This window comes from Enterococcus sp. DIV2402, from assembly GCF_017426705.2.
Taxonomy (GTDB): domain Bacteria; phylum Bacillota; class Bacilli; order Lactobacillales; family Enterococcaceae; genus Enterococcus_F; species Enterococcus_F lowellii.
Genome location: NZ_CP147251.1, coordinates 2,186,818 through 2,244,488, shown reverse-complemented (window position 1 = coordinate 2,244,488; position 57,671 = coordinate 2,186,818). Strand labels below are relative to the sequence as shown.

The following is a 57,671-nucleotide window of genomic DNA, read 5'->3' as shown; positions in this document are numbered from 1 at the left end:
GGCCGTTACCGAAGAGCGCTTAAAAGAAGTGGATTTTTCTGATACGTATATGACAATGAAGCAACGAGTGATTGTCCGTAAAGACGATGCTGATAAGTATAAGAATACACTCGATTTTGAAGGTGTTCCTGTAGGCGTGCAAAAGCAAACGACACAAGAAGCTTTAGCACAAAATGAATTAGTTGGCTCAGTCCCAACTTCTCTACAAAAAATTCCAGATGTTATTATGAATTTGAAAAATGAGAAAGTAGATGCCGCAATTTTAGAAGGTCCGGTAGCAGAAGCTTATGTCGATCGTAATCCTGATTTGGTATTTGCTGATGTTGAGTTTAAAGATGGTGACAAGGATACCGCAGTAGCAGTTCCTAAAAATGCACCTGTGTTACTAGAAAGTATCAATACTTCTATTAAAGAAATTAAAGATGAAGGCTTGTTAGAAGAATATAAAAAAGAAGCCAATGAACTAATGTTTCATGATGAGCAAGGTTTTTTTGCCAAATATTATAAATTTTATGTAAATGGTGCTGGGTATACAATTTTCTTAGCCTTAATTGGCGTGTTGTTCGGAACAATTTTAGGCGCATTTCTAGCTTTAATGAAATTAGCTAAGTCGAAATTCGTTCGCATTTTAGCAACGATTTACATTGAATATGTAAGAGGCACACCGTTATTGGTTCAAATTTTTATCGTTTATTTTGGTACCGGAATTCTGGGCGTTGATATGTCTCGTTTGGCAGCTGGTTGTATTGCTTTAGCTTTAAATAGTGGGGCATATGTAGCTGAAATCATTCGTGCGGGAATTACAGCCGTGAATAAAGGACAATTAGAAGCAGCACGTTCTTTAGGAATGAATCAAACGCAAGCGATGCGATTTATTATTTTCCCACAAGCAATTAAAAACATTTTACCGGCACTTGGAAATGAGTTTGTGACAGTTATTAAAGAATCTTCTGTTGTTTCGGTTATTGGTGTTTCGGAACTAATTTTCCAAGCGGGAAATGTACAAGGTGCAAGTTTCAAACCATTCTTACCTTACGTGATTGTTTCCTTAATTTATTTTGTTTTAACCTTTACACTTTCTCGTTTATTAGGTGTCGCTGAAAGGAGAATGAACACAAGTGATTAATATTCAAAACTTACACAAGACATATGGTGAAAATGAGGTATTAAAAGGCATCGATTTGACCGTTAACGCCGGCGAAGTTGTGGTGATTATTGGTCCTTCAGGAAGCGGAAAAAGTACATTTTTACGTTGTTTAAATTTATTAGAGCAACCTACTGATGGGCGTATTGAATTTGAAGGGATTAATATTCTGGATAAAGGCACTAATATTGATCAATTACGTCAAAAAATGGGGATGGTTTTTCAAAGTTTTAATTTATTTCCCCATAAAACGGTAGTCGAAAACTTAACAATTAGCCCAATTAAAGTAAAAAAAGAAAATCCACAAAAAGCAAAAGAAAATGCTTTGAGATTATTAGAACAAGTTGGTTTAAAAGAAAAAAGCAGTAGCTATCCAGCAAATCTTTCAGGTGGGCAACAACAACGAGTAGCGATTGCCCGTGCATTAGCGATGGACCCTGATGTTATGCTTTTTGATGAACCAACCTCAGCACTTGATCCAGAAATGGTAGGCGAAGTATTATCAGTTATGAAAAATCTAGCCGAAAACGGAATGACCATGGTTGTTGTAACTCATGAAATGGGTTTTGCAAGAGAAGTAGCTGATCGTGTCATTTTTATGGATGAAGGTATTATTCAAGAACAAGGAACACCTGAAGAAATTTTTGGCAATCCGCAGAATCCACGGACGCAAAGTTTCTTAAATAAAGTGTTATAACCAAAGGAGATGCAAAAAATGAATGCATCAAAAATTGCAAAAAAATATCAACAACCAACAGAAAACCTCTTAATGGATATTGCAATGTTGGCCAAAAGTAAAACCGATTTAATCGATTTATCAATTGGTGATCCAGACTTAATTACAGATCAAACGATTATTGAAGCGGCTTTTAGCGATGCGAAATTAGGGCATACAAAATATACGGCTTCTGATGGGAGTCGCGAGTTTTTACAAGCAGTGGTTGATCACTATCAAAACCGATATGGACTGACCTTTGAACTGAATCAAGTGCGCGCAACAGTTGGTGCGATGCACGGAACGTATTTAGCTTTGTTAGCAATTATAGATCCAGGCGATGAAGTAATTATTCATGAACCGTATTTTTCTCCCTATAAAGAACAAGTTGAAGCAGCTGGAGGAATTCCTGTTTTTATTCCTACGTATGAAAAAGATGGGTTTCAAATTGATTTAACTATTTTAGAACAAGCCATTACGGATAAAACAAAAGCGATTTTAATTAATTCACCTAACAATCCAACAGGGGCAGTATTTTCGAAAGAAACATTTAAAGGGATTGCTGAGTTGGCAATTGCTAAGGACTTGTTTATTCTTTCGGATGAAATTTATGAAGAATTGAGTTTTTATGAAGACTTTACTCCGATGGCAACTTTTGCTTCAGAGCACACCATTACGTTTAGTGGTTTTTCTAAAGCATTTGCGATGACTGGTTGGCGAATTGGGTATATGATTGCACCAGCCTATGTGAATGATGTTGTCCGTCAAATTAATGAAAATGTTACTTTTTCTGCTCCTGCAATTTCGCAACAAGCAGGAATTTATGCACTCAAGCATTCAGAGGAGTTAGTTCCTAAAGTAGTTAACGTCTTTCAAGAGCGTTTAGAATACGTCAAAAAACGTGTGGATGCGTTACCATTTCTTTCATTAGGGGAAATTAAAGGAACGATGTATGCTTTCATTAATATTGAAAAAACTCAACTAACCTCAGTGGCATTTGTTGAGAAAGTCTTAAAAGAAACCAACGTCTTAATGATTCCAGGAAAAGCTTTTGGACATAAAACTGGTGACACTCATGTACGTTTGGCCGTGACTCAAGATTTAGAACAATTAAAAGAAGCTTTTGATCGAATTGAAAAGTTAACTTTCTAATAAAAATGCGTTTTCCACTCGGAAGACGCATTTTTTATCTTTATTAAATAGAAGAAAAAGTTTTTTCATCGATTAAATATAAAGAAATGAAATGATTTTAGAAAAGATTTCTCACTGTTAAATTGTCATAAAAGATGATATTTTGTAACAATCCAATTAAAAAAGCGTTTTATTTTTTGGATCATACCAATTTTTTAGTTTTTTTAAATTTTTTTTATTACAAAAAGTAACTAATTTCTAAAAATGATTCCTTATTAAATCAACATTTATTGTGGAAAAAATTAAATTAAATGACAAAAAAAGTGAAGATACATCAAATTGAAACATTTCGTCACTTTTTTGTTACCTAAAGAGTCGCAACTCTTGGTAAGATTTATCCAGTTGCTTCGGCAATACAAAATTTTGATTTAAGGGAGTCTATATATAATGAAACAATTCAAACAAATTTTACTAGGTAGTGCCGCATTTTTAAGTATCGCAGGTTTTTCTTTAACAGTAAACGCTGATCAAGTAGAACATACAGTACGTTCACACGATACATTGTCGAACATTTCTATCCAATACTTTGGAGATGCAAGCTATGTAAATAAAATTGCTCAAGACAATAATATTTCAAATCCAGATATTATTTTTGATGGTCAACAATTAAAAATTAACACAGATGGTTCTGCTGAAGTATCAGCGCCTGCTACAACTACTGAACCTGCAGTTGCAGAAGTGCAAGCAGATACTCAAACAGAAGCACAACCTGAACAAACAACACAAAGTCCTTCTGGTCGTACATTAACAATGGAATCTACTGCATATAGTTCAGATCCAGCTGACACTTTAGGTGGTGGAACTGTTACTGCAACTGGTCAAAACTTATTATCAAACCCAATGGCTGTTGCGGTTGACCCAAATGTTATTCCATTAGGTACAAGATTGTATGTTGAAGGTTACGGAGAAGCAATTGCTAGTGATACAGGTGGCGCAATCCAAGGAAATATCGTTGATGTACATTTCTCAACTTACGCAGAATGTATTGCTTGGGGTCGTCGTACAGTTCAAGTAACAATTTTAGATTAATCATCAAGTCATTAAATAAAAAGCAAGAAATTCTTGAGGGATTTCTTGCTTTTTTTTGTAAATATTCTGAAAATATTTACATTTATTTTGATAGTAGCTATCGTGAGGAAACGAAAGGTATGCTATAATAGAAAAAAATTCAAGGAGGAATCGTTGATGAGAGCTATTTTAACGGTTATTGGTAAAGATAAAGTAGGAATTATTGCAGGAGTTAGTCAAAAACTATCTGAATTAGAAATAAATATTGTTGATGTAACACAAACAATTATGCAAGAATATTTTACAATGATGATGATGTTAGAAATGGATAAGCAAACTGATTTTGAGCATACACGTCAAGAATTATCAAAGATTGGCGAAGCTTTAGGTGTTAAAATTAGTATTCAAAATGAAGAAATTTTTGAAGCGATGCACAAATTATAATCAGGAGGCAAATCATGGAAACAAATCAAATACTAGAAACGATTCGCATGGTCGAAGAAGAAAATTTAGATATTCGTACAATTACAATGGGGATCTCTTTATTAGATTGTATGGATGCTGATGTAGATGCAGCCTGCGAAAAAATTTATCAAAAAATTACCACACGCGCCAAAGATTTAGTAAAAGTTGGCGAAGCGATTGAAATGGAATATGGTATTCCGATCATTAACAAACGTATCTCAGTCACACCAATTGCGATTGTGGCTTCTGCTTCACGTGCAACAGCAGAAGAATGTGTGAAATTTGCTAAAACATTGGATCGTGCTGCACAAACGGTAGGAGTAAACTTTATTGGTGGATATAGTGCCTTAGTTGAAAAAGGTTATCAAGGTGCAGACCGTGCCTTAATTGAATCGATTCCTCAAGCTTTAGCTGAAACTTCTTTTGTTTGTTCATCTGTCAATATTGGTTCAACGAAAACTGGAATTAATATGGATGCGGTTAAGTTAATGGGAGAAACAATTAAAAACACTGCGGAAGCGTCTGATATGGGTTGTGCGAAATTAGTTGTTTTTGCAAATGCGGTAGAAGATAATCCGTTTATGGCCGGTGCTTTTCATGGTGTTGGTGAAGCCGATTGTGTCATTAATGTCGGCGTTAGTGGACCTGGTGTAGTGAAACGTGCTTTAGAAAAAGTTAAGGGCGAATCTTTTGATATTGTTGCTGAAACAGTGAAGAAAACAGCCTTCAAGATTACACGCATGGGTCAATTGGTTGGACGTGTAGCGTCTGAACGATTAAATGTACCTTTTGGAATTGTCGATCTTTCTCTGGCACCTACACCAGCTGTTGGCGATAGTGTGGCATTGATTTTAGAAGAAATGGGTTTGGAATCAGTCGGAACACATGGCACAACCGCCGCTTTGGCACTGTTAAATGATGCAGTGAAAAAAGGTGGCGTGATGGCATGTAATCATGTAGGTGGTTTATCAGGCGCATTCATTCCAGTTTCTGAAGATGCCGGTATGATTAAAGCGGTTGAAAATGGTTTATTAAATCTTGAAAAATTAGAAGCAATGACAGCTATTTGTTCCGTTGGGTTAGATATGATTGCTATTCCTGGTGATACACCTGCAGAAACAATTGCTGCAATGATTGCTGATGAAGCTGCGATTGGTGTCATTAATCACAAAACAACTGCAGTTCGTATTATTCCTGCGAGTGGTGCAAAAGTAGGAGATATGATCGAATTTGGCGGATTGTTAGGAACAGCTCCGGTAATGAAGACAAATCCAGCGAAATCAACTGATTTTATTCAACGTGGGGGACGTATTCCAGCACCAATCCATTCATTTAAGAATTAGAGGAGTTTTGTAGTTTATGTTTGAAGAGTATATTTGGGATTTTGACGGCACTTTGTATGATTCGTATCCAGTGATATTAGAAGGGTTTATGTCAACATTAAACGATTATGGTATCCAAGCAAATCGTCGAGAAATCTATCAAATTTTGAAAGAGAAATCATCAGCGGCTATTGCTGAAAAATACCATTTAGATTTTGATGAATTTACGAAGATTTATAAAGGCTACGAGGCAAAAGATCCACGGATTCCAGTCTCTTATCCAGGCACGAAAGAAGTCTTAGAAGCAATCGTCGCAAAAGGGAAGAAAAATTATATTTTAACCCATCGCTTAGTAGCATCCACGCAAGAATTATTAGAACGAGAAGGAATGCTTCATTTAGTTGAAGAAATTGTCGGACCTGAAAATAATTTTCCGAGAAAACCAAATCCGGCTTCTTTAAATTATCTAGTTGATAAATATCAGATGATACCAGATAAGACCGTAATGATTGGTGACCGCACAATGGATGTTGACGCAGGCAGAAATGCCGGTATTCAGTCTATTTTTTATGATTTAGAAAACCTATTAGAAGATATTGATGCCAATTACACCGTTCATTCAGTAAAAGAAATGAATCAATTTATTTAAAAAAGTGCTACTTTCAAAAAAGAAAGTAGCGCTTTTTTCGTATCTAGATAATGAAAGGTGTGATTGGATGAGTAGAGTAGAAAAATATAAAAAATATCTTCCAGTTTTTGTAGTTATTATTGTTGCAATCAGTGTTATTTATATCTTTGTTCCCAAAAAAGCCACCGTTTCTGATTGGGAGGAATTACCAATGGAACAGTCAGAAACTCCTCCCGTAGAAATAACATCTAGTTCGAGTTCAGCGAAAATGGTCATCGATATTAAAGGTGAAGTAAAAAAGCCGGGCGTTTATGAACTAGAACCGGGCGCTCGGGTAGAAGAAATTGTACTGTTAGCTGGTGGATTTACGGATAAAGCAGAAGAACGTCAATTGAATTTAGCAGAAAAATTAACGGATCAGCAAATGATTTATGTTCCTAATAAAGAAGAGGCCAAGGAATTATCTATACCATCCGTAACCAATGAAGGCAATACGAGTAAAGAATCATCCTTAGTTAATATTAATACAGCAGACCTCACAGAATTACAAACACTTACAGGCATCGGTCCTGCAAAAGCGCAAGCGATTATCGACTATCGAGATGAAAATGGGCAGTTTAAAACAATCGAAGAATTAAAAGAAGTGAACGGCTTTGGTGAAAAGACAGTTGAAAAATTAAAAGAATCAATCACAATATAAGAAAATGTTAAATTTTCATAGTTATTTTACAAATAAATTTGCACGATAACTCAAAGTTGGATAAAGTTAATTCAGTTGAGAGAAAGAAGAGAATAACTTTGAAAAATAAATTATTATCGGGAACGTTTTGGCTATCTGCCGCTAATATGATTTGTAAAATATTAGGAATTGTTTACTTGATTCCGTGGTTAATGTTCATGGGGAATTATCAGGAACAGCACCAAGCGCAAGCGCTATACAATGTAGCATACTTACCTTATGCGTTATTTTTATCTTTGGGTACTGCAGGATTTCCCAGTGGGATTGCCAAAAAAATAGCAGAACTAAGTCATCAAAAAAATCAAGAAAAGCCAAGAGAACTCTTTCGAAGTGCCTTAGCAGTTATGGAAGTTATTGGTATCGTATCAGCGATTTTAATGTTTTTGTTTGCACCTGTTTTAAGCAAGATTAGTCCAGTTGCTAATCAAGAAGCAGCAATTTATGCGATTCGTAGTTTGTGTCCGTCCTTGCTAATCATTCCAATATTAAGTGCTATTCGAGGATATTTTCAAGGATCAAACTTAATCATGCCTTTTGGAATTTCTCAAGTAGTTGAGCAGTTCGTTCGAGTGGTAGTTATCGTTGGTGGAACCTATTATATTCGCGTTATTGCAGGTGGTGATATTTTATCAGCGGTTGTGATTAGTACCTTTGCTTCTTGCGTGGGTGGGATTGTCGCTATTTTGTATTTAGTCGCTTTAGGTAAAAAAGAAGGGTTATTTCGTTTGCGAGATTTCTTTATTTTACCATTGCATTATTTACGAAAGTCAAAAGAAGTGACCATCGATATTATCAAAGAGTCACTACCGTTTGTATATGTGGGATCGGTTGTTTCGTTAATGCAATTAATTGATCAAGTGTCACTAAAACCTATTATTCAGTTTCTGAAACCGATTTTCAATCAAACACAATTAGAGACATTGTATACTTTTGCATCAGCGAATCCCAATAAACTGACTCCTTTGTTACTTTCGATTATTGGTTCAATTACTGTGACCTCATTGCCATTATTAAGTACGTTAAGGAACAAAGAAGATTTACTGACAGGAGTTTCAGATACATTACGTTTATCACTAACTGTATTATTACCTTCATCAGTCGGCATGATTTTATTATCGATTCCATTAAATACAATCTTTTTTGGTTATAATTTAGCGGGTAGTATGTATTTGGCATTAGCTATAGCAGCAACCTTTTTAACTGGTCTTTTTACGGTATTATTGTCGATTTTACAAGCACTAAATGCCCACCGCAAAGCTATTTATTTTACGACACAAGTGCTTGTCTTCAAATTGATTTTACAAGTTCCTTGCATCTATTTTTTTGAAGGAACTGGAATGTCATTAGCCTCAATTTTAAGTTTAATGTTTTCGGTTGTGGGAACATATCGCTTCATTACGCAGACTTTTGCGATTCATCCATTAAAATATGCTCGTACATACTACTTAAAAGTTTTACAAGCAACCTTCGCAATGGAGATTAGCTGTATCATGTTATTCCTTGGTTTATCTCAGGTGCTGACAATCAATAGCAAAATGCATTCAGTTATTTTAGTGAGTTGTATTTCCTTAGCGGGTGCCTTAGTATTTCTTGGAATTGTATTTGGTAAAAATATGAAGAGCATGTTGTTAAATTTCTTACAGCGCTCGTAATCAAACGAATGTCTCAAAAAAAGAGACATTCGTTTTTCTTATTGCTTTCTTTTGGGTTTTATTTTAAAATGCAACTAGATACCCGTATTAATTAGGGATAAAAATTTTTACTAAGTTTATAAACAATATTTATAAACTTAAGTTGATAGGAGTGATAAAATGAAAAAATATAAAGGCGTTATTTTTTTTGATTTAGATGGGACACTATTAAATAAACAATCAAAAATAAGCGAAAATAATTTAAAATTATTAACACAGCTAGAAGAACAAAATTATTTAACTGTGATTGCTAGTGGACGGTCGCCTATCGAAATTGAAGAGATTACCAAAGGAACAGCGATTCATTCTTATGTCAGCTTGAATGGACAATATGTGGTCATTGAAGGCGAAGTTTTTGCAAATCATCAAATTGAAAAACAATTGATGGCTGATGTATTAGCTTTCGCAGGAAATTTAGGGCATCCTGTGGCTTGTTATACACCTTTTGACTATCGTATTAATTTTATTGATGAGGCGACTGAAAAGTTATACGAATTAGATAACGCTCCGTTACCGGAAATTGATCCAAATTTCCATCAAAATGCAGATATTAACATGTTGTATTTATTTAGTGAAAAAGTGAAAAATGATCGCTTATTACAAGAACGTTTTGATGAGACGTTAACTTTTTACCGAGATAGTCCATTTTCAATGGCAATTGTAAATAAAAATCGTTCAAAGAAAGCTGGAATTGAAGAACTATTGCAGCGTTTAGAATTGTTGGATGAAACAAATACGTATGCTTTTGGTGATGGTAATAACGATATTAGTATGTTTGAAGTAGTTACACATGCAATTGCAATGGGAAATGCCAACGAGCAAGTGAAAGAAGCAGCTACCTTTATTACCTATGATCACGAATCAGATGGTATTGAATTTGCTTTAAAACAGTTAAATATTTTATAAGGAGGAAAGGCATTGAAAGCACATAAACCGACGAATGTAAAATATCATAATTTGGAAATGCTTCGTCAAATTTTTCGTAGTGGAGCTAGTTTTTCTTCAAAAGAACTTTCTGAACGAACGGGTTTGAGTGTAGTCAGTATCAATAAATTATTAATAGATTTAAAAGAATCTGGCGAAGTAATTACTCAAGAAGAAGCGGTAGTCACAGGTGGACGACGTGCAACTGTTTATCGTTATAATCCTAATGTTAAACAACTATTAATTTTGCAGTTTGCAGAAGCAGGAACCGACATGGCAGGACATCTTTTTGTGCATAATTTGTTTGGGGAGATCATTAATCAGTGGTTATTAACTGCTGACGAATTAGCCTTAGAACCACTAAAACAAAAAATCCATCAAATCTTAAACGAATATCCGGCAATTGAACTCCTAGTATTTGGTATTCCAGGTGCAGAATTAGAAGGTAAGTTACAAATTATGGATTTTGAACCATTATATAATTTGAACTTTCGACAATTAATGGAAGATGAATTTTCTTTGGCAGTCTTAATTGAAAATGATATTAATGCAGCAACATTGAGCCATTCTTTGAACCAAGCAACACAAGATATTTTTGTATCATTGTATTATCCAAAAAATTATCCACCGGGTGCAGGAATTGTCATCAATGGCAAAATTTTCCATGGCAAACATGGACTAAGTGGTGAAATAAAACATTTGCCATTAGAGCATCAAGGCGTTTTCCCGAAAGACTTTGCGAGTTTAGAAAAACAAATCGAAGAAGTCTTACAAACAATTATCAGTATGTATGATCCGACACAAATTGTAGTTTATACGAATGTTACACAATTTTCTGAAATCGTTCTTCAGGAAATTAGAACGCGTTTAAAAACGATTTTTCCTTATTTTGAACTACCAGAAATTCGTTTAGCAAAGACCTTTCAAGAAGATTATTTAAATGGTCTTGTACACTTAGGCTTAAATTATTTAATAAGCAAGGAGAAAAGATAATGGAAAAAGATTTTGATTATGAACAAATGTTAGCAGGAAAATTGTATTTTGCACCAAATATTTTCCCTGAAAATGGCTCGTTAGCAGGGAAAAAACTAGCACAACAAATTAATCAGGAACCAATTGAAAATAAAGAAGCAATCGTGGCACTTGAAAGAAAATTATTTGGTAAAACAGGGGGATTTTTCTATGTGAATCCACCTTTATATGTAGATTACGGTCGCCACGTGGAAATTGGTGAAAATTTTTATGCCAATATGGATTGTGTCTTCTTGGATGTCAATAAAATTATTTTTGGAGACAATGTTATGGTTGGACCGCGTGCAGGTTTTTACACTGCGGGGCATCCGACTGATCCAACTGTACGGATAAAAGATTTGGAATTTGGCTTACCCATCAAAGTGGAAGATAATGTATGGATTGGAGCAAACGCAACGATACTACCCGGTGTAACCATTGGTAAAAATTCAATTGTAGGTGCAGGCGCGGTAGTGACTAAAGATGTGCCAGAAAATACAATTGTTGGAGGGAATCCTGCTAAGGTTATTCGTAATATTACTGAAAAGGACAAACAGAAGTGGGAAACAGAAATGAAAGAATATTACACAAAACTGGAAGAACATAAGTGCTAGATAAGGCAAAGTAACTGTCAAGAAGTCAGTATTTTTTTATAACTAACAAGCATTACTTCTCATTTTTTTAATCCATATTCTTGTGTTATGATGAAATGGTATGGAGGTGAAGAAATGAACAATTCTCGTCTAACAACAAAAGAGAAAATCCTAGATTTATTAAAAAAACGAACTAGCATGACCGTTAATCAGTTAGCACAAGAACTGGAAATTACCGAAATGGCTGTTCGTAAACATTTAAATGCTTTGGATCGAGATGCTTTTCTCAAAATTTCAGAAGAGAAGCAACCTATGGGGCGTCCTGTTCAATTTTTCTCATTATCTAGTAAAGCGGATAGCCTATTCCCGAAAAATTACGATAATTTAACAGTCGATTTTTTAAATGATTTACATGATATGCAAGGCGATCAACTGATTAATCAATTATTTGAAAATCGTGGGAAACGTTTAGCAAATAAATACATTCCCTATATGGAACAAGCGCAAACCAATACTGAAAAAGTTCAAATATTACGAGATATTCAAGCAGAAAAAGGTTATATGGCAGATGTTATTCAAGTCACACAAAATAAATTTGAACTAATTGAACATCATTGTCCAATTTTTGAAGTTGCTAAAAATTTTAAACAAGCCTGTCATTGTGAGACAGCCATGTTCAAAGATGTCTTAGGTACATCAAGGGTTGAGCGAACGCAATGTAAAGCAGATGGTGAAAACCATTGTCATTTCATGATTGTATTTGAAGAAGAAAAGATAAAAAGCAAGTAAGAATTTGTGAATAAAGTGATTGACTTTTACTACTTACTTGCTTTAAACTTAATATACTTTCTAAACTAAAAGGTTTATAAAGTATAAATTGTTTGGAGGAATTTAAATGACTACATTTTCATTACCAGAATTAAAATACGCTTTTGATGCTTTAGAACCAGTAATTGATCAAACAACGATGGAAATTCATTATGGGAAACACCATCAAACGTATGTAAATAATCTAAATGCGGCTCTTGAAGGTCATGCGGAATTAGCTGATAAATCTTTAGAGGACTTATTAACTCATTTAGATGAACTACCTGAAGCTATTCAAACGGCAGTTCGTAACAATGGCGGAGGTCATTTTAATCATTCCTTCTTTTGGGAAACATTAACAGCACCAAAAGAAAACAATCTGCCAACTGGAAAATTAGCAGAAGCAATTGATCAAACTTTCGGCGACTTTGATAAATTCCAAGAAGAATTTGCTAAAGCTGCGACTGGTAGATTTGGTTCTGGTTGGGCTTGGTTAGTTTTAAATGAAGATAAATTGGCTATTACAAGTACACCAAATCAAGACAATCCAATTTCAGAAGGCAAAACGTCCCTTATAGGCTTGGATGTTTGGGAACATGCGTATTATTTGAATTATCAAAACAGACGACCTGAATATGTAACAAATTTCTTTAAAATTATTGACTGGGATACAGTTTCTGAAAAATACGAAGCAGCATTAAATTAAACTTTTAAACAAGATAAGATGCCAAGCGCCTCTTATCTTGTTTATTAATAAAAAGGATTCGTAAAATAGCTAGGGAAGTAGGTTATAGATAAATGACAGTTCATTCGTTTAAGGAAGTGATGGCAAATTATCCTACAGGAGTCACAGTGGTAACGACTTTTGATGGAAAGAATGAGCCGATTGGTTTAACAGTTAATTCATTTGCCTCAGTATCCGTTGATCCATTATTAGTTTTATGGTCTATTGGGAAAGAGTCTTCCAATTATAAAACATTTCAAGAAGTCGACCGCTTTACTATTAATATCTTAGCGCATCATCAAAAAGAAATCGCTTTGTTATTTGCAAATCGTGAGCAAACAGAGGTCCGTTTTCAAAAATGTGATTGGTATCAATCAGAGCATCAGGTACCTGTTTTGGAAAATGTGGCAGCAGCGTTACAATGCAAATTATATAAACGTATCGATGCTGGTGATCATCTAGTTTTGATTGGTGAAGTTATAGATATTACTCATGAAGACGTCTTGCCATTATTGTATCATCAACGAAAAATGGGAGAATTTCCCACAAGTTTTTAAATAAAAAATTATGAGAGGAAACGAACATTGACTATTTACGATATTACAATTGTTGGCGCAGGTCCGGCGGGGATGTTCGCTGCCTTTTATGCTGGAATGCGCAATGCCAAAACGAAAATTATTGACACCTTACCGCAACTCGGTGGTCAACTGTCCACCTTGTATCCTGAAAAATACATTTATGATATTCCGGGATACCCTAAAATTAAAGCGGGTGATTTGGTACAAAAATTGGAAAAACAAATTACTACGTTTAATCAACGCTATTGCTTAGAAGAACAAGTCTTAAAAATTGAGCGCCAAGAAGACGGCATCATTGAAGTAACGACGAATAAACGAACGCATTATTCACGTGCGGTTATTTTAGCTTTAGGCAACGGCTCGTTCCAACCACGAAAATTAACCGTACCGAATGCTGAAAATTTTGAAAACTACGGCATTGATTATTATGTCCCGGATTTGATGAAATACGCTGGGAAAAAAGTCGCCATTGCTGGTGGCGGTGATTCTGCGATTGATTGGGCGTTGATGTTAGCCCCAATTGCTGCCGAGGTCTCTTTGATTCATCGTCGCTCAGAGTTTCGCGCGCATGAACATAGCGTTAATCAATTAAAACAATCCTCTGTTAACATTATGACCCCGTATATCATTAAAGATGTCGCGGGAGAACGAATGTTAGAAGAGATTTACCTTCAAGAACCAAAAAGTGACGAAACCGTTCGTTTATCTGTGGATTATTTAATCGTTAATTACGGTTTCTCCTCTTCGTTAAACTTAAAAGACTGGGGCATGACGAGTTCTCGTCAAGGGATTCCGGTTCGTTCGGATATGCGTAGCTCGATGGAAGGGGTGTATTGTTGCGGGGATATCACGTTGTATGACGGCAAAGTCAATTTAATTGCGACAGGATTTGGCGAAGCACCGACTGCTGTAAATAATGCCTTACATTACATTAATCCAAAAAATCGCACACAGCCTGCGCATAGTACCAGTTTAAATTTGGAAGTTGAATAAACTATTTTCGTTCGTTTAGCTGTACATTGTTATAAAAGTTGAAAAAATCAGAGATAAGCCTATCAGTATGATGGGTTTATTTTTTTGTTGACTTGAAGTCAAGGTGAAGTTGTATAGTAGAATTATCCTAACAAATATTGGAGGAATGAATCATGGTATTAAATGAAAGTTATACACTATCAAATGAGGTAACAATTCCTAAATTAGGTCTAGGAACATGGATGATTGACGATACAAACGTTGCGACGATTGTTAAAGAAGCGTTGGCTATTGGCTATCGTCATATCGATACTGCTCAGGCTTATGGGAATGAGCGTGGTGTTGGAGAAGGTGTTCGTCAGTCAACTGTTGCACGAGAAGAAATTTTTGTTACTACAAAATTAGCCGCAGAAATTAAAGATTATGATGAAGCAGTCAAGGCAATTGATGAATCATTAGAAAAAATGGCACTTGATTATATTGATTTAATGATTATTCATAGCCCACAACCTTGGAGCGAATTTCGTAATGGCAAACACTTTTTTGAAGGGAACTTGCAGGCGTGGAAAGCTCTAGAAGAAGCTTATCAGTCAGGAAAATTACGTGCGATTGGTGTGTCTAATTTTGATCAAGTGGATATTGAGAATCTGATTGAAAATGGGACAATCAAGCCAATGGTGAATCAAATCTTAACGCATGTCGGCAAGACGCCACTACCGTTGATTAACTATTGCCAAGAAAATAATATTTTAGTGGAAGCTTATTCACCAGTTGCACATGGTGAAATTTTAAAACATCAAGAAGTAATGGAGATGGCGAAAAAATATGAGATTTCTGTACCACAATTATGTATTCGTTATTGTTTACAATTAGGACTTCTGCCATTACCTAAATCAGAAAATATCGAGCACATTCGTAGCAATGCTTCGGTCGATTTTGAAATTACCGCGGAAGATTTAGAAGCTTTGAAAAAGATTGGTTTAGAGAATTATGGCGAATACAGTGATTTTCCAGTATTTAGTGGAAAACTATAAAATTGTCATTGATTCGTTACTAAGGAGGTATTTTGAATGTATCAGGTAAATGCAAAAGCCGTATTTGGACCCGAAGATAATTTTCAAACGACTCGGATTGAACGGCGAGAATTACAAAATGATGACGTATTAATTGAAATTAAATATGCTGGAATTTGTCATTCCGATATTCATACTGTAAGAGGAGAATGGGGCGAAGTGGCGTATCCACTGGTTCCGGGACATGAAATTGCAGGGATTGTATCTGCGGTCGGTTCTAGTGTCAAGAAATATCAAGTAGGTGATCGCGTAGGAGTAGGCTGTATGGTTGATTCTTGTGGAGAATGTCAACATTGCAAAGAAGGCGAAGAGCAGTATTGCGAGGGCCCCCATGGTCACACAGGTACGTATGCAGCTATTGATAAATATGGTCACTATACGCAAGGTGGTTATGCTTCTCATATTGTGGTAACAGAAGCATTTGTTGTACGCATTCCAGAATCAATCCCTTTAGAAAAAGCAGCTCCCTTATTATGTGCAGGGATTACGACCTATTCGCCATTAAATCATTGGCACGCAGCAGGAAAAAATGTGGCAGTAGTTGGATTAGGTGGCTTGGGACATATGGCAGTAAAGATTGCGAGTGCGATGGAGGCGAATGTCACTGTTTTATCACAAACGTTAAGTAAAAAAGAAGACGGTTTAAACTTTGGTGCGCACGCTTATTATGCAACCTCTGATTCAGAAACGTTTAGTCAATTAAAAAATTCGTTCGACTTAATTATTAACACTGTGAGTGCAGTTTTGGATTATGATAGTTACTTAAATCTTCTGAAGTTAGATGGCACGCTGGTCAATGTTGGCGCACCAGCAGATACAGCTTCGTTACACATCAGTCGTTTAATTTCTGCACGTCGTTCATTTGCAGGTTCGGCAATTGGCAGTATTAAAGAAACGCAAGAAATGCTTGATTTTTGTGGAGAACATCAGATCATGCCAGAAATTGAGTTGATTTCTGCAGACAAGATTGATGAAGCCTACGAACGGGTGCTTCGTTCGGATGTTAGGTATCGTTTTGTCATTGATACCAAAACAATTTAATCTAAGATTTCCTTAAAAAGTTAGAGTAGACTCTAGCTTTTTTTGTTTATTAAACAATTGCTCTTTTTATAATGAATCATACGTGTTGACTTAACCTTAAGTTTAAGTGCTACACTAATTTTAAACCTAATAAGAGAGGACAAGATAAGATGAAAAAAATAGCGGAAAAAGTAATTATTATTATGGGCGCATCTAGTGGAATCGGTGAAGCCACTACGACTTTACTTGCAGAACATGGTGCAAAATTAATTATTGCTGCGAGAAGAGAAGAACGTTTGAAAGCATTGAAAGAAAGTATACCTGAAGCGGCAATTGATTATTTAAAAGCAGATGTAAGAAAGATAGAGGATGTTCAAAAAGTAGCAGATTTTGCGTTAGAAAAATACGGGCGAATTGATGTCTTATATAATAACGCAGGAGTTATGCCGACTGGCGCACTAAGTGAAAATCGCCGTGAGGAATGGCAACAAATGTTAGATATTAATATTATGGGTGTATTGAATGGGATTTCAGCTGTTTTGCCTACTATGATTAAGCAGAAAAGTGGACACATTATTTCAACTGATTCAGTTGCTGGACATGTTGTCTATCCAGACTCAGCTGTTTATTGTGGAACTAAATTTGCTGTACGTACCATCATGGAGGGACTACGTCAAGAACAACGATTAAACAATATTAAATCAACCATCATTTCACCCGGAGCTGTAGCAACAGAATTATATCATACAATTAGTGACAAAAAAGTTGCATTAGCTTTACACGAAGACCAAAAAGAAAATGGTTTAACATCTGAAGATATTGCCCAAGCTGTTTTATTTGCAATTGATACGCCTGATAGAATGTCTGTAAGCAATATGATTATTCGCCCAACTTCTCAAAGCGTATAAATGGACGGAGGTAAATATGGATATTCAAGAATTTCATGATTATGTAGATGCTGGGAAGCTTATTCGACCAGGAACTGAGCAACAAAAAATGCTATCATATCTTAGCAATGAAGCGAGAAAAATTACAACAAAAATGAATAGAGATTATTATTCTAGTCAAGAAATACGTCAATTTATTTCCGAATTAACTGGCAAAGTAGTGGATGAAACATTGAGTATTTTCCCACCTTTTTACACTGATTCAGGCAAAAATATCACATTGGGGAAAAATGTGTTTATAAATGCGGGCTGTAATTTTCAAGATCAAGGCGGAATTTTTATAGGAGATCATACCCTGATTGGTCATAACGTTGTGCTTGCCACTTTAAATCATGGGATTCAACCGGAAGACAGGACAACGTTGTACCCGGCACCTATTATTATCGGCAAGAACGTTTGGATTGGTTCAAATGCGACCATTCTTCCCGGAGTGACTATTGGAGATAATTCAATTATTGCTGCAGGAGCCGTGGTTTCAAAAAATGTTTCTCCTAATACAATTGTTGGTGGTGTTCCAGCTAAAGTAGTAAAAATCATTGAAATTGCTTCTGACATATAATCAAAAAGAGGCTCAATAGCATAACATATTCACCGAGTAAATTGATAGTTTCAAATTTACTCGGTGAATATTATTTTTCAATAATCGTATATTTTTCAATATCACTTCGAAGCTGTTTTAAAAAAGTGGAAGAAGCTTTAGAAAATACCTGATGCTTTTTCCATATTAAATACAAATTAGCAGTCAAATTGGGATATAACGGTCTAAAACAAACAGTAGGATTACTGTAGGTGTCAATCAGTTTATCTAAGCAAATGGCGTATCCTACGTTTGCTTCCACCATTTTTGCTGCATTATAAATTAAATTATAGGTGCAGCGAATATCTAGGTTTTTGATATCCTTTCCAAACCATCCCGATAATTCATTGTAGATAATCGATTGCTGGGATAAAATTAATGGTTGATTCGTCAAATCTTCAGGTGAGATTACTTTTTTTAAGGACAAGTCACTGTCTCTGTGCATTAAAACGCCCCAAGTGTCTTTAATAGGAAGTTGCAAATAATCATAAGCATTTTTATCAACGGGGGGATCAACAATAATTCCAAAATCTAGTAAACCATTTTCTAATTTTTCAAAAATTGCTTCGGCATTTCCACTATATAAATGAAATTGCACATCTTGATGTTGATCGGTCACATTTTTAACCGATTGTGCAATAATTCTGATAGCATCAGATTCGCCACTACCTAGATGAATTTCACCACTAATTGTTTTTGTTGAATTTTTGAAGTTTGCTTCGGTTTTTTCGGCTAAGCTAACAATTTCTCGAGCTTTCGATAACAAATACATGCCTTCATTGGTGAGGGAAATTCTTCTGTTTCCTCGAATAAATAATTTTACGCCTAATTCTTCTTCCAACTCACTTAATTGCCTTGAAAGCGTGGGCTGTGAAAGATGGAGCTGTCTGGCAGCGCCTGAAATTGTTTGTTGATCGGCTACGGCAATAAAATATCTTAACAATCTAAATTCCATGTATATCTCCTATGCTTTTTAGTTATATATATGTATTCAATATAGGTATTTGATATTTCTATTCTAACATCTTATGATTATCTTGAACAGCTGAGCAAAATATTTTTAAGCTGATAAAGGACTAGTTTAATAGGAGGACATTAATCATGGGAATTTCCGAAGTAGCAAAAATTATAGGCGTTACACCAGTTACCTTACGATACTATGAGCGTATGGGGTTAATACCACCTGTAAAACGAAAAAATGGTGGTGTTCGAAGCTACTCTTATGAAGATATCAAAAAATTAAAAATGATTACTTGTTTAAGAAGTGCAGGATTATCGATTGAGGCGCTTCTTAGATATACAGAAATTGATAATCTGTCACAAAACAATCAAGAATCTAAGAAAAAGTTATTAGTCAATGAGCGTTCCAAATTAATTGAGCAATATTATGAATTAGGTCAAACAATTGAACGTTTAAATCATAAAATCTCTGAACTTAACAAAGATTCAAGCCAATTTCACAATCAAGCTATGTGAGATAGAAGAAATTAAGAACTGTAGATTATAAACTATAGTTCTTTTATTTTATACATGATAAAAAGAGTGAATTTTACGTTGACTTAACCTGTAGATTAAGGAGTATTATCTAGAAGAATAGTCTGAAAGAAAGGAGGTCCGAAAAATAACTTGAATGTTAAAGTGAAATCAGACTAGTTATTTAGAAATAAAATAGGGATTGTTACTCTTATGAGGCATTACCCGAAAAAGCGATAACAGCTTTTTTTGGTATGTACTTATAGGAGACTTTTTTTTTGAGAGAAAGGTGATTAAAATATTTTCCAAATTAATAAGAGAAAGGATAGCTTTTAGCTTCTTAAATGATAGCGTTTTATTTTTGTCATTTGATGTAAATGTTGGACTATTAGTAACTAATAGCAAAAAACTCTCATCTATAAAAGAAACTTGAGGTTACTCTAAGAAGGAGTGGAAATGTGCTAGAAGTTATTAAAAAAATAAATAATAATTTTGCAATTTGTTTAGATAGTAATGGCACCGAATTAATTGCTTTTGGCACCGGAATTGGTTTTCCTAAAACACCGTATATTTTAAATGATTTAAGCAATGTTAAGCGGACATATTACGGTGTAAATAATCAATATATACATTTGTTAAATGAACTATCTGAAGAAATATTTGTTTTAACAGAAAAAATTGTTGAAATGGCACAAATAGAAATATCTAGTGAAATTCCCTCAGTAAGTATTTTTGCTTTGGCAGATCATATTAGTTTTGCTGTCGAGAGATATAAAAAGAAGATTCAAATAAAGATGCCAGTCTACTATGATTTTAAGCAATTTTATAAAAAAGAATTGGAAGTAAGTACAAAAGCTATAGCTTTGATTAATGCTCAACTAAATGTCTTTTTACCTAAAGAAGAAGCAATTGGCATTGCAATGCATTTTATTAACAGTATAAATAATACCGATGCTGATAAGGCATATGTCTTTGATGAGCGGTTTATTATAAAAAAATTAACAGAAATTATTGAACAAAATTTTAATTTGTCAATAAACCATGATGGAATGAACTATGCAAGATTTGTTTCTCATATTCAATATTTGCTTAAACGTAGAGAAGGAAATGCGCTCATTCAAAGTGATAATAACAGGGTTTTTACAAGCATTAAAATAGAATATCCTAAAGCCCATCAATGTGCCATTAAAATGAAATACTTTCTTGAAAGCACCATTCATTGGCGTGTTTCGGATGAAGAATTACTGTATCTAATATTGCATATTAATCGTTTATGTGCACGTGAAATTCTAAATAAATTTTATGGAGGATAATTATGAATAAAAAAAATGAATTTAATGATTTAGCTGAAAAAATAATAGATGATTTAGGTGGAAAAGAGAATATTGCTTTTTTTACACATTGTATGACTCGCTTGAGATTCAATATAAAAGATCGAGCAGCTGTTAAAGAAGATGAAATTATTCAATTAGCAGGAGTGATTGGTGCTCAATGGTCAGGTGAACAATATCAAGTTATTATTGGACAAAATGTTGGAGATGCTTACCAAGCAATTATTAATAAGACAGGTCTCTCAGGGGATAAAAAGCAATCACAAGAAACAGAACAAAATGAGGCAACTCCGACCAAGAAAAAATTTGGAATCGGTATGATATTTGATGCCTTTGCAGATTGTATTTCGCCACTTTTACCAGTGTTAATTGGTTCAGGTATGTTAAAAATTGTCACATTAGTTTTAAGTTTAACCAATGCTATTAGTACTGAAAGCGGTACGTATATTATTTTAGATTTTGCAGGAGATGCTGGTTTTTATTTCTTACCCGTTTTTGTAGGAGCAACTGCAGCTAGAAAATTTGGTGGGAATATGGGATTAGGCATGATGCTAGGTGCAATGTTAATCCATCCTAATTTTATTAATGCTTTAGTTGAAGGAGAGTTAAATTTTTTAAGTATCCCAGTTTATAATGCTTCATATACAAGTACAATTTTCCCTACAATTATTGCTGTCTTTGTAATGAGTCAGGTTGAAAAACAAGTTGTCAAATACTCTCCTGTAGCAATTCGAGCAGTTCTAGAACCACTAGTAACATTACTAATTATGATTCCATTGACGTTATGCTTGATTGCACCAGTAGGAGCGATTTTAGGAGTTTATTTCTCTGCAGCAGTAATGTGGTTATATGATACAGTTGGATTTTTAGGAGTAGCAATTTTAGCAGCTGCATGGCCATTCATGGTATTAACGGGGATGCATTCAGCAATCACACCTTATTTAGTTCAATCTTTTGCGACATTAGGGTATGAACCAATTGCTTTAACAGCAATTATTATTGCTAATTTAAATCAAGGGGCAGCTGCAGCAGCTGTAGCAGTGAAATCAAAGTCAGCAGCAATTAAATCTTCAGCAGCTACTTGTGCAATTACAGCGATTACGGCAGGTGTAACTGAACCAGCAATGTTTGGGATAAATTTAAGATTTAAAAAACCAATGATTGGTGCAACTATAGGTAGTTTTATTGGTGCAGCAATTGCAGGACTTGGGGGTGCTTATGCCTATTCCTTTGCAGCAAGTGCTGGAATTTTTGCTTTTCCTATTTATATTACAGATAATATTCAAAATTTACTTTGGATGGTTGCAGGGTGTAGTGTCGGAATGGTAGTAACTTTTGTCATTAATCTATTTGTTTATACAGAAGAAATAACTCCACCTGCACCAGTGGCTAATTCAGTAGATGAAAAAGTACTAACCACACAAAACGCATAATTAAAAACACGAATGAGTGGACGGTGTTATCCAACCAACTCATTCGTGTTTTTGTGATGTTTTTTAAGCAGTAGTCGCTATTTTATTTCTAAGGATAATAACAAAAATACTTAAAATGGCAAAAATAATCGCGCCAAACAAAGAATAGATAGTTCCAAACTGACTGATGAAGATTCCACAGATAATTGGTCCAAATGTTGTTCCAAGGTTAGCAGCGGTTAGAAATAGTCCGTTTGAAAAATCTGGCGCTTCTGGTCCAGCCTCAGCAATAACATATTGATTAATATTAGCGATAATTCCAGCGATAATGCCAAGAATTGTTATTAATAAAACAGTTACGCCAGAAAGGGTACCAGTTAAAAAAAGTAAGACATAAGTCGTTATTAAAGCAAAGGGAATAATGAAAATGGTTTTGTTAGCGTTGGTAGTGAGCACACGACCTGCGATGATATTTCCTAAAATATTAGTTAACCCATAAATTAAGAGGACAAAACTAATCATCCGTGTAGATAAATACGTGACATTTTCTAAGAAGTCAGAAAGATAACTGTAGAAGCCAAATAATGCACCATTCAAAAGAATGACTAAAATAATTGCAACTAACATTAACGGCTTTTTCAAAACACTCACTTGTTTTCCATAAGACAATACTTCTGTAACGGGCATTGAGGGTACAAATAGCAAAGTAGCAAGTAACATAATGCCATTTACAACGGCAAAAAACAACATCGACATTGCAAAAGAAAATTCAGTTGCGATAAAACTTGTGACGGGGACACCAAGAACCATGCCAGCAGAAACACCAATAAAAACTTTCGCAACGGCTCTTGCTGACTCGCTTCGTTCAACAGAGGTTCCAGCGACAGTTAGGGCCATTGAAACATAAATTGGGTGAAATGCTGCAGGAATAATTCTTGCTAGAAGCAACAATGTAAAATTCGGTGCAAACATGGAGAAAATATTGCTTGCTGTAAAAATTGTTAAAGCAAGTACCATCACAGTTTTCCTATTTACTTTGGAAAATAATAACGGCATTGTGGGTCCGGCAATTGCAACAACCAAGGCAAAACCACTGACTAATAAACCAGCCGTAGGTACGCTTACATGGAATTCTTGAGCAATTAGCGGGAGAATCCCGATAATTCCCATTTCTGTATTCATGATACCAAATACACCAATCGTCAAAATGAGAATGAGTAGATTTTTATTGTCTTTCAAATTATTTCGCTCCTTTCATCTGTAGTTTTATCTTACAGGTTAATCTACAGGTGAAGTCAAGATGATTTATTTTAGCAAATAGAGATTGACTTAATCTGTAGGTCAAGTGATACGATAAGGATGAAATGATTATTTGGGAGGTTAGAAAAATGGTTTTTAAAAAAGACTTTTTATGGGGCGGTGCGACAGCTGCCAATCAATGTGAAGGAGCTTATGATGTTGATGGTAAAGGTTTGTCGGTTGCAGATGCAATGCCAGGTGGACGTGAACGAATGTCGATTATTTCATCACCAAATTTCAATTGGGATGTTGAACTAACGAACTATCGTTATCCGAATCATGTTGGGATTGATCATTACCATCGTTTTAAAGAAGATATTACATTATTTGCTGAGATGGGTTTCAAAGCATATCGCTTTTCAATTGCTTGGAGTCGTATTTTTCCTAAAGGAGATGAGTTGGAACCAAACGAAAAAGGCTTAGCGTTTTATGATGCGCTGATTGATGAATGTTTAAGCTATGGTATTGAGCCGGTGATTACTATTTCTCACTATGAAATGCCACTACATCTAGCCAAAGAATATGGTGGCTGGAAAAATCGACAGTTAGTTGCTTTTTTTGAACGCTATGCCAAAGTGATTCTTGAGCGTTATGCACACAAAGTAAAATATTGGATGACTTTTAATGAAATTAATTCTGCGATGGAGTTTCCCGCATTATCTCAAGGGTTAATCCCTTCAACAGGTTCAGATGATTATACGAATCGTTTTCAAGCGTGGCATCATCAATTTGTTGCAAGTGCCTTAGCTGTAAAAATTGGAAAAAGCGTAAGGGAAGATATTCAAATCGGTTGTATGCAAATTTATGCGCCTTTATATGCATTCGATAGTAATCCAGAGAATCAATTTGCTTCTCAATTGAAACAACGTGCGTTTGATTATTTTACCAGTGATGTCCAAGTTCGTGGTTATTACCCTACGTATATCAAGCAATTGTTAAAAACCTACAATGCGACTATGCCTGTCATGGAAGAAGGGGATGAAGAGCTACTACGTGACAATACTGTAGACTACATCGGCTTTAGCTATTATATGAGTATGGCAATTAACGAAAAAAGTGCTGAAGAAACAGATCCGGCAGCAGGTAACTTAATGGAGGGAGTGCGTAATCCATTTCTAGAAGCGAGTGAATGGGGCTGGCAGATTGATCCTTTAGGTTTACGTATTTCATTAAATGATCTTTGGGACCGTTATCAAGTACCTTTATTTATTGTAGAAAACGGGTTAGGTGCCAAAGACACAATCGACGAAAAGGGAGCAATCAATGATGACTATCGAATTGAGTATTTAGCTAAGCATATTCAAACAATGAAAGAGGCTGTAGAAGATGGTGTCGATTTGATGGGCTACACACCATGGGGTTGCATTGATTTAGTTGCAGCTTCCACCGGTGAGATGAGTAAACGTTATGGTTTCATTTACGTCGATTTGGATGATGAAGGGAATGGAAGTTTCAATCGTCAAAAGAAAAAATCATTTAATTGGTATAAAAAAGTTATTGCATCAAATGGTGAAGATTTAGAAAATAATTAGTTAAAACAGAGAGACAGCATCGTTTGTCTCTCTGTTTTGATTTAAAAGACTTGACTTAAACTAAAGGTTAAGGTTTAACATATAAAAAAGGCATATTCGTTTTGAAAATAGGAGGAACATCAATGACAAAAAAAGTAACGCTTGCGGGGAAAAAAGTCCATCCTATCGGAATAGGTACTTGGAACATTGGCAATCACACAATTGATAGAGACAAAGAAATTACAGCAATTCAAAGGGGAATTGAGGCTGGCGCGCAAGTCATTGATACAGCTGAAATGTATGGAAGTGGTTTGTCTGAGCAGTTAGTTGGCGAAGCTATTCGTCATTTTTCACGCGAGTCACTTTATTTAATTTCAAAAATTTTGCCTGAAAATGCTTCAAAAAAACAGCTACCGCAAAGCTTAGAAAAATCTTTGCAGCGATTAGCAGTCGATTACTTAGATTTGTATTTATTGCATTGGCAAGGTGCCGTTCCTATAGAAGATACGATGGAAGCAATGGAAAAAGCTAAGAAAGCGGGCAAAATTCGAGCGTGGGGAGTCTCTAATTTTGATACGAAGGATTTGCAAAAAATGACCCAGTTACCACACGGACAAGAATGTATCGCCAATCAAGTCAAATATAATTTGTTTGACCGTGGCATTGAATATGATTTACTTCCCTATATGCAAAAACAGCAAATGACGATGATTGCCTACTCTCCGATTGTTAAGGGTGATTTTTCTGGCATCAATCGCCAACAAAAAATGGTCTTACAAGAAATTGTTGAACGTCACCAGATAAGTATCCCCCAATTATTTTTAGCTTGGAGTATCCGAGATAATCATACAATTGCTATTCCTAAAGCCAGTAAGGTGGAGCACATGTTAGAGAACCTTCAAGCAGGAGACATTTCATTGACGCAACAGGAATACGCTCAAATCGATCAAGTATTTTGTAAACCAACTAGCAAACAAAGTTTAGCTTTATGGTAATCATGGAACAAACAGTGAGAAAGGATGTTTAATATGAGAGTATTAGTTATTGGTGCCAATGGACAAATCGGGAAATTACTAGTGGATAGATTACAACAATCTGGACATACGCCGATTGCAATGATTAGAAGTAGTGAACAAATCGAACAATTTTCAACGCAAAAAATTCAAACAGTGTTGGGGGATTTAGAACAGTCGATTACCCAATTGGCTGCACAGATTGTAAAAGTGCAAGCAGAAGCCATTGTATTTTCAGCGGGCTCTGGGGGACATACTGGTGCAGATAAAACTCTTCTGATTGATTTAGATGGTGCAATTAAGATGATTGAAGCAACAGAACGTTCGGGCGTGAAACGATTTGTAATGGTTAGTGCCATTGGCGTTCACAAATGGCATGACGATGAGGTCCCACAGGAAGTCAAAAAAGGTTCATATTATAGTGCGGCGAAATATTATGCCGATTGCTGGTTAGAAGTCAGTAAACTAGATTATACAATTTTGCGACCAGGACGATTAACCAATCATACAGGCACTGGAAAAATCCAAGTTGGCAGAGACGTATCGTTTGAATCAATTGCTCGTGAAGATGTAGCAGAAGTCATTGTTTCAATTTTAGATAAACAAAATACATTCGGAAAAGCCTTTGATGTAATAAACGGAGAACAACTGATTTCAGAGGCAATTCATTCTATTTAAGAAAGGAGCAAGTTGATTGAATATTTCAGAAGCAGCCAAATATTTTGGCTTAACTGCAGTCACCTTAAGGTATTATGAACGCGTAGGAATTATTCCTCCTGTCAAACGAACTAAAGGAGGCATTAGAAACTATCAACAAACCGATCTTGATTGGATTGAATTTATCAAGTGTATGCGTGATTCGGGATTATCTGTGGATTCATTAATGAGATATACAGAATTATATCAACTCGGCAATGATACGATTTCTGAAAGAAAACAATTATTAATAGAAGAACGTAATATTCTCTTACAAAAATATAATGAAATGGGAACTACGCTAAATCGTCTAAATCAAAAAATTCAAGACTATGAAGACGGAAAGTTTGTAACGCCAGAACAAACAACAGAATAAAAGGAGTGAAAAATATGTCACAATGGACCAAAGAAGAACTAGCAGCAATTGCCAAAGATGAAAATTTATATCTATCAATTCCTAATTCAGATGGAACGATGCATAAACCAGCCTGGATTTGGGTGGTACAAGCAGGGAATGAGCTATATTGTCGAGGCTATTTTGGCAGAAATGCTCGTTGGTATCAATCAGCTAAACGAGAAGGTCATGGTCATCTTTCAGTCGGTGGCGTTGAAAAAGAAGTTCGTTTTGAATTTCCTACAGATGAAATAACCAATAACCATGTCGATGAAGGATATCGCCAAAAATACGCCGAAAGTCCGTATCTAGCACCGATGATTGGAACTGCTAGAGAAGCAACCGTGCGTTTGATTCCTAAAAATGAATAGCATCAAATACAATCGTTTTGTTCCTTCACAAAGCGATTGTTCTATTTAGTAAGTGTGATTGTTATTGGGCTATATCCTCTTCCTAAGGCTTCTTTTAAATCACTCGGGTTAGCGATGTTTCCTAGAGGTGTATACGAATAAGATGTTGAAAAGTCTTCATAAAAAAGTACCAACGTATCTGACCCAAACAACATTAAATCACCCGCCTGGATGGTCTGAATTGATTCTGGATTGGTAGGAAGCTTTTGCGGGAGATGATAATATTTTTCATTGCCATTTAATTCAGTCATAGTCATATCTAACGGCAATAATTTTTTGAAAGCAGTCGTAGTTGGACTACTTATTAACGTGCCTGCAAACGTTTGCTCATTAATAGTAATTGAAATAGCCGTATTCGTTTCAGTCATTTCTACAGAAGTATTATCTGAAGAAGCTGGACTTATATTAGTATTAGTGTGACGGGTGGTTTTTTCATGTGAAGCACAACTTGTTAAAAATCCTAAGAGTAAGAGATATAGTAGTGTATGTTTTTTCATAATAAATCGCCTCCTAAAATCAGTGTACTGCTTAAACTAAAGGTTAAGTCAATTTTTTTGTGAAAAAATCGCTATGATGCTGGTTGTGTCCGCTTTTTTGCAAAAAGATAAGAATAATCTCTTGACTTACTATAGTACCAAAAGCAAAAAGATCATTGATTTCTTTGTTTCTTATAATGTACCAGAAACTCCGAATGCGAAAATATCGCAAAATCCTTATATCGAAGCGAGTGATTGGGAATAGTCAATCGAGGCTGTCGGTCTGCGATATATCCTAAATGTTATTAATCAACGTTATAATTTATCATTGTTCATTGTTGAAAATGAGTTTGGTGCGTATGATAAAGTAGAAACAGCTAGCATTCATGATCCATATCGAGTAGATTATTTACGTACACATATCCAATCGATGCTCAAAGCTATTACCATTGATGGGGTAGATTTAATGAGTGACACTACTTGGGGAATTATTGACATTGTGAGCTTCGGTACTGGAGAAATGGAAAAACGCTTAGATAAAGTTAATGAAGGTGTTGTGAACGTTAAATCGTAGTGAGAAAGATTCTTTCTATTCGTATCAAAAAATTATCGAAACAAATAGTGAAGAATTAGAAAAAAACAAAGCAAACGATTTTTTTAGAATCGTTTGCTTTGTTACTTGACTTAAACACAAGGTTAAACGGTATCATAAATAATAATCGTTAAGGAGGCGTTGTTTAATGTCCTATAAAGTTATTTGCCATATGGCGATGTCTATGGATGGGAAAATAGCAGGAGCGTATTTAGGAACTGAAAATTTTTCACCTTATGGAAAAATCTATGATGAATTACTCATGCGTTTTAATCTAAATAATTGGATATGCGGACGAGTTACCTTTCAACAAGATATCACTAATGACCAACCGATTGAATATTCCAGCCAGCGACCAATGATTTCATCACGTGAAGATTATTTGGCCGATCCATCAGCAAAAAGTTATGCAATTGCTATTGACCCCAACGGGAAAATCGGTTGGTCTACCAATCAAATTGGTGAAGAATATCCTGAAAGAAAAGGTGATCATATTGTCGCTATTTTGAGCGAAGCTGTTTCTGATGAATATTTAGGTTATTTGAAAGAAAAACAGATTTCTTATATTTTTGCAGGAAAAGATAAACCATTATTTTTAAAAGTAGCTTTAGATAAGTTATCAGATTATTTTAAGATTGACACTTTCTTAGTAGCTGGTGGCGGGATTATTAATGGTTTTTTTGCACAAGAAGAATTGATTGATGAATGGAGTTTACTAATTATTCCAACTATTGAAGGAACGTTTGCAGCGACGTCTTTAGTGGAAACACCAATGACTAACGAGATTTTCAAACAAAACTATGAGCTTAGCAAAATAGAAAAAGTCGGAGAAAATGGTGTTTGGTTACGTTATAAAAAACAAGCATACACAAGGTAAATCGTGCAATCATGCAATACTATTGGTAGAATAAAGAGAAGAGAAGTAAGCAGGATTTTTTAGTTTTGGTCATTCGTGAATAGACATATGTTGGACAAAGTAGGTAGAAAAAACAATTTCTAGCTACTTTTTGTAACTTATCAAGAAAGGAGTTAAACAATGAAGCGACTAATAATTTTAAGTAGTGTCTGGTTAGCTTTGGTAGCAGCTTGTGCTTCAACTGAGCAACCAATCGTAGAAGATTCAACGACTGAACAAGTGGAACAAACAGAAGTCGTCACCTTAGCAACTAAGCTAGAAGTACCATGGTCCATTCAAAAACATGACAATAGCTTTTATATCAGTGAACGTTCAGGAACGATTGCCAAAATTACGGATGGAAAAGTACAACGACAAACGGTTCATTTAAGTGACGAGTTATCTGATGTTTCCGAAGCGGGTTTACTGGGATTTTTGTTAGCGACTGATTTTGAAGAGTCGCAGGAAGCCTTTGCATATTATACGTATACAACTCAAACAGGTACGTTTAATAAACTGGTAAAGTTACGTTTAAATGACAGTCAATGGGAAGAGAGTACAGTATTGTTGGATGGACTTCCAGGTGGCAATTATCATGACGGTGGACGATTAGCCATTGGACCAGATGGGAAATTATATGTGACTGTAGGTGATGCGCATCAACTAGAAAATGTTCAATCCTTAGATTCGTTAGCAGGTACAATTTTACGGTTAAATCTTGATGGAACGATTCCTGAAGACAATCCTTATGCAGAAAACTATATTTATAGTTATGGTCATCGCAACCCTCAAGGTCTTGCTTGGACATCGGATGACACAATGTATGCGAGTGAGCATGGAAATAGTGCCAATGATGAAATTAACCACATTGAAGCCGGTAAGAATTATGGTTGGCCAATTATTGAAGGCCAGGATGAACAAGCTGGGATGGAGACGCCTCTATTTACCTCAGGAGCCAATACAACCTGGGCACCCTCAGGAATGTCTGTATGGCACGATAAATTATATGTTGCTGCATTACGAGGCAATGCGATTTTTGAAGTGAATCTAGAAACCAAGGAGATGCGTTCTTTCCTTGAAGGATATGGAAGAATTCGTGATGTCTTAGTGGAAGAAGATACGCTTTATTTTGTGACAAATAACTTAGATGGTCGTGGAAATGGCGAAGAAGATGATGATAAGTTGTATCAACTAACGCTAGAATAATTGTTTCTAGCGTTAGTTTTTTTGCTAATTCAAAAACTATTATCGCAAACGCGTTTTTCTTAGAAAGAACGCTATTACCGGACATTTCCAAAGACAGCTAAATAAAAGCATGTTAAAATTTGAAAAAGGGGGAAATAAGATGATAGAAAAATTTGAATACTATTTTCCATTAAAAAAGACAACGAAAAAAATCCATGTTTATTTACCAAATGATTATCTGGACAGTGAAGAGCGCTATCCAGTCATGTATATGTATGATGGTCATAATTTATTTAATGACCAAGATGCAACGTATGGAACTTCTTGGGGTTTAGAAGACTTTCTAGAGCAATATGATAAACCAATGATGATAGTGGGAATTGAATGTAGTCATAATGGTAATGAACGTTTAGATGAATATTGTCCATATTCTATTGAAACTAGCTTTTTTGGAGCAATGAATGGCTATGGTGATGAGTTAATGGATTGGGTTGTTCATGAGTTGAAACCATTTATTGATGAAAACTATCGTACGTATCCTTTTCGAGAGGCAACCGCAATTGGTGGCAGTTCAATGGGAGGATTAATGGCTTTTTATAGTGTAGTAGCCTATAATCATTATTTTTCTAAGGCTGCTTGTTTGTCACCATCCATTTCTTTATGTATGAATCAATTAAAAGAAGAATGGACTCGTCATACAATTTCTCCAGATACACGTGTTTATTTTAGTTTTGGTGAGCGTGAAATTGCCGGCCGCGAAAGTGCATTAGACGATGTGGGGTATTTTAATGATTGTCTGGTGGCTATTGGAGGAACAAGTTATATTCACATCCAAAAAAATGGCGGACATAATGAAATGACTTGGAGACAGCAAGATCAATTATTTATGGATGTTTTATGGAAATAAGAAAAACGGACACTCAAGCTAAGTCGTTTTACTTGAGTGTCCATTCTTTAGTTGAGGTCTAACCACGTTCGCTGTTCATCAAAATGTTGAGCAGCATGTTTTGCGTTGGTAACAATAATATCTGGATACCCCAACACACTTAATAAAGCAATCGCATTTCGAGTTTTGGCAGCCCCTTTTTTTACACGATAATCAAAAGAAATGCCTTCATCTTCGTCAATTTGTTCTGAAAAATGGCTATTTTCGCAAGTTGTCTTTAGAATTTCAGTCAATTCGATGTCATGTGTAGCAACCATTGAAAGACTGTTCGTCTGACTTAACCAAGCGACAATACTTGAGGATGCAGCAATTCGTTCCACGGTATTCGTTCCTTTTAAAATTTCATCAACAAAACAGTAGCAATGTTCCTTTGTGGCAACTTTATCTAATAAGCGTTTTACAGATTTTATTTCAGCAACAAAATAGCTGTCACCTTCAGAAATATTATCTTCGACAGCCATTGAAGTTAGCACATGTCCAGGTTGTATAACAAATTTTTCCGCAATGGCTGTTTGAATAGTTTGTGCCAAAATACAACTAATCGCAATACTTTTCACATAAGTCGATTTACCCGAAGCATTTGAGCCAGTCACTAAGGTTGTTTGTTGCCAATCAACGGGATTCATTACAGCCTTCTCTAATAATGGATGATAGATATTTTCCGCAGTAACCTGTCCATTTTTAAATGTTGGCTGACAAGTGACTGGCATAAATGAGCGGAAATTTAAAACCGCTGCTGCCACTTCTAATTTTCCTAAGATTTCCCAAAGACGAATCGCATCTTTTTGATAATGACGAATTCGACGAATAACAAATGAATAGGAGATAAATGGTAGCATAAACATTGTATTTAAATAATCGAAAAGCACTTCTGTTTCTGAATTGCCTTTTGAACGAAAAGAAACACCAAAATAGAGGATGCTCTTTAGATTTTTTAAAGTCGCATGTAAGTCATCTTGTAAAGGCTGGCTGATTTTCGCAATTTTCTTACCAGTAGCGATGGTTTGGATTAAATAGCGCATGCTATTGAGCTCAATATCTAATTGGGCTTTTTTAATCTGATAAAAAATGGTATTAAAGACCAAACTACCAATAGTTAAAACAAGACCAGTAGATTGTCCAATGAAAAAAAAGAATAACCCAATAAACGGTAAGATACCTAATAAAATAAATACGGGCAGAGAGCCTAACGCTTTTTTTTCTTGATTGGAAAGATAATGTTTGGAAAAATTATGATCTTGTTTTCCTAATTGCGCAAAAGCGTATTGGACTTTTTCACGCTCGTGGGGAAACTCTTGATAATATGCGATGAGCTTCTCAATTTCAGTATCTTGTTGCCAATGATAATTCCGCAATTGTTGATACAGAGCTTCTGAACCAACACTAGAATAAGTAGCGTTAATTAATTCAAATACTTGAAACATATCTAAATCATACCAAGTGATATCATCAATTTCACTGTCCCATTTTTTAAAAGAACGTTCTTGTTGCCAGGCGCTTTTTAAACTTTCTTCTTTATCAAATCTTGGCTGATGAGGAATTTTTCCCCATTGATTTTTGACGCGCTGTTTTAGTTTCACGCGTTGATAATATTCCATGCCAATAATGAGCAGAAAAATTCCTACAATCACGATTAAAATAAAAAGACGTTCGTTCATTTTTTTCACCTTTTCTAATAGTTGTCATATAATAAGGATAACATATATCATTCATAGGTATCTTAAAGAAAGAGAAAAAGTTATAATAGACACGTAATAGATTATATCGGAGGGACACAATGCGTACATGGTGGAAAGAAGCAGTCGGCTATCAAATTTATCCAAGAAGTTTTAAAGATTCGAATAATGACGGAATTGGTGATATCAATGGTATTCGGGAAAAATTAGGTTATTTGAAAGAGTTAGGGATCGATTTTATTTGGATTACGCCTATTTACGCTTCACCTAATTTTGACAATGGGTATGATATTTCAGATTATTGTGCCATTTCTAGTGATTTTGGCACGATGGAAGAGTTTAAAGAACTCGTAAATGAAGCAAAACGATTAGAGATAAAAATTATTATGGATTTAGTGATTAATCACACATCGAATCAACACAACTGGTTTGAGAAATCTCGACAAAAAGATCCAAATTACCGTGATTTCTATATTTGGCATGAACCAGTTAATGGCAAAGAACCAAACGATTGGCAGTCTATTTTTGGTGGCTCTGTATGGACGTACGATAAAGTAAGAGAAGAATATTATTTCCATACTTTTGCAAAAGAACAACCCGATTTGAATTGGGATTCACCAGCAATGAAGAACAAAATAGTTGAAATGATTGAATGGTGGGCAAATCAAGGAATTGATGGTTTCCGCATTGATGCTATTTCACATATCAAAAAAGAAAAATGGGACCAACCAAACAACGATCCGAAGCGTCCGTTCAAAGCATTTCAAAATGTAGAAGGCATCGGAGAATATTTGACTGAATTAAATACGATCTTTAAAAAACATAACTTAATGACAGTCGGTGAAGCATCTGGAGTTACTGCAGAAGAAGCCGAAGTTTGGGTAGGTAAAGATGGTTACTTTAATATGATTTTTGAGTTCGAACATACTGGATTATGGCGAACAGCGAATGATGAACAACCCTTTAAACAATTTAAAGAAGCTTTAGTCAGATGGCAAGAAGCCTGTGCCAACGATAAAGGCTGGAATGCGTTATATATGGAAAATCACGATTTACCAAGAAGTATATCTGTGTATGGTGACGATAGCTCAGTCTATCGAACGATTTCTGGAAAAGCTTTAGCAATGGCCTTTATGTTGCTACAGGGGACCCCCTTTATCTATCAAGGACAAGAAATTGGTATGACAAATACCACTTTTGATTCAATTGATGAAGTCAATGCAACAGATACTATCTATATGTATCATCAATTAATCACCAATGGTTATTCAGAAACACAAGCGTTGGAACAAATATCAGCGGTGACTCGCGATAACGCTAGGACCCCTATGCAATGGGATGGCTCTGAGTTTGCAGGTTTTTCTGAAACGAAACCTTGGTTAAAAGTGAATCAAAATAAAGGGTCTGTTAATGTGAAATTAGAACAAGAAGACGCAAATTCTATTTTTAATTTTTACAAACAGTTAATTCAATTAAGAAAAAATCATCCTGTATTTGTTAGTGGTGAATTTCGTTATGTAGAAACCGAAGCAGAACCCGTTTTTCACTATGAACGTAGAAATGAACAAGAGCAGTATGCAATTGTCGTGAATTTAAGTAAAGAAGAACAAGCTTTTGTTTCATTAGATGAATTGACAGATAATAAACTCGTGCTATCCAATTATTTGGATTATGATTTTTCAAAATTGCGTCCTTTTGAAGCACGTTTGTATAAATTGTCATAGTTGTGCTGGGAGCTGTAATATAAGTTTAAACGTAAATATCCGAATGATAGAGGGGGTGTTTCTGTAATCTAGCAATTGCACTCGAACTGCTCATCTTCTCAATAGTTCGGATATTTTTGTTTTTATTGATGTTACAATTCTCGTTTTTGTGAGGAGAATAGGCATGAAAATAGGAATCATTGCTGCAATGGAATTAGAAATAAATCTATTGAAAATGCGTTTACCCGTGGGAACTAAAGAACGAATATGCAAAAAAGAATTTTACAAAGCACAAAAAGATAAATTGGAGCTTATTTTGGTATGTTCAGGTCAAGGAAAAACGAATGCTAGTATCTTCACTCAAATACTCATCCAAGAATATCATCCAGACTTTGTTTTAAATATTGGTGTATGTGGTGGTATCACTGCTGCTACGAAGCTATTTGACCTTTACATAGGTGAACAATATTGTCATTATGATATTAGAAAGAAACAATCTGTACATAAATATCCGTATCAACTTTATTTTAAAGCACAATCTAATATTGTGGCAGAGCTAATAAAACTTGAACCACAACTAAAAGTAGGGATTTTTGGTACAGGAGAAGGCTTTGTTAGTGACAAAGCACAAAAAAATAAATTAATTCAAGAACTCGCCATTGATTGTGTGGATATGGAGTCAGCAAGTATTGCACAATGCTGTTATGTAAATGAAATTCCCTTTGCTTCGTTACGTTGTGTTTGTGACCAAGCAGATGAATTTGCTGTGTGCACCACCGAAGCGCTACAAGAACAAGCGATGCGGAAGGTTTTTTGTAGCTTGGATAAATATCTTGATTTTTTATCGATTAAAAACGCTTTAAAAGAGTAGGACTTTAAGAAGTTTGGAAGTTAATTAATGAGAGCAGATTATTAGATTATCAACGAGAAGGAGAGGAATATATGCTAAGTAGTAAAGATGTAGCAGAATTATTTGATATCTCAATATCGACTATCCGTTATTATGAAAAAATTGGGATTATTCCCCCGATTGAAAGAGATGAGAACGGCTATCGAATTTATACGAAGTCTACCTTAAATTGGATTTATTTAATGAAAAGTTTACGTAATGCAGGGTTATCAATTGAATCTTTACAGGAGTTTTCTCGATTGTCACAAAAGCAAGGCGAAGAGCGCAAACAACAAAAACAAGTATTAAGAGATCAATTGCAAGAAATTGATGAAAAAATAGCCGAGCTACAACGTGTACGTAAGTTACTTAATTACAAAATTGAAACGTATGATGAACATTTGGCTAAATTTCAAACAGGAGAGTTAACAGCTGTAACTACAGAAGAACTTTGGAAAGTAAAATTATAAAAACGCTTGCTATAAAGCCCACTTCATACTTTAAAATAAATGTAATGTTATTTTGAAGGAGGAAGAAGTATGGAACACGTATTAACGATGAATAATGGAATTGAAATTCCTATTTTAGGTTTTGGAACGTATCAAATTACCGACTCACAAGAAGCAGAGGAAGCTGTTTTTCAAGCTATTCAAACAGGTTACCGTCATATTGATACTGCTCAATCCTATTTGAATGAAGAAGCAGTCGGTAGAGGAATCAAAAAAGCTAATATTGCTAGAGCAGAATTATTTATTACGACTAAAATATGGGTTGAAAATGTTTCTTATGAAGGTGTGCATGCTTCCTTTCAACAGTCACTAGAACGTTTGCAATTGGATTACGTAGACTTGTTGTTAATTCATCAACCATTTAATGATGTGTATGGCGCTTGGCGAGCGATGCAAGAATTGCAGCAAGAAGGAAGAGTTCGAGCTATTGGCATTTCTAATTTTTCTGTCGATCGGGCAGTAGATTTGTCTTTATTCAACAAAGTAGTACCACAAATCAATCAAATTGAAATTAATCCATTTCATCAACAAACAGAATCAATTAAATTGTTAAGACAAGCGAATATCCTTCCAGAAGCATGGGCACCCTTTGCAGAAGGAAAACATGATATTTTTAATAATGAAATTTTAAAAACAATTGCTAAAAAACACAATAAATCTGTCGCCCAAGTGATTATTCGCTGGTTAGTGGAACAAGAAGTTGTGGTTTTAGCTAAGTCAGTTAAACCAGAAAGAATGCGTGAAAACTTTAATGTATTTGACTTCAACTTATCGGATGAAGAAAAGAAACAAATTGCTACTTTAGAGCAAGGAAAAAGTCAATTCTTCTCGCATGCTGATCCAGAAATGATTCGTTGGATGGCAGGACGTAAATTAAATAGTTAGAAGGAGAATGAATGTGAAAATACTTTATCTAATGCGACATGGTCAAACGCTGTTTAATCAATTACACAAAATCCAAGGCTGGTGTGATGCACCATTAACTGAGTTGGGAATCAAACAAGCCCAAATTGCTGGACATTATTTTAAAGAAAATCAGATTGAGCTCCAAAGTGCATATTGTTCAACATCCGAGCGTGCATCAGATACTTTAGAACAAATTACTGATTTACCATATATTCGATTAAAAGGTTTAAAAGAATGGAACTTTGGTCGTTTCGAAGGCGAGCCAGAATTTTTAAATCCGGCATTACCTTATGGTGATTTCTTTGTTCCTTTTGGTGGAGAAGCTGAAATGGCCTTTCGAGAACGTGTTGCACAATCTATTTTTGAATTTATGTCAAACGAAACTCATGAAACAATTTTAGCAGTTTCACATGGTGCGGCTTGTCGTCAGTTTATGCGTTACTGGGCACATACAAGTGAAGTTGACCAAAAAAATCCACTTGGAAATTGCTGTGTGTTAAAATTTGAATTTGATGAAAATGAATTTCGTTTAATTGAGATTATTAATCATGATTTTAGTTTAATTACTTAATTGAAAAAATTGGAAAAAATCGTATATAAAATAAGATTCTAGTAGAGGATGAATTTCTGCTAGAATCTTATTTGTTGTAGAAAACTATTATTTATCTCTAATGATAAAAGTTGGTTCGATTTGAATCGTTTCTTTTTTATTTTCTATAAATAGAGAAAAAGCTTGCCGTCCACATTCAATCAAATGATAATCTATAGTGGAAATGTTCAATAGTTGACTAATCAACAAATTATCTTGCCCAATTAGCAATGGAAAGAATTCTTTATCTTTATAAAATTCATGCATACCAGTACTAACTTCATCTCCATTTGTAATGATTCCTTGAACGGGATTCTTTTCATAAAAATATTTTGCTGCGTTGTAACCATCTTTGTAATTCATACAATTTCCAAATACATAAGAAGAATCAAAGTCAGATAAATAAGTAGTAGCTAACTTTAAGAGCAGCTTCGTACTATTGCTAATATGTTCATCTCTCCCAGTAGTGATGCCAATTTTTGTTACTTGATGTTCATTAAAATAGCTTAAAATATCGAAAAAAGCTTTCTTTCGATTAATATAAACACTCGCTACATTGTTGTCTTGAAGAGCATCACAAAAAACGATTGGTCCATATTGCTGATATTCTAGAATCTTTTTGAAGTTATTTGCTTTAGAGGTGATGATTAGACCATCATATAATTTGGTGGAAAATTCTTCCAAATAGTTTAGTTCAGTTAGTTTATCATAATTTGTTGGTAGTAAAGTTACTTTGTAATTATAGAGAAAAGCTTCTTCAAGAATTCCACTGATAAGTTGTTCAAAGTAGGGGATATGGATATAAGGTACAATTACGCCTATATTTGATGTTTTTCCTAAACTTAAATTTCTAGCGATTGAATTAGGTCGATAATTAGTTGCTTCAATTACTTTCAAAATTTCTTTGCGCTTTTTTTCATCAACATATGGATAATCATTTAAAACTCTTGAAATCATTGTCGTTGAATATCCTGTCATTTTTGCTAGTTCTCTAATTGTGACCATTATATACTCCTTGTGATTTGTTTAAATCAGTACTAATTATTTTGTACTTTTAATTTTTCTGCTGTTTAAATAGTATGTTCTCAATATCAAAACAAATGTTCATACATCGTTCTGGTTTTTAATACAGGATATAAATGTTTTTTTAAATAAGATAAAACATTGTTATTGTAATCAACAAAAGTATAGTTAATACTACAATGAGAAAAAGTTATTTTTTCAATATTATTTTGCGCTATTATACGTATATCCTCAATCTCGGATAAGATAATTTCTTTATCAACATATTTACCACAAATACCATCAGGTTTGTTCAAAAACATCTTATTTCCTTTAAATCTAATAACAACATAGTAGTAATCTAATCCTAACATATCAGTCATTTCTACAATAGCATTCACTTCAACATCCTCCTTTATTCTTAACTTATCTTTAGTCTAAAGTATGAAACGCGTTGCAATGCAAGCAGAATTTTGATAAAAAATTTTAGAATAGCATGAAGTATTGTTTATTAAGAAGAACCGTTTTTGGTTAATTGAAATAATTTATTTGAGTAGTTACATTAATTGTCGAATGGGATATTCAATTTGACCTGTCCTTCATTTGCTTTACATCAGGATTTATTTCAATATATAAGTAAAAACAGAAGTTGAAATCCTTAATTTAAGATTTCAACTTCTATTTTTTACTATTAAATAAACTGAAACAGTTAAATAGCTGTTTTTTATAAAAGCGGAAAAATATAGATCACAAACTCTAGTTGCAGATTATCGCCAGGAGTATCGAAACTAATATTTAAGATTTCTTCAATCTTACTTAGACGATGTAGTAAAGTATTCCGATGAATAAATAAATTTTCAGCAGCTTTGGTAATATTCCGGTTTGCTTGATAATAAGCTTGAAGGGTTTTTAAATATTCACTTTTATTTAAACTATCAAATTGTCTTAATGGCGTAATAAAACGTTCGGTAATTTTATGCAAGCCATCAACTGACAAATGATCTCGGATGATATGCTTTAAAAAGACATCATCATAAGAAATAATCCGATTAGAAGAATCCAAAGAAGCATCGCTATTATAAATATCTAATGTCTGTAACGCTTGTTGGAAAGAGACATATATCTGCTTGATATTGGGTACAGTAGGTCCAATTACCATTGTAATATCTGGTACATTAGATTCTTTGGCTAATTGATTTAATAAAGATTTTCCAATGGTGTTCATCGTTTTTAAATATTCTTTTTCATCGGCAGGCGGGTCTTGTATTAATAAAATAAATGAATTACTGTATTCAATACAGATCATTTTCTGACGATAGCCAATCAACATTTGATTCAGTCGTGTACTTAAATTCATCATTTGACGATTAGAATGAGCAGCAGTATTAGTTGAAAGAATAGCGATAGAATAGATAGCATCGGTTTTCAGCTGATAGTATTTAATAAATTGCATTAAGTCGTCTTCATTTTGATATTTGTTACGGATGATTTCAAAAAACATTTCATTCCGCTTTTGATAGCTTTCAATATTTAATGAATCTTCCAATTGTAGTTGTAATAATAAATATTGTGCAGCAACTTTTAGTTCAATAATATCCAACGGTCCTAATTCATGCATGGTATTCCAAATAATTAAATAAGAAATAATGATGGTATTCTTTTTAATTGGGAAAATTCGAATAGGCACTGTTTCTTGACCGAAGTTAAAGTCTAAATTTATAGGGTCTTGATAAAAGCGCAAGGATGAATTGATTCGCTCACTTAAAAATTGCTGGATATATTGAACATTTTGCGGTTTTTTTAAGATATTGGAAATTCGGATTGGATTATTGGGAAGGTCAGAATAAAAGGTAGGATTAAAATTCTGATCCAACAATGCAACGGGATTTTGGATGGATTCAGATAGTTTTTGAATCACATGTTTACTCCCATTTCCTGCTTCTAAAATTCGATACATTTTATTGTGCATCGAAACTTCTAATGAGCTGACCATTCCTTGATTAAATTTATGATTTTGGTTAATAATTGAGATAATCTCTGTGAAATTGTAATCATAAGGAATAGATAAAATAGGAAGATTGACTTTATTCGCCAATTTAACCATTGATTCAGGAATTTCATCGAAATAACGTTGTAATTTAAAACCAAGAGCGGAACAATTCATTTTAGCTAGGTCGCGAATTAGTCGCTTTTGCATAGCTTCATCATCTTTAAAAATAAATCCTGTTGTCAATAACATTTCTCCAGGTGTCAGCCAATCAAAGGCATCCGGATTTTCCATAATATTCACTTGTAAAATTTGATTTTTGATATTTTTTTCACCAGCTAAGAGGGTGACTCCTTTTAATTCATCTAAATGTAGTAAATCTTCTACTGTTAACATCGTTAAAATCCTCCGACTATCTATTTTATCCAATCAAACGCAACATTCATTGGAAATATTCCTAATTGAATCCGCCTTCAAATGATTTAAAATATTAGTATAAGCATGTTTAGTTAATAACTAAACGAAACTCAGAAATAATTCTCTATTTCTATCATAATCTATAAAAGAGAAATTATCCATTAGTTGAAAAGAAAGCGAGAATTATTTTTACTAATTTTAGTATGTGTCTATCACTAAAAGAAGAGGACACATAAATTGGGAGGGATAAAATTAAGGGAAAAACGTAGTGTTAACGGAGAGTACAAGGAAAAGTAACTCTCGCAAGTATCAACCTATCAAATAGGAAGTCAAGGAGGACAACAAATGAATTTCACAAAAGTATTCAAAGCAGGTTTGTTGGCAGTAGTATTAAACTTATTATTACCAACAGCAGTGTTTGCACAAGAGTTAGAAGTCCAAGCGCCAACAGGTTTTGCTGCAATTCTTACATTAATTCCACTGATTGTGGTATTAGTCTTATTGTTTTTAAAGGTAGATATGATTATTGCAGGCTTAGTTGGGGGAATCTTAGCAGTTATCATTGGAGGCATTAGTTTAGCGGATGTAAACCAGCAGATACTTGATGCGATTCCAACAATGTTAGGAATCACTGTTCCAATTATTAACTCAGCAATAGCAATGGCCGTGTTTAAATCTGGTGGTTACTCAGCTGCCTTAGCTTTAGCTAAACGAGGAACGAAAGGCAAAGTTGAATTTGTCTCAGTATTTATCGTTATTTTATTAGCGGCTGCAACCTATATGTCAGGTATCGGTGGTGGTAGTGCGATGGTAATTGCACCACTAGCTTTTGCGGCAGTAGGTGTAGTACCTGAATTAATTGCTGCAATGTCTTTAGCAGCTGCCGTATCATTTACTACGTCACCAGCATCCTTAGAAACAAGTATCACTTCACAATTGGCGGGCATTGATGCAGCAGAATATGTGACAACAATGCGTCCATACTGGTTATTCTTTGTAATTTTAGCATTAGTCTTAGCTTATTGGGGAACAAAACGCCGTGGAATTGGTTTTAAAGAAGCAGCTGATGATGAGTATAGCAATATGTCGAATGGTCAATTATTTAAAATAACCATTCCAGCAATTTTCTTATTATTTGCCGTAATCTTTGGTCCAGTAGTGAATAATTTAGTAGGTATAGCAATCTTCACGCCATTAACTTATATGGTAGTGACTCTTGCGTTGATCTATCTATGTACTAAGTTTGACATGAATGAATCAGTAACAGCGATGGTTGATGGTTCATCTTATATCTTAACTCGTTTATTCCAAGTAGGTATTTTCTTAGGATTCATCAACGTTATTGCAGCAACTGGAACATTCTCAGTTATTGCAGGCGTTGCCAATAATGCACCGACAGCAATTGTTATTCCAGTTGCAGTATTGACAGGTATTTTAATCGGAATTCCAGCAGGTGCTTACGTTGGATCAGTATTGACGTTAGTATTACCAGTTGCCGTTTCATTAGGTTTCCCAGTTGTTGCTTTAGGTTTTGTAACTATGGGTGTCGGTTTAGGTAGTCAAATGAGTTTTGTAAATATTACAATGCAAGCATTATCTTCAGGATTCCAAACACCAATTTTGGATATCGTTAAAGGAAATGTGAAATGGATTAGTCTTGCATCAGTGATTTTATTAATCATCTCATTTATCTTTGCATAAAGATAACGATTCATTTTGTAAGTTGTTTTAATTCAAATTGTTTTAGTTAAATAAGGTATCAAATAAAAGAAAGTAGGGACGTATTATGGATTTAATTATTAGACAAGCTCGTCTACAAGATAATGAGGAGTTAAAGGATATTGCCGTTCAAGATGGGAAAATCATTGAAATTGCCGACGCTATCGAAGGCAGTGCTGCTAAAGAAATTCAAGCAGAAGGACGCGTATTGATTCCAGGTCTAATTGAAAGTCACATTCATTTGGATAAAGCTTTAATTGCCAGCCGCAAACCTAATAAATCAGGTACGTTACAAGAAGCTATCAAAGTCACAGCAGAATTGAAACCAACCTTTACTAAAGAAGATGTGTACAGTCGTGCAAAACAAGCCTTAGAAATGATTATCACTAGTGGCGTAACGACTATTCGTACACATTCAGAATTTGATCCGGCTCAAGGATTTACTGGTTTTGAAACTATTTTGCAATTAAAAGAAGAATATAAAGATTTAGTAGACATTCAAGTTGTCGCATTTCCTCAAGAAGGAATTTTTAAAGCGCCTGGTACAGAAGAAATGATGTATCAAGCCATGGAAATGGGTGCGGATGTAGTTGGAGGAATTCCTTATAACGATGCTCCAGCTAATGACCATATTGATTTAGTCTTTGAAATTGCTAAAAAGTATGGAAAAGACATTGATTTACACCAAGATTTTGCGGATGAAGCAGACAATTTATCTATTGAATATTTGTGTAAGAAAACCATTGCAGAAGGATATCAAGGACGTGTATCAGTGGGACATCTAACTGCTCTACATGCTTTGCCAGAAGTTGAATTGCGACCAATTATCGAATTAATGGCAGAAGCTGATATTAGTGTGATGGCTTTACCAGCAACTGACTTACACTTAGGCGCACGCTCGGATGAATACAATGTCCGCAGAGCTGTTACACCAATTCGTAAATTACGTGATGGTGGTGTAAATATGTGTATTGCGACGAATAATATTCGTAATGCCTTCACCCCTTATGGTACAGGTGATGTAATGCAAACAGCAATGTTAGCTATTCCAGTTGCTCATTTAGGTGGGGCAGATGATTTACCAACTGTCTTGCCAATGATTACAACGAATCCAGCACGAGCAATTGGGTTGAAAGATTATGGAATTGAAGTCGGTAATCAAGCAGACATGGTTTTATTAGATACGAAAGTTGTCAATGATGCGATTATTGATTTACCAACTCGTCTTTTCGTTATCAAAAATGGTCGCGTGACAGTTGAAACAACTAAAACAGTAACAGTTAATCGCTAAAATATATGTTTAACAAAATAGATATACGCCGACTCATCTCTAATGTTTTGATGTGTCGGCGTTATTTGTTTGCTTTTGAAAAGGTTTTGCATCACAATCTTAACAAGAAATACAGTTAAGATTTTTTAGTAGCCTTATTTATTACTGGTTTAATTAGTCGCTTGTTTATGAGCTTAGTTGTTGCGAAAGATTGAGCAGAAATTGCGATGCTAAAGGCTCTTAGATTTACAAACTAGGATATATCTTTTAGAAAATTAAATCAAATAGACTTCAAAGACGTGTTAATCTTTGAAGTCTATTTTTTAATAATAAATACTTAAATTTTGAACATTTTAACTTGGGATAATTAGACAATGAAACGTTGATTTTTGTGTTTTATGACATAAATAGATGATTTATTTAATCGTTTTACGACGTTCAGGGCAAAAAAAGCAACGTTTGAGCTATAAATAGTTTAACGACCGATTAATATGATAAACTGCCAATAACTAATTATCGCAATAGAAAAGAAAGAAGTGAATATAAATGGCAGAAATTAAAATTGGAAAATTCATCGAAGCAAAAGATCCAAATGAAGAGTACGTGAATGGAAAAATAGAAAAAATTTTACAAAATACTGTTATTATTGTAGACAAAGAATTCAATCGATTTCTCGTTCGAAAAAAAGATTTAGAACAATCACAAGAAGTCTTAACAAACAATCATTAAATAAAATGATTAATGTCAGATGGATCAAGAAATAAATGGAAATGCAAACGTATTCAGAAAGAAGAGAAGCAGTTGATTTAGGTTTAATCAACTGCTTCTCTTCTTATTTGTCAGATAACGACAGCTAATTCCTATGTTAATCATTTCTAAATTAAAGCTGAATTTGTAGTTTAAGGTTCATTTAAGCTAGCGAAGGTATTCTTTTATTATCAACTTATTAAAAAAGGAGTTTTAATCATGCAAAGAAAAAAAACTCGCTATGCGATAATTAGCTCTATGTTTCTTTTAGCTACGCTCACAGCATGCACAGATACAAGTGCAACGAGTACAACAGATACACTCACAACCACAACAAGTAGTGTAGTCGAAGATAGTTCAACCGAAGAAGGAACGGATGCTAGCTTTTTTACTAATGAAATAGTTCATTCAATCAGCATTGATGTGGATGAAAATGAATTAGCAAGCTTAATTGAATCCTATCAAACTGATGGAACGAAAGAATGGATTGAAGCATCAGTTACAATTGATGGAACCACTTTTGAAAGTGTCGGTTTAAAATTAAAGGGAAATTCAACTTTACGAACAATTTCTAATCAATCTTCAGAAGAAATTAAGGTTGAAGAATTACCCTGGGTTATTCGTTTAGACAAATATGTGGACGACCAAGAATATATGGGACGTTCACGCTTTGTCATTCGAGGGAATAATACAGAATCATCGTTAAATGAAGCTGTAGCTTTAGCGATGTTAAATGAAGCGGGTGTTCAAACAGAAGAAAGTACCTTTTCAAGTTTTTCTATCAATGGTTCTGAGGCAAAATTACGTTTAGTGATTGATGTACCGGATGATGATTTATGGACAGAAGAACACTTTGGAACAGAAGGTGTATTATATAAAGCGGAGTCTGGTGGCGATTATTCTTATCGAGGAACTGAAGTTAGTGATTATGACGGTGTTTTTGAACAAAAATATGGACAAGATGACTTTACACCATTAACTACCTTCCTTGAATTTATTAACAATGCAACGGATGAAGAGTTTGCTGAACAGTTGGAAGACTATCTAGATGTCGATGCATTTGCAACTTATTTGGCTATGCAAGATTTAGTCGGTAATGAAGATGATATTGATGGACCAGGAAATAATTCGTATCTTTATTACGATTATGAAACCTCGAAAATGACGGTTGTTGCTTGGGATCAAAATTTATCTTTAGGCAGTGGCATGATGGGGAATCGTCCGGAAGGGGAGTTTAATCCGGAAGATTTCTCTGGAACAGAACGACTTGAACTTCCAGAAAATGGAAATTTTGAAGATGGTGAAGGGTTTGAACCATCCGCAGACTTTGAAAATGGCGAAATGCCCACTGAACCATTGGAAGGTGGACGACCGAATGGCGAAGGGATGAAAGGCATAGGAGAAAATACCTTAGCTACTCGTTTTAGAGAGAATAGTTCATTTAGCGAATTAATTGAAGAAAAGAAATCTGAATATACAGCTTCCATTATCGACAGTCATTTTGCGAGTGATGTTTTAGAACAATATCAAACGTTATTAGCTGAACAAGCATCTGATTTCATTGATTCTGAAACATTAAATTCAGAAGTAAGCACTATTTCTGAGTACTTAACGAATACTTTAAGTGAAACTACAACAGAAACACAAGAAACGACTTCAGAAGTTCAATAAATTAACTTAAACCTATCTTTGATTTTTTATTCAAAGATAGGTTTTTTTGTACGTAACGTGAAGAATTTCTGGAACAATTTACTTTTCAAATTAACTAATCTATATTTTAATAGTGGGTATAAGGAGGGAAAAGAATGAAGACACTCGTTATCGTTTCGCATCCAGACATCTCAGGTTCTAGCAGTCAAAAATATTTGAAAGACTCTTTTCCTCAATCTGAAGCACTGACGTATCATCACTTAGAAACAATTTATCCAGATGGGAAAATTGATACAAAACAAGAGCAACGTTTACTAAAGGAACACGATCGTATTATTCTCCAATTTCCTTTCTACTGGTATTCATCTCCAGCTATGTTAAAACAATGGTTAGATGATGTGTTGGCAGAAGGCTTTGCTTATGGACCTCGAGGCACTGCACTCAAAGGGAAGGAATTGGGTTTGGTTTTAATTATTGGTGCTGCCGAAAAAGAATATCAAGTAGGTGGAAGAGAAGGGTTTACTATCAGTGCCTTAACAACCCCTTATCAAGCAATGGCGAAAAAGCTACAAATGACTTTTTTAAAACCATTTTTGATTTATCAATTTCAATATATGAACGAACAGGAGAAGATGCGCTTACTTATCGGCTATCAACAATATTTGGCCATACATGATTTTGATTCCTTACGTGCCAAAGAGCGGTGGTATTTAGAGCAATTATCTCAATTAAATGAGACATATTTACCCGAAAATAGCGGATTTATTCTTGAACAAATAGAAGAATTTATCATAGATACACGGATGGAACTTGATGAAATCCAAATGTATCTTGATGGCACAAGTTAGAAAGGAGTAGCTATGGAATTACAGTGGATTAACGAACAATTAGATCAGTTATTTTCAGAGAGTCGTGATTACAAACAAAAAGCTTTTCTGTTAGGATTAAAAGAATTGATTATAGAACAGCAGAAAAGAAAAGAGCAATTACAAAGCAGATTAGATGGTGAATTATGGTCACCTAAAGGATGGCAAGAGTAAATTTTTTTTCTTTCTTGTTGTCTTAGAAAAAATTGCTGTCAAAAAATTCACTACATCAACCAAGGCGTACGAACCGTTTAGTTACAAGTAAATGGTTCGTACGCCTTGGTTTTGATTATCCTTGAAAATGTTTCTAGTCTACCAAAAGGACCGAATTAAATGTTATAATGTAGGTTAATTTAAAAAATTTCAAACTAGAGGAGGAGTAAATGAAATCAAGTAAAATTTTTCGTCTTATATTTACTAGAATGTTTTTTATTAGTGCGTTTACTTTTGGAGGAGGTTATGTAGTTGTTCCAATGATTCAGCAATATTTTGTGAAAGAAAATAAACTGCTTAAAAATCAAGAAGTGCTTGATATGGCAGCAATTGCTCAATCCTCTCCTGGAGCTATCGCAGTGAATTTATCAGTATTGACAGGTTATCATTTAAAAGGATTGAAAGGGGCTTTTGTAGCAGCGGTAGCAACATTATTGCCCCCCTTACTTTTATTATCAGTTATCTCAATGTTTTATGTGAGTTTTCGTCAAAATATGTTAATTGCGGCTGTTCTAAAAGGGATGGAGGCCGCAGTAGTTGCGATGATTATTGATTTTATTATTAATATGACACAAACAATTACGCAAGAAAAAAACTGGTTTTTCATGTTATGGATTCCGTTGTCTTTTGTTGCGAATTATTTCTTTCATGTCTCGGTTATTTGGATACTGCTTGTTTGCATTGCAACCTCAATTGGCTATGCCCTATATAAAAAGTAAAGGAGAGCAGATATGTTTGCATTGTTTTATACATTTCTTAAGATTGGTCTTTTAAGCATTGGTGGTGGATACGCTATTATTCCATTAATTCAAATGGAAGTAGTAGAAAAAATGGAGTGGTTAACAATACAAGAATATAGCGATATTATTACCATTTCGCAAATGACACCAGGACCATTAGCAGTAAACACTTCTACATTTGTTGGCTTACGCGTATTGGGGATACCAGGTGCAATCGTAGCAACTGTAAGTTGTGTCATTAGTGGTTGTCTTATCTCAATGATTTTTTATCAATGGTATCTTAAAAATAAAGAAAATAAATTTTTCCATTATGTCATCACAGCATTAAAATCAGCCTCTTTGGGACTGATTATTTCTGCAGCAGTATTGATGATTTTACTTGCATTATTTGGAACCATGTCTTTGAAAGATCAAAATTCTGCGTTTAGTTTGACAGCATTGTGCATTACCATTATTTCCTTATTTTTATTGAGAAAATACCGAATAAATCCGATTATGTTATTGATTTTAAGCGGTTTTGCAGGAATCATTTTTTATTATCCATGGTGAAAATGAATAAGTGGTTGATATAAAGCTGTAGTAAGAGAAAAATAAGTAGGGAATAAGGAAAACTTATCACCTACTTATTTTTTAGTATGAGTTTCAAAAAAACTTTAAATGTTTATTCCATCTATTATCTGAATTTAAGAAGGAGTAATTTTAGATACATCTTTTAAAAAGAACGATACAATCCCAGCTATCACGGCAATAAGCACACCACAAATGATAAATAGAAGAGAAGCCCCTGATTTTTCTAGGATGCCCCCTGCTAACATTAACACAAAAGGTTGTAAGACAGATGGTAGAAGAAACAAACTCATGATGATTCCCATGTTTTCAAGTAAAGCAACGCGGTGTAATTTTGTAAGGAGTAGAATATTCAAAATTCCCCACAACAGGCCAACTATCAATAAAATCATTCCAAGTAGCCATATATTATTGATTAATCCAACTAGAGCAAAGGCAAGTCCTAAGCATAGCATGATCGTTAACAACTCTTTTTTACTTGCTTTAAATTTAACGAAAAAGGCTATAATTACTCCGATTACTACCCCAATTCCCAATAAAGATAATAATAAATTAAGCATTTCCGTCGAAACATTTCCTGCATTTAGCTGTGACACAATTGGTAAAACAAATTGCTGTAATCCAGAAATAGGTAGGTTGACGACTGCGCTTACTAGCAATAATAAAATCACTTGAATAGCGTTACTGGTCTGTTCGCCAGGACTTGAAGATACCTTATTGGAAAGCAAATCATCTTGGTTAGTCTTCCGTTCGATAATAAAATTAACAACGCCCAATAAGGTCACAATTATTAATACAATACTTAGGTAAATGAACAGTGGTTGATAAAAAAATAGTGACAGCGCTAAACTGGGAATACTCAGTAAAACCAGTTGATTGATTAATTGAACCAGACTGTTTGCTCGAATTAAATTTTCTGGTGCTACCAATTTAGGAATGACAGAATATAATCCTGGAACGATTAGAGACCAAACGATTGCGAAACCAATACTAACTAAATAAATAATTACTGGGCTATTCATTTCACGAATAAAAAGGCCCAAATTAAGAACACCAAAAATGAAAGTAAGGAGAGCTCCCCATTTTATTATACGAATATTTCCCAACCAATCCGTCAGAAAACCACTTAATGGAAGCATAATCAACTGAGTAGCTGCTAGATAAAGCATGGCTCGCCCATAAATTAAAGTCCATCCAGTAAATGAAGCATCAGCATTGCTCTGCATCTCATTAATAAAATATGTGAAGAAAACTTGCATAAATTGACCAAAAGTAAAGAATAAGAAAAACAGCAATAAATATAAATAAAAGATTCCCCGTTTCTTTGTCATAACACTTCCTCCTCCAATTAATTAATGCTTCATAATTTAATTATAATGTATTTTTAAGGTGTTTAATACTATTAAAAATAATGAATTTTTTATCTATTTGATTTAGAAACTAAAAGTGAGACTTTAAAACTATGTATATGTTTACTATAATCAAACCGTATATTAAATGACAAAAATAAGAGGATTAAGGTATCAAAATAGTCAAAGAAAAATATCTAAATTAATCAATTGCCAGTATCTGACGAAGGTACTGGCACTTATTCTATAATTTTATGAGTTGCAACAAGTGAACAATTCTACTCAAAACTTGTTGCAATGAAATGTAATATTCAGTATTCAGTTATCAGCCTATAATAAAAATGTATTCATGATAACGCTAACAAAAATGAAGTTTTTTTAAGTTAGGATGTGCGTATCATATGTTAACAAAACGACAAAAGGAATTACTTGAACTACTAGAATCAAGAGATGATTTTTTAACGGTTCAATTTATTGCAAATAAATTAGGCGTCTCAAAACGAACCATTCATTCCGAGTTGAACCAGTTAGAAGATTATATTCAAAGTTTAGGTAAGTACTTTGAAAAAAAGAGAGGGGTTGGCATTGTATTAAGGGAATTAAAGGAACAGGAGTATCAAAAAGAGACTGATGAAGTGACTGATTTGTACGACACTGTTACAAGACGGATAGATATTATGAAAATACTGCTTTTTGAAGAACGAGATGTCAGTTTTAATCATTTATCTGAGATGTATATGGTAAGTAAGACATCCATTAGCAAAGACTTTGAATATATTATGCGAATTCTTCGGGCTGGTTCTAACATTGAATTAGCTAGTGATGTTCATGGTACCAGAATTTCAGGAAGTGAATTAGATATTCAAAAAGCTTGTCTACAATTTAATCGTTATATTATTAGCAATTCAGATTTTTATTATGAAGATACGATTCCAATGAAAATGAATGTTCTTGCTTCATATTATGGGGACAAAATTATCTCAGTATGTACCAATATTTTATATAACTATGTACGAGATAATAGCAATGCAATTTCTGATTATTACGTACAAAACGTATTGAACATTTTTATTATTTTAGTTTATCGCAGTTTAAATGGACATCACATTCAAGAAAATGAAGAAACTGAAAATGCTGAATATACATTATTTTTTGAAGAAAGTGCTGTTCGTCTATTGCACAAAGCTGCATTACGTTTAAATTTTTCATATACAAATGAAGATGTAAAATTTTTCTCTCAACATCTTATATCGAATCGTTTTGAATCTTTACCAGAAGAGAGCATTGATAGCGTTGTTGTTCGTGAGTTGTTGACGCAAGTGTCGGAAGCATTATCCATTGATTTTTCAAATGATAAGAAATTAGAAGAACAATTAATTAATCATATTCCACCGATGATTTATCGCTTGCGTTCAAACAATAAAACCGATAACCCTTTTACAGAACAAATAAAGACAGAATTTTCTTTAACCTTTAATGTTATTTGGGTAGTTTTAAGTGAATACGAGAAAATTTTAGGTATTTCATTTAATGAAGACGAAATTGCATTTTTAACAATATATTTTCAATCAGCCATTGAACGAGCAAAAATTAATCGTAAAATTTTGGTGATTTGTCAGATGGGTATCGCCACGTCGGAATTGTTAATGAATCGAATTAAAAATATTTTACCGTCTCTGGATACAATTGAAGTTGCATCAGTCGCAGAATTAGAACATATTGATGTTCATCAATTTGATTTAGTTATTTCAACAATCAAAATAGAAATTCCCGAGAAAAACATATTATTTGTTTCACCATTTTTAACAGATAATGATATCGAAAAAATTAAAAAGTCTGGCTATCAGCCAAGTAACATCAATAAAATAAATCCTTTATTAGCGTCGCATCATTTAAAAAAATTTATTCAACCAGATTTTATTTATATGGATACAGATTTCTCGTCTAAAGAAGAAGTATTCAATACGATTGGATCAGAATTGGTAAACAAACAATTTGTAACATCAGAGTTTGTAGAAAATCTTTTTCAACGAGAAAAATTAGGCGGAACCGATCTTCCTTCTGGTACAGCAGTTCCTCATGGAAATCCGATACATGTTCATCAAACTGTGATTGTGATTGTAAAAAACAAGAAGAAATTCAAATGGGAAAAGTACTATGTTGATATTATTTTCTTAATTTGTATTGCGAAAAAAGATACCTCGCAAACAAGGCGAATTTTAGCTGACATTTACAACATAGTTGATGATTCGAACATGCTTAAAGAAATGAGAGGGAATTTTTCTAAAAAGGATATATTGAAAAACTTAGGGAGTGAGTAAATGTGGAAAAACCAGAAAGTAACAAGAATGTAATTTCCGAAGACTTAATTTTTTTAGATAAAGAAGTTAGTAGTCAAGATGAAATCATTCAACTTATTGTCGATAATGCACAGGAAAAAGGATATGTCAGTGATAAAGAAAATCTTTATAACGCAGTCAAAAAAAGAGAACAAGAAGTTCCTACTGCCATAGGTTATTCCATTGCCATTCCGCATGGAAAAACGGATGCAGTAAGCCATCCCTTTATTGCTTTTGTTAGAGCAGAACAAGAAGTTCGCTGGACAGAAAAAAGTGAAGAAATGGTTCGCTTGATTTTTCTAATTGGTGTTCCAGAAAATAGTGAAAATAACTTACATTTAAAATTTATCTCTCAATTAAGTAAACGACTTTTAGATGAGGAATTCAGAGATAAATTATTGAACCAAAAAAATAAAACGGGTGTCTTTGAACAATTAAGTTCAATTGAAATTTAAGGAGGAATTATAAATGAAAGTAGTAGCAATCACAGCATGTCCAACAGGAATCGCCCATACGTATATGGCGCAAGAAGCAATTGAGAAAGAATGTAAAAAACGTGGATACGAGGTAAAAGTTGAAACACAAGGAAGTATGGGAATTGAAAATGAATTAGAGCAAGACGAAATTGATGCAGCTGATGTAGTTATCTTAGCAGTAGCAATCGGTATTGAAGGTGAGGATCGTTTTGAAGAAAAAGAGAGTGAAGGCAAAGTACTTACCGTTGATCCTGGTGAAGCAATTAAAAAGATTACAGAAGTAATTGATCGCGCTGAAAAACTATAGTTCTTCACTAAATTAAGGAGTCGATAATAGATGAATAAGAAACAAAATAATTTCTTTAAAGATGTACAAAAAGCATTTAACACAGGTGTGTCCTTCATGTTACCGGCAGTTGTCGTCGGAGGTATCTTTTTAGCAATCTCTTTAGCGACTGGTGAAGCAACGGATGCAGGGATGGAAGTTACTAATCCATTCATGAAAAATATTTTGGACATGGGGTCTGCAGGATTTGCGATGATGATCCCACTATTATCTGGATACATTGCTAATTCATTAGCTGGCAAACCAGCTTTAGTACCCGGCATGATTTTGGGATACATCGCCAATAATCCAATTGGTGAAAGTCAAGTAAAAACAGGATTTTTAGGCGCAATGATACTAGGTGTAGCAACTGGTTATTTTGTTCGTTGGATTAAAACATGGAAAGTGCCGGCTACGATTCGTACAATTATGCCAATATTAATTGTACCGGTTATTACAACTTTTGTCTTAGGGCTACTTTATATTTATGTTATCGCTGTGCCGATTGGAGCCGGCATGGACTGGTTAGTTGATGTTTTAGGTAAAATGCAAGGAAGTAGTGCCATTATTTTAGGAATGATTCTTGGCGCAATGACGGCTTTTGACATGGGTGGACCGATTAATAAAACAGCGACAGCATTCACAATTGCTCTGATGGCAGAAGGCGTTTATGAACCAAATGGTGCGCATCGAATCGCTTGTGCAGTTCCACCATTAGCGATGGCTATCTCTACTTTCATTGATCGTAAAAAATATACAACTGCAGATAAAGATTTAGGGATTTCGGCTTTCTTTATGGGCTTAATTGGAATTACAGAAGGTGCAATTCCATTTGCCGTTAAAGATATTAAGCGCGTACTTCCAGCAATTGTAATTGGTAGTGCAATCGCAGGTGGTTTAGGGATGGCCAATGGAGTTGAAGCCTTAGTTCCACATGGTGGCTTAATTATCTTACCTGTAGTTAACGGTAAATTATGGTATACGCTCTCAATGTTTATCGGTGTCTTTGTTTCAGTGGCCATTCTGCATTTTACAAAACCAAATATTGATACTGTTGAAGAAAACTAATTCGTATTTAAAAAGTTAGTCTAACTAACCATGTGTAAAGTAATGTTGTTACACATCTGATTGAAAAAACAGTTCGAACGAAAGAGCATTTTATTACAACTAGGTATGTCACTGATAAGGGGAGTCAAATTTACATTGACTCCCAAATATATCAAAAAGAGAATACATTATTCCATGTGACAACTTGTTGACCGATAGGCAGAAGTTCCTTTCCAGTAAATAAATTAACATTAGAAGATAGGACAAGCACATCGTGACACTCAAATTGAAAGGTACCAAGCAGCGAGCATAGCTTTATTGACATCAGAACAAAAGATGTTTCGTAGTTAAGTGCTGATTTATTATTACAAATGTTATTTAATTTCACAAAGAAACGATTGTTATTTTTAGAGATAATGAGCATGATTTTGTTGAAGATTGTTTTATTAACTTATTTAATTGCAACAACTATACAAAACACCTATGAAACTTGTTGAAGGAATTTGTAATATTCAGTATTCAAAAACAATTTTATACTAAAAAAGTAATAGCTGATGTATGAAAAGTCATAAAAAAATAGAAATTGGAGATGGTAGAGAATGGAAAAATTACCAATCAAAACAGTCGTCGAAGGTTTATTAGAATTACAAAAAACGGGTGAAAGTGCAACATTACTTGGCATTGGTCCAATGTCTAAAAACTGTGTTCAAGCAACATTGGAATTATCACATGAAGATGACTATCCTGTAATGTTTATTGCTAGCCGAAATCAAGTAGATGCAGATGAATTAGGCGGCGGTTATGTAAACGGATGGAATCAATTCACATTTGCACAAGCAGTTGAAGAAGTTGCAGAAGAAATCGGTTATGACAATTTGTACTATTTATGCCGTGATCATGGAGGTCCTTGGCAACGTGATCAAGAACGTAATGACCATTTACCAACAGAATTGGCAATGGAGCTAGGACAAAAATCATATACAGCAGATATTGAAGCAGGTTTTGATTTATTAATGATTGATCCTACTAAAGATCCATTTGAAGTTGGAAAAGTCATTCCATTAGATACTGTTTTAGAAAGAACTGTTGATTTGATTGAATTCTGTGAAAAAGAACGTAAAGCACGTAACTTTCCTGAAATTGGTTATGAAGTGGGAACAGAAGAAACAAATGGTGGTTTAACTTCAACAGAAACTTATGAAACATTTATTTTACGATTAAAAGATGAATTAGAAAAACGTGGTTTACCAATGCCAACATTTATTGTTGGACAAACAGGAACGTTAACACGTAAAACAGAACAAGTTGGAACATTCAACTTCAAGAATGCTTATGATTTAGCACAAATGGCGAAACAATATGGTGTTGGTTTGAAAGAACACAACGGGGACTATTTAGATGATATAACATTATTAGAACATATTCCTTCTGAAATTACAGCAACAAATGTCGCACCTCAATACGGTACAGAAGAAACACGTGCTTATTTAAACCTTGCAGCTGTAGAAGCACGTTTAGTAGAAAATGGACTAGTGAAAGAATCTTCTAATACCCGCGAAACATTATTAATTCATGCAATTAAGAGTGAACGTTGGAGAAAATGGATGGTTGGCGAACAAAAAGAATTGACGGTTGAGCAAATCTTAGATTCTGGTGATGATCAATTACAAGCAGAAATTTTAGATATTGCTGGTCATTATACGTTTAATGATGATGAAGTAAAAGCTGAAATTGAAAAATTGTATGCTAACTTGAAAGAATACAATATTGATGGTCAACGTTACGTAGTCGATCATATCAAACGTCCAATTCGTGACTATGCAGAATGCTACAATTTAAAAGGTGTTACTACTCGAATTAAAAATGTTTCTAAATAAGAAGGGATAGGAAGAAGAATGAAATTTTTCTTAGACACTGCAAATGTTGCTGAAATTAAAAAAATTAATACCTTGGGCTTAGTAGACGGTGTTACAACAAATCCTACTATTATTTCAAAAGAAGGCCGTGATTTTGAAGAAGTTATTAAAGAAATTTGTTCAACTATCGATGGTCCCGTCAGTGCAGAAGTAACTGGTTTGACTGCTGATGAAATGATTAAAGAAGCAAGAGTCATTGCAAAATGGGCAGACAATGTTGTAGTGAAAATCCCAATGACAGAAGAAGGTTTGCGAGCAGTTCATGTCCTTTCTCATGAAGGAATCAAAACGAATGTGACATTGATTTTTACTGTTGCTCAAGGTTTGATGGCGATGAAGGCAGGTGCAACTTACATTAGTCCATTTGTTGGTCGATTGGAAGATATAGGGACAGATGCGTATGAGTTGATTGCCAATTTACGAAATATCATTGATTTTTATGGCTTTGATACAGAGATTATCGCAGCAAGTATTCGTAACTTACCACATGTTGAAACAGTAGCTAAACTAGGCGCTCATATTGCAACAATCCCAGGCAATTTATTTCCTAAGTTATGGGGACATCCTTTAACTGATCAAGGAATTGAAACATTTTTAAAAGACTGGGAAGCATTTAATAAATAGAGTGAGAAGGATAGCTAATCGCAAGGTTAGCTATCCTTTTTAAGAAAAGAGGATAAATATGTTTACAGCAATAGATCAAAAAGCTATCAATGCCATTCGAACATTAAGTATTGATGCTGTTGAAAAAGCAAATTCGGGACATCCGGGTTTACCAATGGGTGCTGCTCCGATGGCTTATGTTTTGTGGAGTAAATTCTTAAAAATTAATCCGACAACTTCTAAAAAATGGACGAATCGTGATCGCTTTGTTTTATCAGCAGGTCATGGATCGGCTCTATTGTATAGTTTATTACACTTATCTGGTTATAACGTATCCATTGATGACTTAAAGCAGTTTCGTCAATGGGATTCCTTAACACCTGGTCATCCAGAAGTCACACATA

At 34.4% G+C, this 57,671-nt stretch carries 60 protein-coding genes (2 of these 60 only partly in view); 52 read left to right on the top strand and 8 right to left on the bottom strand.

All coding sequences use genetic code 11. The features are described from left to right. The 20 genes from DOK78_RS10920 to DOK78_RS10825 all read left to right on the top strand — a co-directional run. A protein-coding gene (locus tag DOK78_RS10920; RefSeq protein WP_207940331.1) for an ABC transporter permease subunit crosses the window boundary here: on the top strand, positions 1 to 1,126 show its 3' portion. The gene continues 338 nt to the left of window position 1, outside the view; 1,126 of the gene's 1,464 nt are visible here — the last part of the coding sequence; its start codon lies beyond the left edge, outside the window; it ends in the stop codon at positions 1,124 to 1,126. Then, complete coding sequence (locus DOK78_RS10915; RefSeq protein ID WP_207940332.1) at positions 1,119 to 1,841, top strand: ATP-binding cassette domain-containing protein; 723 nt, start codon at positions 1,119 to 1,121, stop codon at positions 1,839 to 1,841. Before DOK78_RS10920 ends, DOK78_RS10915 begins: the two co-directional genes overlap by 8 nt. Before the next feature lie 18 nt (positions 1,842 to 1,859). Then, a complete protein-coding gene (locus DOK78_RS10910; RefSeq protein WP_207940333.1) occupies positions 1,860 to 3,011 on the top strand; it encodes a pyridoxal phosphate-dependent aminotransferase in 1,152 nt (383 codons plus the stop codon). A 426-nt stretch (positions 3,012 to 3,437) separates the two neighbouring features. Continuing rightward, positions 3,438 to 4,079 carry a 3D domain-containing protein gene (locus DOK78_RS10905; protein WP_207940334.1) on the top strand — a complete coding sequence of 214 codons (642 nt, stop codon included), beginning with the start codon at positions 3,438 to 3,440 and terminating at the stop codon, positions 4,077 to 4,079. A 156-nt stretch (positions 4,080 to 4,235) separates the two neighbouring features. Next, complete coding sequence (locus DOK78_RS10900; RefSeq protein WP_207940335.1) at positions 4,236 to 4,502, top strand: ACT domain-containing protein; 267 nt, start codon at positions 4,236 to 4,238, stop codon at positions 4,500 to 4,502. 14 nt (positions 4,503 to 4,516) lie between these two features. Beyond that, entirely contained in the window at positions 4,517 to 5,866 is a 1,350-nt protein-coding gene (locus tag DOK78_RS10895; RefSeq protein ID WP_207940336.1) for a PFL family protein, read from the top strand. Positions 5,867 to 5,882: 16 nt separating this feature from the next. Beyond that, positions 5,883 to 6,494: an HAD-IA family hydrolase gene (locus DOK78_RS10890; protein WP_207940337.1), complete on the top strand. Its 612-nt coding sequence runs from the start codon at positions 5,883 to 5,885 to the stop codon at positions 6,492 to 6,494. A gap of 67 nt (positions 6,495 to 6,561) precedes the next feature. After that, positions 6,562 to 7,173 (top strand): helix-hairpin-helix domain-containing protein, encoded by a 612-nt coding sequence (locus DOK78_RS10885; RefSeq protein ID WP_207940338.1) that lies wholly within the window; start codon positions 6,562 to 6,564, stop codon positions 7,171 to 7,173. A gap of 98 nt (positions 7,174 to 7,271) precedes the next feature. Further along, positions 7,272 to 8,864: an oligosaccharide flippase family protein gene (locus DOK78_RS10880; protein WP_207940339.1), complete on the top strand. Its 1,593-nt coding sequence runs from the start codon at positions 7,272 to 7,274 to the stop codon at positions 8,862 to 8,864. 159 nt (positions 8,865 to 9,023) lie between these two features. Further along, entirely contained in the window at positions 9,024 to 9,809 is a 786-nt protein-coding gene (locus DOK78_RS10875) for a Cof-type HAD-IIB family hydrolase (RefSeq protein WP_207940340.1), read from the top strand. Positions 9,810 to 9,821: 12 nt separating this feature from the next. Beyond that, a complete protein-coding gene (locus DOK78_RS10870; RefSeq protein WP_207940341.1) occupies positions 9,822 to 10,820 on the top strand; it encodes an ROK family protein in 999 nt (332 codons plus the stop codon). Beyond that, on the top strand, positions 10,820 to 11,452 hold the full coding sequence (locus DOK78_RS10865) for a sugar O-acetyltransferase (RefSeq protein ID WP_207940342.1): 633 nt from the start codon (positions 10,820 to 10,822) through the stop codon (positions 11,450 to 11,452). Before DOK78_RS10870 ends, DOK78_RS10865 begins: the two co-directional genes overlap by 1 nt. Before the next feature lie 114 nt (positions 11,453 to 11,566). Next, entirely contained in the window at positions 11,567 to 12,220 is a 654-nt protein-coding gene (locus tag DOK78_RS10860) for a helix-turn-helix transcriptional regulator (protein ID WP_207940343.1), read from the top strand. Between the two features lie 106 nt (positions 12,221 to 12,326). Continuing rightward, complete coding sequence (locus tag DOK78_RS10855) at positions 12,327 to 12,944, top strand: superoxide dismutase (RefSeq protein ID WP_207940344.1); 618 nt, start codon at positions 12,327 to 12,329, stop codon at positions 12,942 to 12,944. 92 nt (positions 12,945 to 13,036) lie between these two features. Further along, on the top strand, positions 13,037 to 13,519 hold the full coding sequence (locus DOK78_RS10850; protein ID WP_207940345.1) for a flavin reductase family protein: 483 nt from the start codon (positions 13,037 to 13,039) through the stop codon (positions 13,517 to 13,519). 27 nt (positions 13,520 to 13,546) lie between these two features. Next, positions 13,547 to 14,533 (top strand): NAD(P)/FAD-dependent oxidoreductase, encoded by a 987-nt coding sequence (locus tag DOK78_RS10845; protein ID WP_207940346.1) that lies wholly within the window; start codon positions 13,547 to 13,549, stop codon positions 14,531 to 14,533. A gap of 152 nt (positions 14,534 to 14,685) precedes the next feature. Next, positions 14,686 to 15,546 (top strand): aldo/keto reductase, encoded by an 861-nt coding sequence (locus DOK78_RS10840; RefSeq protein WP_207940347.1) that lies wholly within the window; start codon positions 14,686 to 14,688, stop codon positions 15,544 to 15,546. Between the two features lie 36 nt (positions 15,547 to 15,582). Then, positions 15,583 to 16,626: an NAD(P)-dependent alcohol dehydrogenase gene (locus tag DOK78_RS10835; protein WP_207940348.1), complete on the top strand. Its 1,044-nt coding sequence runs from the start codon at positions 15,583 to 15,585 to the stop codon at positions 16,624 to 16,626. A 149-nt stretch (positions 16,627 to 16,775) separates the two neighbouring features. After that, positions 16,776 to 17,513 (top strand): SDR family oxidoreductase, encoded by a 738-nt coding sequence (locus tag DOK78_RS10830; RefSeq protein WP_207940349.1) that lies wholly within the window; start codon positions 16,776 to 16,778, stop codon positions 17,511 to 17,513. A 16-nt stretch (positions 17,514 to 17,529) separates the two neighbouring features. Next, a complete protein-coding gene (locus DOK78_RS10825) occupies positions 17,530 to 18,111 on the top strand; it encodes a sugar O-acetyltransferase (RefSeq protein ID WP_207940350.1) in 582 nt (193 codons plus the stop codon). Between the two features lie 70 nt (positions 18,112 to 18,181). On the opposite strand, the gene DOK78_RS10820 is transcribed toward DOK78_RS10825, so the two are convergent. Continuing rightward, complete coding sequence (locus tag DOK78_RS10820; protein ID WP_207940351.1) at positions 18,182 to 19,084, bottom strand: LysR family transcriptional regulator; 903 nt, start codon at positions 19,082 to 19,084, stop codon at positions 18,182 to 18,184. A 146-nt stretch (positions 19,085 to 19,230) separates the two neighbouring features. On the opposite strand from DOK78_RS10820, the gene DOK78_RS10815 reads away from it, so the two are divergent. The 3 genes from DOK78_RS10815 to DOK78_RS10805 all read left to right on the top strand — a co-directional run bounded on the left by DOK78_RS10815 (position 19,231) and on the right by DOK78_RS10805 (position 22,366). Beyond that, positions 19,231 to 19,605: a MerR family transcriptional regulator gene (locus tag DOK78_RS10815; RefSeq protein WP_207940352.1), complete on the top strand. Its 375-nt coding sequence runs from the start codon at positions 19,231 to 19,233 to the stop codon at positions 19,603 to 19,605. A gap of 455 nt (positions 19,606 to 20,060) precedes the next feature. Then, positions 20,061 to 20,915 (top strand): PRD domain-containing protein, encoded by an 855-nt coding sequence (locus DOK78_RS10810; protein WP_207940353.1) that lies wholly within the window; start codon positions 20,061 to 20,063, stop codon positions 20,913 to 20,915. A gap of 2 nt (positions 20,916 to 20,917) precedes the next feature. Then, on the top strand, positions 20,918 to 22,366 hold the full coding sequence (locus DOK78_RS10805; RefSeq protein WP_207940354.1) for a PTS transporter subunit EIIC: 1,449 nt from the start codon (positions 20,918 to 20,920) through the stop codon (positions 22,364 to 22,366). 63 nt (positions 22,367 to 22,429) lie between these two features. Here the strand turns inward: DOK78_RS10805 and DOK78_RS10800 are convergent, their stop codons facing one another. Then, positions 22,430 to 23,584 carry an MFS transporter gene (locus DOK78_RS10800; RefSeq protein WP_207940355.1) on the bottom strand — a complete coding sequence of 385 codons (1,155 nt, stop codon included), beginning with the start codon at positions 23,582 to 23,584 and terminating at the stop codon, positions 22,430 to 22,432. A 149-nt stretch (positions 23,585 to 23,733) separates the two neighbouring features. Here DOK78_RS10800 and DOK78_RS10795 point away from each other — a divergent pair, with 149 nt between their 5' ends. From DOK78_RS10795 to DOK78_RS10775, 5 genes are all read left to right on the top strand, one after another. Beyond that, positions 23,734 to 25,176 carry a glycoside hydrolase family 1 protein gene (locus DOK78_RS10795; RefSeq protein WP_207940356.1) on the top strand — a complete coding sequence of 481 codons (1,443 nt, stop codon included), beginning with the start codon at positions 23,734 to 23,736 and terminating at the stop codon, positions 25,174 to 25,176. 122 nt (positions 25,177 to 25,298) lie between these two features. Continuing rightward, positions 25,299 to 26,150 (top strand): aldo/keto reductase, encoded by an 852-nt coding sequence (locus tag DOK78_RS10790; RefSeq protein ID WP_207940357.1) that lies wholly within the window; start codon positions 25,299 to 25,301, stop codon positions 26,148 to 26,150. Between the two features lie 33 nt (positions 26,151 to 26,183). Beyond that, a complete protein-coding gene (locus DOK78_RS10785) occupies positions 26,184 to 26,846 on the top strand; it encodes an SDR family oxidoreductase (RefSeq protein ID WP_207940358.1) in 663 nt (220 codons plus the stop codon). Positions 26,847 to 26,862: 16 nt separating this feature from the next. Beyond that, the gene (locus tag DOK78_RS10780; protein WP_207940359.1) at positions 26,863 to 27,240 is read left to right on the top strand and encodes a MerR family transcriptional regulator; all 378 of its coding nucleotides are present in this window, start codon (positions 26,863 to 26,865) and stop codon (positions 27,238 to 27,240) included. Positions 27,241 to 27,254: 14 nt separating this feature from the next. Next, a complete protein-coding gene (locus DOK78_RS10775; RefSeq protein ID WP_207940360.1) occupies positions 27,255 to 27,629 on the top strand; it encodes a DUF2255 family protein in 375 nt (124 codons plus the stop codon). A 41-nt stretch (positions 27,630 to 27,670) separates the two neighbouring features. On the opposite strand, the gene DOK78_RS10770 is transcribed toward DOK78_RS10775, so the two are convergent. Beyond that, positions 27,671 to 28,165 (bottom strand): cyclophilin-like fold protein, encoded by a 495-nt coding sequence (locus DOK78_RS10770; protein ID WP_207940361.1) that lies wholly within the window; start codon positions 28,163 to 28,165, stop codon positions 27,671 to 27,673. A gap of 307 nt (positions 28,166 to 28,472) precedes the next feature. Here DOK78_RS10770 and DOK78_RS10765 point away from each other — a divergent pair, with 307 nt between their 5' ends. The 4 genes from DOK78_RS10765 (at position 28,473) to DOK78_RS10750 (ending at position 31,723) form a co-directional block, all read left to right on the top strand. Then, positions 28,473 to 28,718: a family 1 glycosylhydrolase gene (locus DOK78_RS10765; protein ID WP_339076153.1), complete on the top strand. Its 246-nt coding sequence runs from the start codon at positions 28,473 to 28,475 to the stop codon at positions 28,716 to 28,718. Between the two features lie 166 nt (positions 28,719 to 28,884). Further along, complete coding sequence (locus tag DOK78_RS10760) at positions 28,885 to 29,613, top strand: dihydrofolate reductase family protein (protein ID WP_207940362.1); 729 nt, start codon at positions 28,885 to 28,887, stop codon at positions 29,611 to 29,613. A 159-nt stretch (positions 29,614 to 29,772) separates the two neighbouring features. Further along, the gene (locus DOK78_RS10755; protein ID WP_207940363.1) at positions 29,773 to 30,837 is read left to right on the top strand and encodes a PQQ-dependent sugar dehydrogenase; all 1,065 of its coding nucleotides are present in this window, start codon (positions 29,773 to 29,775) and stop codon (positions 30,835 to 30,837) included. Between the two features lie 139 nt (positions 30,838 to 30,976). Next, the gene (locus DOK78_RS10750) at positions 30,977 to 31,723 is read left to right on the top strand and encodes an alpha/beta hydrolase (RefSeq protein WP_207940364.1); all 747 of its coding nucleotides are present in this window, start codon (positions 30,977 to 30,979) and stop codon (positions 31,721 to 31,723) included. A gap of 47 nt (positions 31,724 to 31,770) precedes the next feature. Here the strand turns inward: DOK78_RS10750 and DOK78_RS10745 are convergent, their stop codons facing one another. Further along, the gene (locus DOK78_RS10745; RefSeq protein ID WP_207940365.1) at positions 31,771 to 33,420 is read right to left on the bottom strand and encodes a MutS-related protein; all 1,650 of its coding nucleotides are present in this window, start codon (positions 33,418 to 33,420) and stop codon (positions 31,771 to 31,773) included. 119 nt (positions 33,421 to 33,539) lie between these two features. On the opposite strand from DOK78_RS10745, the gene DOK78_RS10740 reads away from it, so the two are divergent. From DOK78_RS10740 to DOK78_RS10720, 5 genes are all read left to right on the top strand, one after another. After that, positions 33,540 to 35,162, top strand: coding sequence for a glycoside hydrolase family 13 protein (locus DOK78_RS10740; protein WP_207940366.1), 1,623 nt, complete (start codon positions 33,540 to 33,542; stop codon positions 35,160 to 35,162). Positions 35,163 to 35,325: 163 nt separating this feature from the next. Next, positions 35,326 to 36,012 carry a 5'-methylthioadenosine/S-adenosylhomocysteine nucleosidase gene (mtnN, locus tag DOK78_RS10735; RefSeq protein ID WP_207940367.1) on the top strand — a complete coding sequence of 229 codons (687 nt, stop codon included), beginning with the start codon at positions 35,326 to 35,328 and terminating at the stop codon, positions 36,010 to 36,012. 71 nt (positions 36,013 to 36,083) lie between these two features. Continuing rightward, positions 36,084 to 36,500: a MerR family transcriptional regulator gene (locus tag DOK78_RS10730; RefSeq protein ID WP_207940368.1), complete on the top strand. Its 417-nt coding sequence runs from the start codon at positions 36,084 to 36,086 to the stop codon at positions 36,498 to 36,500. A gap of 69 nt (positions 36,501 to 36,569) precedes the next feature. Further along, positions 36,570 to 37,424 (top strand): aldo/keto reductase, encoded by an 855-nt coding sequence (locus tag DOK78_RS10725; protein WP_207940369.1) that lies wholly within the window; start codon positions 36,570 to 36,572, stop codon positions 37,422 to 37,424. A gap of 31 nt (positions 37,425 to 37,455) precedes the next feature. After that, positions 37,456 to 38,016, top strand: a complete 561-nt coding sequence (locus DOK78_RS10720; RefSeq protein ID WP_207940639.1) for a histidine phosphatase family protein — start codon at positions 37,456 to 37,458, stop codon at positions 38,014 to 38,016. Positions 38,017 to 38,103: 87 nt separating this feature from the next. On the opposite strand, the gene DOK78_RS10715 is transcribed toward DOK78_RS10720, so the two are convergent. The 3 genes from DOK78_RS10715 to DOK78_RS10705 form a co-directional block, all read right to left on the bottom strand. Beyond that, positions 38,104 to 39,039: a LacI family DNA-binding transcriptional regulator gene (locus DOK78_RS10715; RefSeq protein WP_207940370.1), complete on the bottom strand. Its 936-nt coding sequence runs from the start codon at positions 39,037 to 39,039 to the stop codon at positions 38,104 to 38,106. A gap of 86 nt (positions 39,040 to 39,125) precedes the next feature. Further along, positions 39,126 to 39,437, bottom strand: coding sequence for a hypothetical protein (locus DOK78_RS10710; RefSeq protein WP_207940371.1), 312 nt, complete (start codon positions 39,435 to 39,437; stop codon positions 39,126 to 39,128). Between the two features lie 323 nt (positions 39,438 to 39,760). Continuing rightward, positions 39,761 to 41,419 carry a PucR family transcriptional regulator gene (locus DOK78_RS10705; RefSeq protein ID WP_207940372.1) on the bottom strand — a complete coding sequence of 553 codons (1,659 nt, stop codon included), beginning with the start codon at positions 41,417 to 41,419 and terminating at the stop codon, positions 39,761 to 39,763. Positions 41,420 to 41,785: 366 nt separating this feature from the next. Between DOK78_RS10705 and DOK78_RS10700 the strand changes: the two genes are divergently transcribed. The 8 genes from DOK78_RS10700 to DOK78_RS10665 all read left to right on the top strand — a co-directional run bounded on the left by DOK78_RS10700 (position 41,786) and on the right by DOK78_RS10665 (position 49,194). Then, entirely contained in the window at positions 41,786 to 43,141 is a 1,356-nt protein-coding gene (locus tag DOK78_RS10700; RefSeq protein WP_207940373.1) for a citrate transporter, read from the top strand. 85 nt (positions 43,142 to 43,226) lie between these two features. Further along, entirely contained in the window at positions 43,227 to 44,450 is a 1,224-nt protein-coding gene (locus DOK78_RS10695; RefSeq protein WP_207940374.1) for an amidohydrolase family protein, read from the top strand. A gap of 525 nt (positions 44,451 to 44,975) precedes the next feature. Then, on the top strand, positions 44,976 to 45,158 hold the full coding sequence (locus DOK78_RS10690) for a hypothetical protein (protein WP_207940375.1): 183 nt from the start codon (positions 44,976 to 44,978) through the stop codon (positions 45,156 to 45,158). Positions 45,159 to 45,395: 237 nt separating this feature from the next. Next, complete coding sequence (locus DOK78_RS10685) at positions 45,396 to 46,847, top strand: CotH kinase family protein (protein ID WP_207940376.1); 1,452 nt, start codon at positions 45,396 to 45,398, stop codon at positions 46,845 to 46,847. Positions 46,848 to 46,981: 134 nt separating this feature from the next. Beyond that, complete coding sequence (locus DOK78_RS10680; RefSeq protein WP_207940377.1) at positions 46,982 to 47,674, top strand: NAD(P)H-dependent oxidoreductase; 693 nt, start codon at positions 46,982 to 46,984, stop codon at positions 47,672 to 47,674. A gap of 12 nt (positions 47,675 to 47,686) precedes the next feature. After that, the gene (locus DOK78_RS10675) at positions 47,687 to 47,866 is read left to right on the top strand and encodes a hypothetical protein (RefSeq protein ID WP_207940378.1); all 180 of its coding nucleotides are present in this window, start codon (positions 47,687 to 47,689) and stop codon (positions 47,864 to 47,866) included. Positions 47,867 to 48,075: 209 nt separating this feature from the next. After that, positions 48,076 to 48,624, top strand: coding sequence for a chromate transporter (locus DOK78_RS10670; protein WP_207940379.1), 549 nt, complete (start codon positions 48,076 to 48,078; stop codon positions 48,622 to 48,624). Between the two features lie 12 nt (positions 48,625 to 48,636). Then, positions 48,637 to 49,194 carry a chromate transporter gene (locus DOK78_RS10665; protein ID WP_207940380.1) on the top strand — a complete coding sequence of 186 codons (558 nt, stop codon included), beginning with the start codon at positions 48,637 to 48,639 and terminating at the stop codon, positions 49,192 to 49,194. A 134-nt stretch (positions 49,195 to 49,328) separates the two neighbouring features. On the opposite strand, the gene DOK78_RS10660 is transcribed toward DOK78_RS10665, so the two are convergent. Next, entirely contained in the window at positions 49,329 to 50,543 is a 1,215-nt protein-coding gene (locus DOK78_RS10660; protein ID WP_207940381.1) for an MFS transporter, read from the bottom strand. Positions 50,544 to 50,962: 419 nt separating this feature from the next. Here DOK78_RS10660 and DOK78_RS10655 point away from each other — a divergent pair, with 419 nt between their 5' ends. The 7 genes from DOK78_RS10655 to tkt form a co-directional block, all read left to right on the top strand. After that, entirely contained in the window at positions 50,963 to 52,882 is a 1,920-nt protein-coding gene (locus DOK78_RS10655; RefSeq protein WP_207940382.1) for a BglG family transcription antiterminator, read from the top strand. A gap of 2 nt (positions 52,883 to 52,884) precedes the next feature. After that, complete coding sequence (locus DOK78_RS10650) at positions 52,885 to 53,355, top strand: fructose PTS transporter subunit IIA (RefSeq protein WP_207940383.1); 471 nt, start codon at positions 52,885 to 52,887, stop codon at positions 53,353 to 53,355. A 13-nt stretch (positions 53,356 to 53,368) separates the two neighbouring features. Then, the gene (locus DOK78_RS10645; RefSeq protein WP_207940384.1) at positions 53,369 to 53,683 is read left to right on the top strand and encodes a PTS fructose transporter subunit IIB; all 315 of its coding nucleotides are present in this window, start codon (positions 53,369 to 53,371) and stop codon (positions 53,681 to 53,683) included. A gap of 30 nt (positions 53,684 to 53,713) precedes the next feature. Further along, positions 53,714 to 54,769, top strand: a complete 1,056-nt coding sequence (locus tag DOK78_RS10640; protein WP_207940385.1) for a PTS fructose transporter subunit IIC — start codon at positions 53,714 to 53,716, stop codon at positions 54,767 to 54,769. Between the two features lie 578 nt (positions 54,770 to 55,347). Further along, positions 55,348 to 56,625: a class II D-tagatose-bisphosphate aldolase non-catalytic subunit gene (locus DOK78_RS10635; RefSeq protein WP_207940386.1), complete on the top strand. Its 1,278-nt coding sequence runs from the start codon at positions 55,348 to 55,350 to the stop codon at positions 56,623 to 56,625. Positions 56,626 to 56,643: 18 nt separating this feature from the next. Beyond that, the gene (fsa, locus tag DOK78_RS10630; RefSeq protein ID WP_207940387.1) at positions 56,644 to 57,288 is read left to right on the top strand and encodes a fructose-6-phosphate aldolase; all 645 of its coding nucleotides are present in this window, start codon (positions 56,644 to 56,646) and stop codon (positions 57,286 to 57,288) included. Between the two features lie 58 nt (positions 57,289 to 57,346). Next, positions 57,347 to 57,671, top strand: partial view of a transketolase gene (tkt, locus tag DOK78_RS10625; RefSeq protein ID WP_207940388.1) — the start only. Its footprint extends 1,670 nt past the window's final position; the window shows 325 of its 1,995 coding nt (coding positions 1-325); its start codon is at positions 57,347 to 57,349; its stop codon lies off the right edge, out of view.

Coding starts and splice junctions, on each gene's coding strand:
- DOK78_RS10910 (WP_207940333.1), top strand. CDS start 1,860: ATGAATGCATCAAAAATTGCAAAAAAATATCAACAACCAACAGAAAAC.
- DOK78_RS10905 (WP_207940334.1), top strand. CDS start 3,438: ATGAAACAATTCAAACAAATTTTACTAGGTAGTGCCGCATTTTTAAGT.
- DOK78_RS10900 (WP_207940335.1), top strand. CDS start 4,236: ATGAGAGCTATTTTAACGGTTATTGGTAAAGATAAAGTAGGAATTATT.
- DOK78_RS10895 (WP_207940336.1), top strand. CDS start 4,517: ATGGAAACAAATCAAATACTAGAAACGATTCGCATGGTCGAAGAAGAA.
- DOK78_RS10890 (WP_207940337.1), top strand. CDS start 5,883: ATGTTTGAAGAGTATATTTGGGATTTTGACGGCACTTTGTATGATTCG.
- DOK78_RS10885 (WP_207940338.1), top strand. CDS start 6,562: ATGAGTAGAGTAGAAAAATATAAAAAATATCTTCCAGTTTTTGTAGTT.
- DOK78_RS10875 (WP_207940340.1), top strand. CDS start 9,024: ATGAAAAAATATAAAGGCGTTATTTTTTTTGATTTAGATGGGACACTA.
- DOK78_RS10865 (WP_207940342.1), top strand. CDS start 10,820: ATGGAAAAAGATTTTGATTATGAACAAATGTTAGCAGGAAAATTGTAT.
- DOK78_RS10860 (WP_207940343.1), top strand. CDS start 11,567: ATGAACAATTCTCGTCTAACAACAAAAGAGAAAATCCTAGATTTATTA.
- DOK78_RS10855 (WP_207940344.1), top strand. CDS start 12,327: ATGACTACATTTTCATTACCAGAATTAAAATACGCTTTTGATGCTTTA.
- DOK78_RS10850 (WP_207940345.1), top strand. CDS start 13,037: ATGACAGTTCATTCGTTTAAGGAAGTGATGGCAAATTATCCTACAGGA.
- DOK78_RS10840 (WP_207940347.1), top strand. CDS start 14,686: ATGGTATTAAATGAAAGTTATACACTATCAAATGAGGTAACAATTCCT.
- DOK78_RS10835 (WP_207940348.1), top strand. CDS start 15,583: ATGTATCAGGTAAATGCAAAAGCCGTATTTGGACCCGAAGATAATTTT.
- DOK78_RS10830 (WP_207940349.1), top strand. CDS start 16,776: ATGAAAAAAATAGCGGAAAAAGTAATTATTATTATGGGCGCATCTAGT.
- DOK78_RS10825 (WP_207940350.1), top strand. CDS start 17,530: ATGGATATTCAAGAATTTCATGATTATGTAGATGCTGGGAAGCTTATT.
- DOK78_RS10820 (WP_207940351.1), bottom strand. CDS start 19,084: ATGGAATTTAGATTGTTAAGATATTTTATTGCCGTAGCCGATCAACAA.
- DOK78_RS10815 (WP_207940352.1), top strand. CDS start 19,231: ATGGGAATTTCCGAAGTAGCAAAAATTATAGGCGTTACACCAGTTACC.
- DOK78_RS10805 (WP_207940354.1), top strand. CDS start 20,918: ATGAATAAAAAAAATGAATTTAATGATTTAGCTGAAAAAATAATAGAT.
- DOK78_RS10795 (WP_207940356.1), top strand. CDS start 23,734: ATGGTTTTTAAAAAAGACTTTTTATGGGGCGGTGCGACAGCTGCCAAT.
- DOK78_RS10790 (WP_207940357.1), top strand. CDS start 25,299: ATGACAAAAAAAGTAACGCTTGCGGGGAAAAAAGTCCATCCTATCGGA.
- DOK78_RS10785 (WP_207940358.1), top strand. CDS start 26,184: ATGAGAGTATTAGTTATTGGTGCCAATGGACAAATCGGGAAATTACTA.
- DOK78_RS10775 (WP_207940360.1), top strand. CDS start 27,255: ATGTCACAATGGACCAAAGAAGAACTAGCAGCAATTGCCAAAGATGAA.
- DOK78_RS10770 (WP_207940361.1), bottom strand. CDS start 28,165: ATGAAAAAACATACACTACTATATCTCTTACTCTTAGGATTTTTAACA.
- DOK78_RS10760 (WP_207940362.1), top strand. CDS start 28,885: ATGTCCTATAAAGTTATTTGCCATATGGCGATGTCTATGGATGGGAAA.
- DOK78_RS10755 (WP_207940363.1), top strand. CDS start 29,773: ATGAAGCGACTAATAATTTTAAGTAGTGTCTGGTTAGCTTTGGTAGCA.
- DOK78_RS10750 (WP_207940364.1), top strand. CDS start 30,977: ATGATAGAAAAATTTGAATACTATTTTCCATTAAAAAAGACAACGAAA.
- DOK78_RS10745 (WP_207940365.1), bottom strand. CDS start 33,420: ATGAACGAACGTCTTTTTATTTTAATCGTGATTGTAGGAATTTTTCTG.
- DOK78_RS10740 (WP_207940366.1), top strand. CDS start 33,540: ATGCGTACATGGTGGAAAGAAGCAGTCGGCTATCAAATTTATCCAAGA.
- mtnN (WP_207940367.1), top strand. CDS start 35,326: ATGAAAATAGGAATCATTGCTGCAATGGAATTAGAAATAAATCTATTG.
- DOK78_RS10730 (WP_207940368.1), top strand. CDS start 36,084: ATGCTAAGTAGTAAAGATGTAGCAGAATTATTTGATATCTCAATATCG.
- DOK78_RS10725 (WP_207940369.1), top strand. CDS start 36,570: ATGGAACACGTATTAACGATGAATAATGGAATTGAAATTCCTATTTTA.
- DOK78_RS10720 (WP_207940639.1), top strand. CDS start 37,456: ATGCGACATGGTCAAACGCTGTTTAATCAATTACACAAAATCCAAGGC.
- DOK78_RS10715 (WP_207940370.1), bottom strand. CDS start 39,039: ATGGTCACAATTAGAGAACTAGCAAAAATGACAGGATATTCAACGACA.
- DOK78_RS10705 (WP_207940372.1), bottom strand. CDS start 41,419: ATGTTAACAGTAGAAGATTTACTACATTTAGATGAATTAAAAGGAGTC.
- DOK78_RS10700 (WP_207940373.1), top strand. CDS start 41,786: ATGAATTTCACAAAAGTATTCAAAGCAGGTTTGTTGGCAGTAGTATTA.
- DOK78_RS10695 (WP_207940374.1), top strand. CDS start 43,227: ATGGATTTAATTATTAGACAAGCTCGTCTACAAGATAATGAGGAGTTA.
- DOK78_RS10690 (WP_207940375.1), top strand. CDS start 44,976: ATGGCAGAAATTAAAATTGGAAAATTCATCGAAGCAAAAGATCCAAAT.
- DOK78_RS10685 (WP_207940376.1), top strand. CDS start 45,396: ATGCAAAGAAAAAAAACTCGCTATGCGATAATTAGCTCTATGTTTCTT.
- DOK78_RS10680 (WP_207940377.1), top strand. CDS start 46,982: ATGAAGACACTCGTTATCGTTTCGCATCCAGACATCTCAGGTTCTAGC.
- DOK78_RS10675 (WP_207940378.1), top strand. CDS start 47,687: ATGGAATTACAGTGGATTAACGAACAATTAGATCAGTTATTTTCAGAG.
- DOK78_RS10670 (WP_207940379.1), top strand. CDS start 48,076: ATGAAATCAAGTAAAATTTTTCGTCTTATATTTACTAGAATGTTTTTT.
- DOK78_RS10665 (WP_207940380.1), top strand. CDS start 48,637: ATGTTTGCATTGTTTTATACATTTCTTAAGATTGGTCTTTTAAGCATT.
- DOK78_RS10660 (WP_207940381.1), bottom strand. CDS start 50,543: ATGACAAAGAAACGGGGAATCTTTTATTTATATTTATTGCTGTTTTTC.
- DOK78_RS10655 (WP_207940382.1), top strand. CDS start 50,963: ATGTTAACAAAACGACAAAAGGAATTACTTGAACTACTAGAATCAAGA.
- DOK78_RS10645 (WP_207940384.1), top strand. CDS start 53,369: ATGAAAGTAGTAGCAATCACAGCATGTCCAACAGGAATCGCCCATACG.
- DOK78_RS10640 (WP_207940385.1), top strand. CDS start 53,714: ATGAATAAGAAACAAAATAATTTCTTTAAAGATGTACAAAAAGCATTT.
- DOK78_RS10635 (WP_207940386.1), top strand. CDS start 55,348: ATGGAAAAATTACCAATCAAAACAGTCGTCGAAGGTTTATTAGAATTA.
- fsa (WP_207940387.1), top strand. CDS start 56,644: ATGAAATTTTTCTTAGACACTGCAAATGTTGCTGAAATTAAAAAAATT.